The organism is Pantoea sp. Ft-CA_14 (genome assembly GCF_024520875.1).
GTDB lineage: Bacteria > Pseudomonadota > Gammaproteobacteria > Enterobacterales > Enterobacteriaceae > Pantoea > Pantoea agglomerans.
Genome location: NZ_JALNPM010000005.1, coordinates 1 through 56,514, shown reverse-complemented (window position 1 = coordinate 56,514; position 56,514 = coordinate 1). Strand labels below are relative to the sequence as shown.

The 56,514-nt window shown below is 56.1% G+C and carries 54 protein-coding genes (1 of these 54 only partly in view); 14 read left to right on the top strand and 40 right to left on the bottom strand.

Annotation, left to right across the window (positions count from 1 at the left end; all coding sequences use genetic code 11):
• Positions 1 to 311: the final stretch of a LysR family transcriptional regulator gene (locus tag NR195_RS09710; RefSeq protein ID WP_010256496.1), read on the top strand. The gene continues 589 nt to the left of window position 1, outside the view; the window shows 311 of its 900 coding nt (coding positions 590-900); its start codon lies off the left edge, out of view; its stop codon occupies positions 309 to 311.
• A gap of 9 nt (positions 312 to 320) precedes the next feature.
• On the opposite strand, the gene NR195_RS09705 is transcribed toward NR195_RS09710, so the two are convergent.
• The 11 genes from NR195_RS09705 to pmbA form a co-directional block, all read right to left on the bottom strand.
• Positions 321 to 2,243 carry a PRD domain-containing protein gene (locus tag NR195_RS09705; protein WP_256844463.1) on the bottom strand — a complete coding sequence of 641 codons (1,923 nt, stop codon included), beginning with the start codon at positions 2,241 to 2,243 and terminating at the stop codon, positions 321 to 323.
• A gap of 107 nt (positions 2,244 to 2,350) precedes the next feature.
• Complete coding sequence (locus NR195_RS09700) at positions 2,351 to 3,091, bottom strand: KDGP aldolase family protein (RefSeq protein ID WP_256844462.1); 741 nt, start codon at positions 3,089 to 3,091, stop codon at positions 2,351 to 2,353.
• Positions 3,088 to 4,209, bottom strand: coding sequence for a DgaE family pyridoxal phosphate-dependent ammonia lyase (locus NR195_RS09695; RefSeq protein WP_256844461.1), 1,122 nt, complete (start codon positions 4,207 to 4,209; stop codon positions 3,088 to 3,090). Before NR195_RS09695 ends, NR195_RS09700 begins: the two co-directional genes overlap by 4 nt.
• Entirely contained in the window at positions 4,193 to 5,323 is a 1,131-nt protein-coding gene (locus NR195_RS09690; protein ID WP_256844460.1) for an amidohydrolase/deacetylase family metallohydrolase, read from the bottom strand. The genes NR195_RS09695 and NR195_RS09690 overlap by 17 nt, the downstream gene beginning before the upstream one ends.
• Before the next feature lie 43 nt (positions 5,324 to 5,366).
• Entirely contained in the window at positions 5,367 to 6,008 is a 642-nt protein-coding gene (locus tag NR195_RS09685) for a DUF4310 family protein (protein WP_010256482.1), read from the bottom strand.
• Between the two features lie 11 nt (positions 6,009 to 6,019).
• Positions 6,020 to 6,796 carry a DUF4311 domain-containing protein gene (locus NR195_RS09680; RefSeq protein ID WP_010256480.1) on the bottom strand — a complete coding sequence of 259 codons (777 nt, stop codon included), beginning with the start codon at positions 6,794 to 6,796 and terminating at the stop codon, positions 6,020 to 6,022.
• Positions 6,797 to 6,924: 128 nt separating this feature from the next.
• Positions 6,925 to 7,224, bottom strand: a complete 300-nt coding sequence (locus NR195_RS09675; protein ID WP_010256479.1) for a DUF4312 family protein — start codon at positions 7,222 to 7,224, stop codon at positions 6,925 to 6,927.
• Positions 7,225 to 7,226: 2 nt separating this feature from the next.
• On the bottom strand, positions 7,227 to 7,583 hold the full coding sequence (locus tag NR195_RS09670; protein ID WP_010256477.1) for an SFCGS family glycine-rich protein: 357 nt from the start codon (positions 7,581 to 7,583) through the stop codon (positions 7,227 to 7,229).
• 1 nt (position 7,584) lies between these two features.
• Positions 7,585 to 7,932: a glycine dehydrogenase gene (locus NR195_RS09665; RefSeq protein WP_022623928.1), complete on the bottom strand. Its 348-nt coding sequence runs from the start codon at positions 7,930 to 7,932 to the stop codon at positions 7,585 to 7,587.
• Between the two features lie 295 nt (positions 7,933 to 8,227).
• Positions 8,228 to 8,614 carry a cytochrome b562 gene (gene cybC, locus NR195_RS09660; RefSeq protein ID WP_010256473.1) on the bottom strand — a complete coding sequence of 129 codons (387 nt, stop codon included), beginning with the start codon at positions 8,612 to 8,614 and terminating at the stop codon, positions 8,228 to 8,230.
• A 63-nt stretch (positions 8,615 to 8,677) separates the two neighbouring features.
• Positions 8,678 to 10,018, bottom strand: a complete 1,341-nt coding sequence (pmbA, locus tag NR195_RS09655; RefSeq protein WP_010256470.1) for a metalloprotease PmbA — start codon at positions 10,016 to 10,018, stop codon at positions 8,678 to 8,680.
• Positions 10,019 to 10,133: 115 nt separating this feature from the next.
• On the opposite strand from pmbA, the gene yjgA reads away from it, so the two are divergent.
• The gene (yjgA, locus tag NR195_RS09650; RefSeq protein WP_010256467.1) at positions 10,134 to 10,679 is read left to right on the top strand and encodes a ribosome biogenesis factor YjgA; all 546 of its coding nucleotides are present in this window, start codon (positions 10,134 to 10,136) and stop codon (positions 10,677 to 10,679) included.
• Between the two features lie 40 nt (positions 10,680 to 10,719).
• Here yjgA and NR195_RS09645 read toward each other — a convergent pair whose 3' ends face one another.
• Together NR195_RS09645 and mpl are read right to left on the bottom strand one after the other, a co-directional pair.
• Positions 10,720 to 11,460, bottom strand: coding sequence for an oligogalacturonate-specific porin KdgM family protein (locus tag NR195_RS09645; protein WP_256844459.1), 741 nt, complete (start codon positions 11,458 to 11,460; stop codon positions 10,720 to 10,722).
• A 355-nt stretch (positions 11,461 to 11,815) separates the two neighbouring features.
• Complete coding sequence (gene mpl / locus NR195_RS09640) at positions 11,816 to 13,168, bottom strand: UDP-N-acetylmuramate:L-alanyl-gamma-D-glutamyl-meso-diaminopimelate ligase (RefSeq protein ID WP_256844458.1); 1,353 nt, start codon at positions 13,166 to 13,168, stop codon at positions 11,816 to 11,818.
• Between the two features lie 168 nt (positions 13,169 to 13,336).
• Here mpl and fbp point away from each other — a divergent pair, with 168 nt between their 5' ends.
• The gene (fbp, locus tag NR195_RS09635) at positions 13,337 to 14,344 is read left to right on the top strand and encodes a class 1 fructose-bisphosphatase (RefSeq protein ID WP_010256459.1); all 1,008 of its coding nucleotides are present in this window, start codon (positions 13,337 to 13,339) and stop codon (positions 14,342 to 14,344) included.
• Positions 14,345 to 14,407: 63 nt separating this feature from the next.
• On the opposite strand, the gene NR195_RS09630 is transcribed toward fbp, so the two are convergent.
• Positions 14,408 to 15,967: a methyl-accepting chemotaxis protein gene (locus NR195_RS09630; RefSeq protein ID WP_010256457.1), complete on the bottom strand. Its 1,560-nt coding sequence runs from the start codon at positions 15,965 to 15,967 to the stop codon at positions 14,408 to 14,410.
• Positions 15,968 to 16,136: 169 nt separating this feature from the next.
• On the opposite strand from NR195_RS09630, the gene NR195_RS09625 reads away from it, so the two are divergent.
• The 3 genes from NR195_RS09625 (at position 16,137) to ppa (ending at position 17,689) form a co-directional block, all read left to right on the top strand.
• The gene (locus NR195_RS09625; protein WP_256844457.1) at positions 16,137 to 16,574 is read left to right on the top strand and encodes a lysozyme inhibitor LprI family protein; all 438 of its coding nucleotides are present in this window, start codon (positions 16,137 to 16,139) and stop codon (positions 16,572 to 16,574) included.
• Between the two features lie 34 nt (positions 16,575 to 16,608).
• Positions 16,609 to 17,058: a DUF441 domain-containing protein gene (locus tag NR195_RS09620; protein WP_003855520.1), complete on the top strand. Its 450-nt coding sequence runs from the start codon at positions 16,609 to 16,611 to the stop codon at positions 17,056 to 17,058.
• Positions 17,059 to 17,158: 100 nt separating this feature from the next.
• Positions 17,159 to 17,689, top strand: a complete 531-nt coding sequence (gene ppa, locus NR195_RS09615) for an inorganic diphosphatase (RefSeq protein ID WP_003855519.1) — start codon at positions 17,159 to 17,161, stop codon at positions 17,687 to 17,689.
• Positions 17,690 to 17,748: 59 nt separating this feature from the next.
• Here ppa and NR195_RS09610 read toward each other — a convergent pair whose 3' ends face one another.
• Genes NR195_RS09610 through NR195_RS09600 form a run of 3 tightly spaced genes read right to left on the bottom strand, consistent with a single transcriptional unit; the run spans position 17,749 to position 23,584 of the window.
• Positions 17,749 to 18,102 (bottom strand): gamma-glutamylcyclotransferase, encoded by a 354-nt coding sequence (locus NR195_RS09610; protein ID WP_010256451.1) that lies wholly within the window; start codon positions 18,100 to 18,102, stop codon positions 17,749 to 17,751.
• 2 nt (positions 18,103 to 18,104) lie between these two features.
• On the bottom strand, positions 18,105 to 21,872 hold the full coding sequence (locus tag NR195_RS09605; RefSeq protein WP_256844456.1) for a translocation/assembly module TamB domain-containing protein: 3,768 nt from the start codon (positions 21,870 to 21,872) through the stop codon (positions 18,105 to 18,107).
• Positions 21,869 to 23,584, bottom strand: coding sequence for an autotransporter assembly complex family protein (locus NR195_RS09600; RefSeq protein ID WP_256844510.1), 1,716 nt, complete (start codon positions 23,582 to 23,584; stop codon positions 21,869 to 21,871). The genes NR195_RS09605 and NR195_RS09600 overlap by 4 nt, the downstream gene beginning before the upstream one ends.
• A 518-nt stretch (positions 23,585 to 24,102) precedes the next feature.
• Between NR195_RS09600 and NR195_RS09595 the strand changes: the two genes are divergently transcribed.
• Positions 24,103 to 25,425 carry a hemolysin family protein gene (locus NR195_RS09595; protein WP_010256442.1) on the top strand — a complete coding sequence of 441 codons (1,323 nt, stop codon included), beginning with the start codon at positions 24,103 to 24,105 and terminating at the stop codon, positions 25,423 to 25,425.
• A 146-nt stretch (positions 25,426 to 25,571) separates the two neighbouring features.
• Here the strand turns inward: NR195_RS09595 and NR195_RS09590 are convergent, their stop codons facing one another.
• Complete coding sequence (locus NR195_RS09590; protein ID WP_003855513.1) at positions 25,572 to 25,778, bottom strand: DUF1107 domain-containing protein; 207 nt, start codon at positions 25,776 to 25,778, stop codon at positions 25,572 to 25,574.
• A 314-nt stretch (positions 25,779 to 26,092) separates the two neighbouring features.
• On the opposite strand from NR195_RS09590, the gene NR195_RS09585 reads away from it, so the two are divergent.
• Positions 26,093 to 26,650 (top strand): YtfJ family protein, encoded by a 558-nt coding sequence (locus NR195_RS09585; RefSeq protein ID WP_022623931.1) that lies wholly within the window; start codon positions 26,093 to 26,095, stop codon positions 26,648 to 26,650.
• A 74-nt stretch (positions 26,651 to 26,724) separates the two neighbouring features.
• Here NR195_RS09585 and cysQ read toward each other — a convergent pair whose 3' ends face one another.
• Positions 26,725 to 27,468: a 3'(2'),5'-bisphosphate nucleotidase CysQ gene (cysQ, locus tag NR195_RS09580; protein WP_256844455.1), complete on the bottom strand. Its 744-nt coding sequence runs from the start codon at positions 27,466 to 27,468 to the stop codon at positions 26,725 to 26,727.
• 293 nt (positions 27,469 to 27,761) lie between these two features.
• Here cysQ and NR195_RS09575 point away from each other — a divergent pair, with 293 nt between their 5' ends.
• Positions 27,762 to 29,705, top strand: a complete 1,944-nt coding sequence (locus NR195_RS09575; RefSeq protein ID WP_256844454.1) for a bifunctional 2',3'-cyclic-nucleotide 2'-phosphodiesterase/3'-nucleotidase — start codon at positions 27,762 to 27,764, stop codon at positions 29,703 to 29,705.
• Positions 29,706 to 29,749: 44 nt separating this feature from the next.
• On the opposite strand, the gene fklB is transcribed toward NR195_RS09575, so the two are convergent.
• The gene (fklB, locus tag NR195_RS09570; protein ID WP_010256433.1) at positions 29,750 to 30,370 is read right to left on the bottom strand and encodes an FKBP-type peptidyl-prolyl cis-trans isomerase; all 621 of its coding nucleotides are present in this window, start codon (positions 30,368 to 30,370) and stop codon (positions 29,750 to 29,752) included.
• Positions 30,371 to 30,590: 220 nt separating this feature from the next.
• Here fklB and NR195_RS09565 point away from each other — a divergent pair, with 220 nt between their 5' ends.
• Positions 30,591 to 31,268, top strand: a complete 678-nt coding sequence (locus tag NR195_RS09565; protein ID WP_153020899.1) for a LysM-like peptidoglycan-binding domain-containing protein — start codon at positions 30,591 to 30,593, stop codon at positions 31,266 to 31,268.
• Positions 31,269 to 31,350: 82 nt separating this feature from the next.
• Here the strand turns inward: NR195_RS09565 and rplI are convergent, their stop codons facing one another.
• From rplI to rpsF, 4 genes are read right to left on the bottom strand one after another with little or no spacing between them, the layout of a single operon-like run.
• Entirely contained in the window at positions 31,351 to 31,800 is a 450-nt protein-coding gene (rplI, locus tag NR195_RS09560) for a 50S ribosomal protein L9 (protein WP_010256429.1), read from the bottom strand.
• A gap of 39 nt (positions 31,801 to 31,839) precedes the next feature.
• Positions 31,840 to 32,067 (bottom strand): 30S ribosomal protein S18, encoded by a 228-nt coding sequence (gene rpsR, locus NR195_RS09555; protein ID WP_002210155.1) that lies wholly within the window; start codon positions 32,065 to 32,067, stop codon positions 31,840 to 31,842.
• 4 nt (positions 32,068 to 32,071) lie between these two features.
• Complete coding sequence (gene priB / locus NR195_RS09550) at positions 32,072 to 32,389, bottom strand: primosomal replication protein N (RefSeq protein WP_010256154.1); 318 nt, start codon at positions 32,387 to 32,389, stop codon at positions 32,072 to 32,074.
• Positions 32,390 to 32,395: 6 nt separating this feature from the next.
• Positions 32,396 to 32,791: a 30S ribosomal protein S6 gene (rpsF, locus tag NR195_RS09545; RefSeq protein ID WP_003855334.1), complete on the bottom strand. Its 396-nt coding sequence runs from the start codon at positions 32,789 to 32,791 to the stop codon at positions 32,396 to 32,398.
• A 405-nt stretch (positions 32,792 to 33,196) separates the two neighbouring features.
• Between rpsF and NR195_RS09540 the strand changes: the two genes are divergently transcribed.
• The gene (locus NR195_RS09540; protein ID WP_010256150.1) at positions 33,197 to 33,403 is read left to right on the top strand and encodes a hypothetical protein; all 207 of its coding nucleotides are present in this window, start codon (positions 33,197 to 33,199) and stop codon (positions 33,401 to 33,403) included.
• Between the two features lie 48 nt (positions 33,404 to 33,451).
• Here the strand turns inward: NR195_RS09540 and yjfP are convergent, their stop codons facing one another.
• On the bottom strand, positions 33,452 to 34,201 hold the full coding sequence (yjfP, locus tag NR195_RS09535; RefSeq protein ID WP_033758907.1) for an esterase: 750 nt from the start codon (positions 34,199 to 34,201) through the stop codon (positions 33,452 to 33,454).
• Between the two features lie 158 nt (positions 34,202 to 34,359).
• Between yjfP and NR195_RS09530 the strand changes: the two genes are divergently transcribed.
• Together NR195_RS09530 and bsmA are read left to right on the top strand one after the other, a co-directional pair.
• Complete coding sequence (locus NR195_RS09530; RefSeq protein WP_256844453.1) at positions 34,360 to 36,291, top strand: methyl-accepting chemotaxis protein; 1,932 nt, start codon at positions 34,360 to 34,362, stop codon at positions 36,289 to 36,291.
• Positions 36,292 to 36,347: 56 nt separating this feature from the next.
• Positions 36,348 to 36,674, top strand: coding sequence for a biofilm peroxide resistance protein BsmA (gene bsmA, locus NR195_RS09525; RefSeq protein WP_031592741.1), 327 nt, complete (start codon positions 36,348 to 36,350; stop codon positions 36,672 to 36,674).
• Here the strand turns inward: bsmA and NR195_RS09520 are convergent.
• From NR195_RS09520 to nnr, 15 genes are all read right to left on the bottom strand, one after another.
• The gene (locus NR195_RS09520) at positions 36,648 to 38,276 is read right to left on the bottom strand and encodes an isovaleryl-CoA dehydrogenase (protein WP_256844452.1); all 1,629 of its coding nucleotides are present in this window, start codon (positions 38,274 to 38,276) and stop codon (positions 36,648 to 36,650) included. The two genes, bsmA and NR195_RS09520, sit on opposite strands and share 27 nt — an antisense overlap.
• A gap of 220 nt (positions 38,277 to 38,496) precedes the next feature.
• Positions 38,497 to 39,231: a 23S rRNA (guanosine(2251)-2'-O)-methyltransferase RlmB gene (gene rlmB / locus NR195_RS09515; RefSeq protein WP_010256134.1), complete on the bottom strand. Its 735-nt coding sequence runs from the start codon at positions 39,229 to 39,231 to the stop codon at positions 38,497 to 38,499.
• Positions 39,232 to 39,300: 69 nt separating this feature from the next.
• On the bottom strand, positions 39,301 to 41,793 hold the full coding sequence (gene rnr, locus NR195_RS09510) for a ribonuclease R (RefSeq protein ID WP_061902002.1): 2,493 nt from the start codon (positions 41,791 to 41,793) through the stop codon (positions 39,301 to 39,303).
• A 16-nt stretch (positions 41,794 to 41,809) separates the two neighbouring features.
• A complete protein-coding gene (nsrR, locus tag NR195_RS09505) occupies positions 41,810 to 42,253 on the bottom strand; it encodes a nitric oxide-sensing transcriptional repressor NsrR (RefSeq protein WP_010256130.1) in 444 nt (147 codons plus the stop codon).
• Between the two features lie 218 nt (positions 42,254 to 42,471).
• Complete coding sequence (locus NR195_RS09500) at positions 42,472 to 43,770, bottom strand: adenylosuccinate synthase (RefSeq protein WP_010256129.1); 1,299 nt, start codon at positions 43,768 to 43,770, stop codon at positions 42,472 to 42,474.
• Between the two features lie 166 nt (positions 43,771 to 43,936).
• The gene (locus tag NR195_RS09495; RefSeq protein ID WP_010256126.1) at positions 43,937 to 44,137 is read right to left on the bottom strand and encodes a DUF2065 domain-containing protein; all 201 of its coding nucleotides are present in this window, start codon (positions 44,135 to 44,137) and stop codon (positions 43,937 to 43,939) included.
• Positions 44,138 to 44,195: 58 nt separating this feature from the next.
• Positions 44,196 to 45,200 (bottom strand): protease modulator HflC, encoded by a 1,005-nt coding sequence (gene hflC, locus NR195_RS09490; RefSeq protein WP_010256123.1) that lies wholly within the window; start codon positions 45,198 to 45,200, stop codon positions 44,196 to 44,198.
• 3 nt (positions 45,201 to 45,203) lie between these two features.
• Entirely contained in the window at positions 45,204 to 46,442 is a 1,239-nt protein-coding gene (gene hflK, locus NR195_RS09485) for an FtsH protease activity modulator HflK (RefSeq protein WP_033758916.1), read from the bottom strand.
• 227 nt (positions 46,443 to 46,669) lie between these two features.
• A complete protein-coding gene (hflX, locus tag NR195_RS09480) occupies positions 46,670 to 47,950 on the bottom strand; it encodes a ribosome rescue GTPase HflX (RefSeq protein ID WP_010256119.1) in 1,281 nt (426 codons plus the stop codon).
• A gap of 72 nt (positions 47,951 to 48,022) precedes the next feature.
• Positions 48,023 to 48,334, bottom strand: a complete 312-nt coding sequence (hfq, locus tag NR195_RS09475) for an RNA chaperone Hfq (protein WP_010256116.1) — start codon at positions 48,332 to 48,334, stop codon at positions 48,023 to 48,025.
• Between the two features lie 103 nt (positions 48,335 to 48,437).
• Positions 48,438 to 49,388, bottom strand: coding sequence for a tRNA (adenosine(37)-N6)-dimethylallyltransferase MiaA (gene miaA / locus NR195_RS09470; RefSeq protein ID WP_010256112.1), 951 nt, complete (start codon positions 49,386 to 49,388; stop codon positions 48,438 to 48,440).
• Positions 49,381 to 51,246, bottom strand: coding sequence for a DNA mismatch repair endonuclease MutL (mutL, locus tag NR195_RS09465; protein WP_256844451.1), 1,866 nt, complete (start codon positions 51,244 to 51,246; stop codon positions 49,381 to 49,383). Before mutL ends, miaA begins: the two co-directional genes overlap by 8 nt.
• Positions 51,247 to 51,292: 46 nt before the next feature.
• Positions 51,293 to 52,963 carry an N-acetylmuramoyl-L-alanine amidase AmiB gene (gene amiB / locus NR195_RS09460; protein ID WP_033769796.1) on the bottom strand — a complete coding sequence of 557 codons (1,671 nt, stop codon included), beginning with the start codon at positions 52,961 to 52,963 and terminating at the stop codon, positions 51,293 to 51,295.
• Positions 52,960 to 53,436: a tRNA (adenosine(37)-N6)-threonylcarbamoyltransferase complex ATPase subunit type 1 TsaE gene (gene tsaE / locus NR195_RS09455; protein WP_010256103.1), complete on the bottom strand. Its 477-nt coding sequence runs from the start codon at positions 53,434 to 53,436 to the stop codon at positions 52,960 to 52,962. The genes amiB and tsaE overlap by 4 nt, the downstream gene beginning before the upstream one ends.
• Positions 53,433 to 54,953, bottom strand: coding sequence for a bifunctional ADP-dependent NAD(P)H-hydrate dehydratase/NAD(P)H-hydrate epimerase (nnr, locus tag NR195_RS09450; protein ID WP_256844450.1), 1,521 nt, complete (start codon positions 54,951 to 54,953; stop codon positions 53,433 to 53,435). The genes tsaE and nnr overlap by 4 nt, the downstream gene beginning before the upstream one ends.
• Between nnr and queG the strand changes: the two genes are divergently transcribed.
• Entirely contained in the window at positions 54,952 to 56,091 is a 1,140-nt protein-coding gene (gene queG / locus NR195_RS09445; protein ID WP_256844449.1) for a tRNA epoxyqueuosine(34) reductase QueG, read from the top strand. The two genes, nnr and queG, sit on opposite strands and share 2 nt — an antisense overlap.
• The last annotated feature ends 423 nt before the right edge of the window (positions 56,092 to 56,514 follow it).

Here is a 56,514-nt window from a genome sequence, read left to right as displayed (position 1 = left end):
ACCGTGGCATTGCGGTCGCAGATACCGCGCGTGAGCGTCCGGTGCTGACCGTGCAGTTACTGGATAAGCAGCAGCGCCTGACCGTGAGCAGCATGGATGACAAGCGCCGTGCGCTGCTGGCTGGCCTGGGCGTGGCGACCATGCCCTATTCGCTGGTGGAGCAGGATATTGCGGAAGGCCGTCTGCGGGTGGTGAGTCCGGAATATACCCGCGAGGTCGATATTATTATGGCGTGGCGGCGTGACAGCATGGGCGAAGCCAAATCCTGGTGCCTGCGTGAGATCCCGCGCCTGCTGGCGAAGAAAAACTAAAGCGCCGATTCAGGGCGAGGGCCAGGAGCGGCTCAGGCAATCCATCGCCACTGCCCTGAAGCGGGTGAAATCGGTGCTGTCCCGCAGGCGGGTCATCGCCCTTTCACGCAGGAACGTCACAAACAGATCGTATATCGCCATCGCCTCTTCATATTCACTTTTGCTGATCGCCAGCAGGAAAATGACATAGGCGGTATCGTCTCCCCAGGCGATGCCGTGCGGCGCCAGCACGGTGTAAACCACGGTTTTCTTTGCCAGCAGCCCCAGCGAGTGCGGCAGCGCAATGCCTTCGCCGAGCATGGTGCTGACAATCGCTTCGCGCTCTTCAACCGACGGATAGAACGCCGCATCCACAAATCCCTCCGCCTCCAGTTGATCGCACAGCTGGCGAAACAGTTCAGACTGGGTCATCGGCCTGTCGACGATATGAAAGTGCTGGGCATCAAAAAACTTCGCCAGCATATAGGGCCGGGTACGGTCCACCAGCACCAGCTTGCCAATCTGTTCCAGCTGAAAACCGGTGGGAAACGGCGACATCACCACCACCGGCTTCTCTTTTTCGCTGAGCCGGATGGTGGAGATAACAAAATCTTCGTCGATGCGGTTGCGCGCCTCATACTCGCGCTGGGACAGGCGGGCCGTGACCTGCAACTGCGGATATTTGCGCAGCAGCATCGCCTCAATCATTCGCAGCGTGGAGTTACCGCTGTCGCAGACCAGCAGCACCTGCGGATGACGCTGATAACCGACGTCATAGTGGCGCTCCAGCCCGACACCGATATGCAGCACCAGAAAGCCAATCTCATTCTCGGTGATCACGTAAGGGGTATATTTTCCCCAGCTGGTCACCGCCGCTAAGGTGACATCATAGGCCATGGGATAGTGCTGTTTGATGTTGCTGAGCAGCGGGTTGGGAATATGAATCTGATAGCGCACCCGCGTAATCATGGTTTTGATATGGGTGAGCAGGTCAGCACGCAGCTGCTGATCGTTTTGCAGATTGAAGTTGTAATGCGTGTTGATAAAGCTAAGCAGATAATCCACCAGCGCGTCGGCGTCATCAGCATTGATGGCGCTGGGAGCAATCGCCTGAATGCGTCGCGCGGCGATATTGACCCGCAGCCAGTTCTCTTCCGCCGGTGAAATCGGTTTGCTGACCAGCGGACGCATCAGATTAATCAGGTGATGGGCCGCTTCACGCACCTCATCACCAATCTCCTCTGCACCCGGATCGTTAAGCGGATAGCCTTCACTGATGCGCCGCACCGCCACGGCGCAGTAAAGCCGCAGATAGCGTTCGCCCTCATCGCTGAGCCGAATGTTGTGCTGAGCAAAACAGCTTTGCAGCAGCGGGCGCAGCGTCTCCAGCATGCCGCTGTTCAGCGCTTCGATAGTCAGCAGCGGGCTCTCGGGCTGCGCCTGATCAATTTGCCATAACAGGTCGGTCAGGCAGGTACGAATTGCCACTTCGCTGCCAAACAGCTTCATGCCGTAGTGGGGCTTGCTCTCAATGGTGAGGTGATAGCGCCCCAGCCATTCGCGCACCTCCGTCATATCATTCTGCAGGGTGGCGCGGCTGACAAACCACTCTTCTGCCAGCTCTTCAAGTTTCAGGGAATAAGCGGCGGTAAGAAAGCGGGTCAGCAGGTAGCGAACCCGATCCGGCGAGGTGCGCGGTACCCGCAGCGGCGACGCGGTATGCTGTTGCAGATGCTGAAAGCGCTGAGCATCCTCAATCTTCAGCTGATAGCCCGCGCCGCGATTGAGGACAAACTGCGCGCCATGTTCTGCCAGCAGCGCATTCAGCGCCGTGATATCGGTACGCACGGTGCGTGTCGAGACGGCGAAACGCCGCGCCAGCTCATCCTGAGGCAGCGTTTCGTTTTGCATGGCATCGAACAGTTGCGCAAGGCGCTGATTGGGAAATCTCACAAGCGTTACCTGTTTGCAGACAGAAATAGGGAACATCAGCCTACGGAGATCGTCTCGCAACGTCCATGTTGCGCGATCTGCCTGTTGCAGGCAGATCGTGTTGATCTCTAAGCCAGCAGCGTTTTACAGATGGCCAGCAACTGCTTCACATCTTCAATGCGGGTCTCTCCGCTGGCTTTGTCGATGATCGAACTGTAGACGTGCGGGATCACTTTGCTGACGCCCGACTCCAGCGCTATGCGCACGATCTCACCGAAATTTTCCAGATCGATGCCGCCGGTTGGCTCCAGCCAGAAATCCTGTTTCGCACAGGCTTCCGCCACAGCGCGATACTCATCCACCGCCTGCAGACCGCCCATCGGGAAATATTTTACCGAGCTGCCGCCCATATCCTGCAGCATCGCGATCGCCGTTTCGACGGGCACGATCCCGTCACGCTGTTTTGAGCTGCGCGGTCCGGTGGAGATTTTCACCAGACCTGGCGTGCCGGTGGGCGAGATCAGACCGTTCACTATCGTCTGCGACTGCCCCAGCAGCGCACGGCTGGTGGCGACGCCGGTAAAGACCTGATTCACATGCTGCGGTTGCAGCACTGCCGAGATCTCACTCACCATCTGTGACTGGTTGGGATCGCCCGCACCCAGACCAATCGAGAGCGCATTATCGATCAGCGCGGCATACTCGCGCATATCGGCGATAGCGGCTTCATTGCTGGCGTAGTTTTTCGACAGCACGCCGACCAGCACATGCCCTTCTGCCGCCTGCCAGATAGCGCGCGCATTCTCTTTCGATCCCGCCAGTACGTTAAGGCAGAGACGATCCTGATAGAAATTGGGGGTCAGCGTCATGCGTTTTTCTCTCCGTTTAACAGTGCCTGAATGCGGGTGAAAATAGTGTGCAGTTGATCGGCGCTGACGCTGCGCACGTCCGCCTCAATGATCCCTTCGTTGGCTTTGTAGCCGCGGAAGTAGATCGCCACATCGCCGTTTTTCAGCGCCTGCACCAGATCGCCGGTGCGCTGCTGGATCGCGGCTTCGTGGAACTTGATCTCAGCACGGGCGATGTCGCGTCCGGCGGCGTCCCACACTACCCGGGCCGTCACGCCATTCAGACTGTTGAGCTGTTCAATAAACGGCGTCATTTTTTCTGCCATCTGCGCGCCGCTGATTTTTGGCTGCGTCAGATAGTTTTCAATCGCCTGGGTCAGCCCCAGGATCCCCTCTTTGCCCACTTTCATCGCGCGGCCAATGCCGTTGGTCTGGCGTTTGACCCACTCAACGTAGTGGTGTCGGCCAATCACCAGTCCGCTGGTCGGCCCTTCAATCGCTTTTGCTCCGCTGTAGATCACCAGATCGGCACCCGCCTGGTAGTAGCATTGCAGATCCTCTTCCGCTGCCGCATCGACGATCAGCGGGACGCCATGCTGGCGCGCAACGGCTGCGGCCTGCGCCACATCGAGATGGCTCTTCTGCACACAGTGGTGCGATTTTACATAGAGGATCGCCGCGGTCTGTGGGGTGATCGCCGCCGCCAGTTGGGCGGGTGAGCACTCGTTGCTGTAACCCGCTTCCACCAGTTGTCCGCCACCCAGTGCCACCATGCTGCCGACCGGTGCGCCATAGTTCACGTTGTGCCCTTTCGGCACCACAATCTGGTGCGGGACAGTCAGCGGCGCGGCATGCAGGTTATCCACCAGCCAGTCGTTGTCTTTCACAATCACCGCCGCCACGCTCTGGGCGATACCGGCCGAGGCGCAGGAGACCACCAGCGCGTTCTCCACCTTCAGCAGACCGGCGATATAAGCACCGGTCTTATCCACCAGATCTTTCATTTCGAAGTAGTGATCGAGGCCATATTTCACCGTATCGATCACCTCACTCGATGGCGTAGAGACGCCGAGGATCGTCATACGGCCAGAGGCATTAATCACCGGCTTCAGGCCATACTTTTCATATACCGAGGTCATGCGCTATTCCTTCTTCAGTCGCGATCCACGTACCAGCAACGACGGCCGCCAGCGGGACCAGATGCTTCTCACCTGCGACCTGTTCACCTTCTGAATCGATGAATGGCCGGGTTTCCTCTTTGACGCTAAACACTGTCAGATCGGCGTCGTAGCCGACTTTCAGCTGGCCTTTGCGCTGCAGGCGCAGTCCTGCCGCCGCATTGACCGTTACGCAGTCAATCACCTGCGGCAGGGTCATACCGACACTGAAAAATTTCGACATCACATGCGCCAGGTTGTGAACCGGTCCGGCCAGACGATTGCGGCAGTAGATGTCAGAGCTGATGGTGTCGGGCAGAATGCCCTGCGCAATCGCCGCGCGGGCGACTTCAAAGCTGAAGCTGGCACTGCCGTGGCCGACATCAAGTTTGACGCCACGCGCGATAGCCTGTTTTACCGCCGCTTTGAGTTCGCCCTGCGGCGTCAGGATACGGTTGGGTTTGCCGTTAAAGCAGTGCGTGATGATATCGCCCGTGGTGAGCAGATCCGCAATCTGGTCGAGATTGGGCGGATTATTGCCAATGTGAACCATCAGCGGCAGCCCGCCGGTTTCCTGCTGGATCGCCTTCGCTTTAATCAGCGGCTGCACACCATTCACGCCCACCACGCTGCTGCTGATGCGCGCCTTGAGGCCGACAATAAAATCGGGCAGCCGCGCCACCGCCTGCTGCACCGCCTCGCCATCTATCTGCGTCATGTCAGCCAGCTCATTCTGGGTGACGATGCCGGTGCGGGCGATATTGATCAGCGCATAAACCTGGGTCTGTGCCGCGCGTGTCAGCCGGTAAAAGTCATCAATGCGCTCTGCGCCGGTGCTGCCCGCATCGACAACCGTGGTGACGCCATGCGCAACACCAATCGCATCCGCTTCATCATGATAAATCGGTGATTTGGGATAGCAGTGAACGTGGGAGTCGATCCAGCCTGCGCTGAGGTAGTAACGGCCAGCCAGATCGCGCTCGCGCTCTGCGTTGCCCTGCACCTTGCCTATGGCGGCGATGCGGCCATCCTGCAGGGCAATGTCGACCACCTGCTCATCGCTGAGACGCGCACCGCGAATAATCAAGTCGTACATGGTTTCTCCTTAACGGCAGCCCGCTGCCGGGCTGCCGGTGAGATCAGAGAGCAATCGGAAACAGTGCCCCAAGGATCATCGCGCCGAGGATGGCGCCGCCGGTAATGGGCTTGTTCCAGAGATAGAAGAGCAGCGCGCCCAGCAGCGAACCCAGGCCAATCGGAATGGATGCCGCCATGGCTGACAGGATGATCAGCGGCCCCAGAAAGCGCCCCGAGGCATTACCCGCACCCATCATCACGTCTGCGCCGTAGGTTGAGTCGCTCTGATTGATGGTGAATTTACGCGCCAGAATAATCAGGTAGCCAATCGCCACACCAATCACCAGGCCCGTCGCCAGCGAGGCAGCGAAGTTCGCCACCGGGAAGACAATGCCCGCACCCAGCAGCAGTGCCGGAACGCCCAGCCCGACGCCGGTCTGAATCGCCCCGCCGATATCCAGAATGCCCACCAGCGAGCCTTCGATGATACGGGCGAACAGGAAGCTGGCACCAAAGGCGGCGACCGCGCCGTAGACGCCGGTCTCCATGCCTGCGCGCAGCATCGACACAAACGCCACTTCGTTGAACGCGCCGATGCCATAGAGGTAATACATGTGTGTCCCGGCAAAGACGCCAGAAGAGAGCAGGCCAACAAAGATCGGGAAAGACCAGTCGGCGTACCAGAAGCCTTTATTTTCGTTCATCGCATCGCCTCTTATTTGCCGCTGACTGAGTTGTGGATCATGTCGAGCCAGCCGGGAATGCCGAGCTGGAAGGACTGCAGCAGCTTCATGTCGAAACCACGGAAGAAGCCGCTCAGCACAAACAGCAGCACGATGGCGGTCATCATGACTTTGGTGACCCGGTTCCAGCCGCTCTCTTCCACGCCTTTACCGATCAGGATACCCAGCACCAGCCCCGGCACGGCGTTGCCCATGATCAGCTGCGCCAGACCGCCAAAAATGGTGGCCCAGAAGCCTGACTTTCTGCCCGCGTCGATCGCCGCCAGCCAGAAGATCACCGGCATGACGGTGTTCACCAGCAGGTTAGCGGCGGGCACCAGCACTTTGACCGCCGTGACCTGCAGCGCAGCCGGAACAGCCGAGGCGGTGGAGTTGAGGAAGGCGACCACGATCATGCCGATGATGCCGCAGGCGATGGCCATTTTTTTCGGATCGTGCAGCGTCTCTGCCACATTACGATTCTTCACCATCAAGGCGGCCGCACCCCAGTTTGGAATGATGCGATGATCCACATCCTGAGTGAATGAACCGGCTGCAACCGACGATGCCCAGGCATTGAAAAAGAAGCCAAGACCAAAGGAGAAGTGGGATGCCGGATCGCCCTCGCACGAGTTCAGTTCGCCCAGCGTACGGAAAGCGCCCATGCCCTGAGTGGTTGGCGCGTGGAACATGCGCGCCGCACCCGCACCGACGCCGACCCCTACCAGCCCGCCAATGATCAACGACTTAAACAAAATGATTAAAAACATGTTGTTGTACCTTGTTGTCGTTTTTACCTGCCCAATCGCACGCCGCCGCATCGCCCACGCCTGATCATCGCGATGTCGCGACAGCAGAGCATCGGGCAAACGGCTGGCTGGCGTTAACAGGCTCTGTTTTACGATGCCGCCGTGAACGCCACCTGTTCGGTGTCGAAAACGGTGACGCTGACGGTGATCTCCAGCGTGACGCTGAAGCTCCGCCGTTGGCGCGCCAGAAAGAAGAAGAGAAACTTCTCGGTTTTGACGCTCTCCTGCGCGCGCAGCACCCGGACATCCTGAGGTTCAATGCGCAGCAGAATTTTTTGCGTCGCGCGCAGAACCTGGTTCTGCACACGACTCAGGGCATCGGCAAAGGCTTTCGCTTTGGTGTCGCCTTTGCCCTCGACCGTCACCTGGGTAACGTATTGTTCTTTCATAATCAGCTGCCGTGCTTCTTGTTCCAGGCCTGCACCAGCCGCTCACCTAACTCTTCTTTATCCATAAAGCCGAAGCCCAGCACCGTGGCACCTTCATTAATGGCGGTGACGCCTTCGTCGACAGAACGCATGCCATGCTTTGCTTTGTAGCCATATTTGTTCTGAGCGGTGATAGCACCGGCGCCGCCGCTGCCGCAGAACGAGATGCCGAAATCGGCGTTTTCCGCCTTCATCACGTCACCCAGTTTCATGTCAGCGGCGACACCTGGCACCACGACGGCACGGCCACCCGCTTTTTCGATGCCCGCCGCCACTTTCTGTCCTTTACCTAAACGATCACCAATCACTACTGTTACCATCTTATGTTCCTCTCTGGTTGTTTGATCGCGCGACTTCAATATGCACTGACAGCAGCCAGGCCTCTTCGCGGGGCAGATTGCCAAACAGATCGACGACCTGCTGCGCCAGCGCTAACGTTTCCGGCGGAATATCTTCAAACAGCTCCGCTTCCACTTCCGGCAGCGGCTCACCGCTCAGCGAGCGTGACGCCATGGCACCGACATGCGATTGCAGCATCTGCTGCTGAACCGCATTGGGCTGAATACCCTGCTGCTGATAGATCGCAGCAATCTGCGTCATCACGCTGTCAGCCAGCTGTTGCACTTTCTCAGGTGCCGCTTCATACACCGGGACGCCGTTATTACTCACCTTGCTACTCCTGTTAAACCGGATAATTCGCGTTAAAAACAAATTAGCGGTCATCGCCCCGGCTGTGGAGAGGCAACATTTCCAGCAGCAAGTGGAAATTGAAGTGAAGGTTGTGCGTCAGATCGCAGGCTGCATGCTTAGTGCGACACGTGTCGCAGAATGCGTTATTTGATGGATTTAACCGAGAAAAGCGGTGATGTTGTGCGGCGACAAGCCGGACGCGCGGGGGTTCAGGGTGCGGTAATAAGCAGAAGTGATGGTAAAAAACCGCCGGCCTGGCTGGCCGGCGATCTGATTAACGGAATTTCTTATGGTTGGTATTGCGGATGTCGTCGAACTTCGCTGCTTCGCGTTTCGCCCCGTCCACATTGTTGGCTTTCGCCAGCGCGCTGACCACATCGATCTGCGCGATCAGTGAGTCGATACCGGCATGGAAATCTTTCACCTGTGGGCTGTCAGCCGGCTGGCCTTCCAGCTTATCCGGCGTGCCCTGTCGCGCATCCTGCGCTGCGGCACGCATTTTGGTTAACGCCTGCTGCATCTCCTGAGCATTGTCACTTTTTTTGACGATTTTCAGGTTCGCATTCAGTGTATCCATATCCTGCTCCAGATCCGCCGCATAGAGACTGACGCTGGAGAACAACAGAGAAGCCGACAACATTGCAATCACATGCTTACGCATCATTACTTCCTTTTTATTGTGATGAAAAAAAAGCAGCCAACCGGCTGCTTCAGGAATCCATCTTTATTGTCCCGCTATCTTCATCTCAGGCAGTAACACTGAACCGCACTGGATATTGCTGCGGGTTTCAATATCGTCACCGATGGTCACCATATTGCGCCACATCTCTTTGAGATTTCCGGCGATAGTCACTTCGCTGACCGGGTACTGAATAACGCCATTCTCGACCCAGAACCCGGCCGCACCGCGTGAGTAATCACCGGTAATGGCGCTGACGCCCTGACCCATCAGTTCGGTCACCACTAACCCGGTGCCCATCTGCTTCAGCAGGTCGTCAAAGCTGTGGCCCTGGCCCGCAATGCGCCAGTTATGAATGCCGCCAGCGTGACCGGTGCTGGTCAGGCCCAGTTTGCGGGCTGAGTAGCTGGTTAACAGCCAGGTCTGCAGCACGCCATCTTTAATGATATCGCGCGCCTGGGTACGCACCCCTTCGCTGTCGAATGGCGTGGAGGCGAGCCCTTTCAGCAGATGCGGCTGTTCATTGATGGTGAGCCACTCCGGCAGGATCTGCTGACCCATAGAATCCAGCAGGAAGGTCGATTTACGATAAACGTTGCCGCCGCTGATCGCGCCAACCAGATGACCAAATAAGCCGGTTGCCACTTCTGAGGCGAAAATCACCGGGGCTTTCATGGTCGGAAGTTTACGCGGTGCCAGACGAGAGAGCGTGCGGCGCGCGCACTCTGCGCCTACCCACTCCGGGCTCTTCAAATCTTCAAACGCGCGCCCAATGGTGTAGGCGTAGTCGCGCTCCATGTTGCCATCCTGCTCGGCAATCACGCTGCTGGAGAGCGAGTGACGGCTTGAGCAGTAGCTCTGTAACATACCGTGGCTGTTGCCAAAGACTTTGATGCCGACGTGGCTGTTGAAGCTGCCACCTTCGGTATTGGTAATACGCTTGTCGGCGCGTAGTGATGCCTGTTCCGCCTGCGCAGCCAGTTCAATGGCGCGGTCAGCATCAATCTCCCACGGATGGTAGAGATCCAGATCTGGCGCATCATAGGCCAGCAGCTCTGCGTCGGCCGGACCGGCAAAGGGATCGGGCGAGGTATAGCGTGCAATATCAATCGCCGCCTGCACGGTGCGTTTGATCGCGTCCGGGCTGAGGTCGGTCGATGAGGCGCTGCCTTTACGATTCTGATGATAGACGGTGATGCCCAGCGCACCGTCGCTGTTGAATTCGACGTTTTCCACTTCGCCATAGCGGGTGCTGACCCCGATGCCGGTGGTTTTACTGACTGCCACTTCCGCGCTGTCAGTGCTTGCTTTAGCCAGTTCAAGTGCCTGCGCAATGGCCTGCTCCAGTACTTTTCGCTGTTCTGCAACCTGAGTAGATACGTTCATCGACCTGCCGTCTAATCTTATGTGTGAATGATTTGAGTCTATCAGAGTCAGAGAACAATTTCGCAGTCACCCGATAAACTGGTAGGATTAGCCTCTTTTTTTTGGGAGCCCGGAAATGACCAAACAGCCCGATGAGTGGCTCGACGATGTGCCAGATAATGACGAAGAAGAAGATGAAGAGATTATCTGGGTCAGTAAGAGTGAAATTAAACGCGATGCAGAAGAGTTAAAGCGCCTGGGTGCCGAACTGGTTGATCTGGGTAAAAACTCGCTGGATAAAATCCCGCTGGATGAGCGCCTGCGTACCGAAGTTGAACTGGCACAGCGCATCAAGAAAGAGGGTCGCCGTCGTCAGCTGCAGCTGATCGGTAAACTGCTGCGCAGTATTGATGTGGAGCCGATCCGCGTTGCGCTGGATAAGCTCAATAATCGCCATAACCAGCAGGTTGCGCTGTTCCATAAACTGGAAATGCTGCGCGATCGTCTGATTGAACAGGGTGATGAAGCGATGGGCGACGTGATTGCGCTTTATCCCGATGCCGATCGTCAGCAGTTACGCAGCATGATCCGTAACGCGCAGAAAGAGAAAGCGGGCAGCAAGCCGCCGAAGTCTGCCCGTCAGATTTTCCAGTATCTGCGCGAACTGGCCGAAGCGAAGTAACGCCATGGCGGGCAGCCTCGCCCGCCTCCCGGCAGCGCATTTATCGATAGATATAGAGAATACCGGTGCGCAGCCGCAGCTGGCGTTCGCTCGATGTCGCAGAACGTCCGATATCACCAAAGGTGACGTAAGGCACCCAGACGCGATCGTTGCCAAGCGCATAATCGAACTGTAACTCCTGTTCGTAATCATCATGTTTATTGGCAAAGAGTTTCGCATCCGCGTGTTTATACACCAGCTTATAGGTGGTGGTCAGCCGATCGCTTTTATTTCGCAGATAGAGATCAAAACGGTTGGCAGTGCGATGCCGGTCAGTATCGCAATAATCAATACCGCCGGTACGGCATTGATCGTCATGCGCATAATCGGTCAGCTCAAGACGATAAAGGCCACCGAGAGACCAGCGATCATTAAATTTATACCAGGGTGCCACACCAAATTTCCATTCAGTGCGCGAGGAGTTAAATTCTGGCTGAATAAAAGGCGACACTGTCCAGTTTCCCCAGTAATACGACTTCAGAAAGGTCACCTCCACCACATTTAACACGGTGTCGTTATAATATTTGTCTTTTGGATCGGCGCCGCCGGTTTTGAATTTGGTTTCGACGCCGAGAAACATATTTTCCGGCAGCGTGGTGCTCAGACCCAGCTTGTCGTAGTGCGTGCGGTCGCGAAGGCGGTACTCATGCCGGTAATCAACGGTGGCCGTGGCCAGCGCCGCAGCAGAACTGCATAACAACGCGGCGCCCAGCAAAAACGACAATGAATTATTGTTTCCCATATGAACATCCTTATTAGTGGTAATCAGAGCAATGAATTATTCGAACTCATTCGTTTAACCCAGAGTTAACTTATATTTAAAATCCTCATTAATATAAGATCGCGCATAAAGAGAACCTGTTATTTATCCCTTTAACTTTAACGCGTTAATTATTATTCCTCAGTTACTACAGGGATGATGCTAGAAATAACCGGCGAGAGCGGCCTTTCTGTTTCAGACACTAATAAGAAAAATATGGCAACGGCAGGAAGAGTGAGCAGATCGAATTCAAAAATATGCGGGATTTATTGAGGGAATAATATTTCCGGAGATAATGCTTTTAAAAAAAAAGCGCCCGAAACGGGCGCCTGTGACATTATGCCAGCCTGTCCAGCAGCTTCTGGTGGATGCCACCAAACCCGCCGTTGCTCATGACCAGAATCGTGTCGCCTGGCTGAGCGGCTTTGGCCACCATTTCCACCAGGGTATCGATATCCGCGCTCCAGTGCGCAGGCGGAATGCACGCTTCTGCGACATCTGATACCTGCCACGGAATATGGTGCGGCTGGAACAGAAAGACCTCATCAGCACGCGCCAGCGACGGTGCCAGATCGTTCTTGCTGACGCCCATCTTCATGGTATTAGAGCGTGGCTCCAGCACAGCCAGGATACGCGCTCTGCCGCCAACTTTGCTACGCAGGGCAGCCAGCGTCGCCAGAATCGCGGTCGGATGGTGGGCGAAGTCATCATAGACTTTGATGCTGTTCACTTCGCCGCGCAGCTCCAGCCGTCGACGCGCATTGATAAAGCTGTTCAGCGCCTGGCCTGCATCTTCCGGCTTCACACCCACATGGCGCGCGGCAGCGATCGCCATCAGCCCGTTGTGCATATTGTGTTCACCCACCAGCGCCCAGTTCACTTCCCCGACTTTTTCGCCGTCGAGCCAGATTTCCCAGTGAGACGCATCATTGATGAGCTTCTTCGCCTGCCAGCGCCCGTGCTCGCCGACGTTCTCCTGTTCGCTCCAGCAGCCCATCGCCATCACCTGTTTGAGGTTAGGATCATGTTCCGGCAGCAGGATCTTGCCCTGGCCCGGTACGATCCGCACCAGGTGGTGGAACTGCTTCTGGATCGCGCGCAGATCGTCAAAGATATCGGCGTGATCAAACTCAAGATTATTGAGGATCAGCGTACGTGGGCAGTAATGGACAAACTTGGAACGCTTATCGAAAAACGCGCAGTCGTACTCATCCGCCTCAATTACGAAGAATGGACTTTTTCCTAATTTTGCCGAGACATCGAAGTTTCCGGGCACACCACCAATAATAAAGCCTGGCTCAAGGCCGCAGGCCTCGAGAATCCACGCTGCCATGCCGGCTGTGGTGGTTTTACCGTGGGTTCCCGCGACCGCCAGCACCCAGCGATCGCGCAGCACGAAATCGTGCAGCCACTGCGGGCCAGAGAGGTAAGGAATGTTGCGTTCCAGCACCGCTTCCACGCAAGGATTACCCCGCGTCATCGCGTTGCCGATAATCACCAGATCAGGCACCGGGTCAAGCTGAATGGCGTCGTAACCTTCTGTTAATTCAATACCTTGCTGTTCAAGCAGAGTACTCATAGGTGGGTAAACGTTGGCGTCTGACCCGGTCACCTGATGACCAAGTGAACGGGCCAGCATCGCCAGACCGCCCATAAAAGTGCCACAAATCCCGAGGATGTGAATGCGCATTACGTGATCCATTACTCAAAAGTTCGGCGCACAGTGTAACGCCGCTCGCAGATGGAAGAAACGGATTAGGACTATGGTTTTTGAAGTTCAATCGGCTAAACTGCGTACGCATCCGTTGGCAGACTGTTACGCGTGCTGCCACTCCATCGAAGATTCAGGGAATGTGTTATGAAAACGTTGGGCGAATTTATCGTCGAGAAGCAGCATGACTTTCCGCACGCTACAGGTGAACTGACAGCGCTGATTTCCGCTATTAAGCTGGGTGCCAAAATCATCCACCGCGATATCAACAAAGCCGGTTTAGTGGATATTCTGGGTGCCAGCGGCGTCGAGAATATTCAGGGTGAGCAGCAGATGAAACTTGATCTGTTTGCCAACGAGAAACTGAAGGCAGCACTGAAAGCACGCGGCATCGTCGCCGGTATCGCTTCTGAGGAAGAAGACGAGTTTGTGATCTTTGAAGGTGAAGAAAACGGTAAGTACGTGGTGTTAATGGATCCACTGGATGGTTCTTCTAACATTGACGTTAACGTTTCCGTCGGCACCATTTTCTCTATCTACCGCCGCGTCAGCGAGCCGGGTACGCCGGTTGTTGAAGCTGACTTCATGCAGCCAGGCAACAAGCAGGTCGCTGCCGGTTACGTGGTTTACGGCTCCTCCACCATGATGGTTTATACCACCGGTGCAGGCGTGCATGCGTTTACTTACGATCCGTCTCTGGGTGTGTTCTGCCTCAGCCACGAACGTATGACCTATCCACCAACGGGTTACACCTACTCCATTAACGAAGGTAACTACATTCGTTTCCCGCAGGGTGTGAAGAAATATCTGAAGTTCTGTCAGGAAGAGGATCTGCCCACGCACCGTCCTTATACCTCACGTTACATCGGATCGCTGGTCGCGGATTTCCATCGTAATCTGCTGAAAGGCGGCATCTACCTCTATCCAAGCACCGCCAGCCATCCTCAGGGTAAGCTGCGTCTGCTGTATGAGTGCAACCCGATGGCGTTCCTGGCAGAGCAGGCGGGCGGTAAAGCCAGCGACGGTCAGAAGCGTATTCTGGATATTCCACCGGTCACGCTGCACCAGCGCTGTCCGTTCTACTGCGGTAACGAGGCGATGGTGAACGACGTTGAGCGTTTCCTGGCCGAGTTCCCGGATTGCCGTCAGGGTTAATCCGGCAGTGGTATAAAAAGTCATATAAAAAGTAAGGGCGCGATTTTCGCGCCCTTGCTGTTTTTACGCCGTCTGCAACCTGAACTGCGCCATGGTTGCCTGAAGCTGATCGGACTGCGCTTCCAGCGACTGGGTCGCGGCGGTGGCCTGCTCTACCAGCGCCGCGTTCTGCTGCGCCGCCGCATCCATCTGTGTGACCGCCAGATTAACCTGCTCAATGCCACGGCTCTGTTCGTCGGAGGCCATCGAAATCTCTTTCATCAGTGCCGTTACGCGCATGACCTCACCAGAAATCTCATCCATGGTTTCCCCGGCCCGCGTCGCCATCTCGCTGCCCTCTTTCACCCTCGACTGTGAATCACTAATCAGCGTACGGATCTCTTTGGCCGCGTTAGCGCTGCGCTGTGCCAGCGTGCGCACTTCATTTGCCACTACCGCAAAGCCACGGCCCTGTTCGCCTGCGCGCGCCGCTTCAACGGCGGCGTTGAGCGCCAGAATGTTGGTCTGGAAGGCGATACCATCAATCACGCCAAGAATGTCGCCGATACGATTGGCACTGTCGGTAATCTCATGCATTTTTTCCATCACGTAGCAGACTACCTCCGCGCCGCGATCGGCAGTATCAGAGACCGCGTTAGCCAGCTGGTGCGCCTGCTGGGCATTGCTGGCGTTAAGCCGCACGGTTGCCGTGAGCTGCTCCATGCTGGCGGCAGTCTGCTCCAGCGAGGCGGCGGACTCTTCGGTACGCTGCGACAGATTGACGTTGCCCGCGGCCAGTTCACGGCTGCCGATGTCGATCTGCATACTCGCTTCGCGCACCTGACTCACCGAGGTGCGCAACGACTGCTGCATTCCGGCGAGCGCATGATTAAGCCGCCCCAGCTCATTGTTGCCCGACGGTGGCAGCGCCTGCGAGAGGTCGCCCGCCGCGACCTGCTCAAGATGGAGAATGGCCAGGTTCAGCGGCTGCAGCAGCATCCTACGCAGCAGTTGCCAGGCGAGCACCAGCAGCAGCAGTGTTAATACCACCGCCACGGCGATCAGGATTTTCATTTTGGTTTCGTTGTAGGCCGCCTGCGCCAGCTGGGCCTGCGTGATCTGATCGGCCAGCTGACTGAAGTCCGTGACGGCCTTGTTATAGCTGGCCGCCAGCGTCGCCAGGTTGCCTTCCAGCAATTGGTAATACTCGTCGGTATATTGCTTATCCAGGGCGTTCATCATTGGTTTGATACCCTGATCGAGATAGGCTTTGTAACTGGCCGAAACCGCATCGGCCAGCTTTTTGCCGTGCGCCGTCACCGTTCCGGCGTCCACAAAACGCTTCAGGCTTTGCTGTGATGAGACCACATCCGCCTGCGACAGTTTTGTTACTGCCGCCCCCTCTTCCAGCAAACCAATTTCAATTTTACGCACCGCCAGCGCGGCGTTAGCGCGGGCCCGCATCAGATCGGCATTGCTCTGGTAAAGACTGTTCAGCTCGATCCCCTGAATGCGGTTGATCACATCCAGCGAGCGATTCCCTTTGTTAATTGCCACGATACCCATAAAACTCACCGCCAACAGCAGCAGTGTCATAAATGCCAGCAATGCCAGCAACCCCGTGCGAAGTGATAACTGTTTCATCCAGATAGTTTCCGTGTATGTGAAAAGGCAAATTTTCCAGCGGCCCTAAAACGGATGAAGTATCGGCAGTAACGGCGCGAAACTTTAACCCTGATTAGTGTTAACAACTTGATCATCACGGGAACATCCATCAAGCTAATCGCCGCTTATCCGTTATCCGGAGAAAAGAATGAAACCAGGATTACTTCTGATGCTGCTGTGCCTCAGCACGGCGGTGCTGGCAGAGGATCTGCCGACAGACGCCTCGCCCGATCGCTGCCTCAATGACGCCTCTACTACCCTTGCCATGAACCAGTGCTACGCTGCGGCTAATCGGACCTGGGATCAGGAGATGAATAAGCAGTACAACAAACTGATGAAAACCCTCTCCGGCGAACCTAAAAACAAACTGCGTGCCGCGCAGCGCGCCTGGCTGAGCTACCGCGACAGCTGGCTTGAGGCGAGCCGCAGCCAGCTCAGTACACAAGGCTCGCTGGGCAGCGTGGCGCTGAGCGCTCAGAGCCTGAGCCTGGTGCGCAATCAGGCACTGATGCTGCAGTCACTTGGTAAAGGCAGCTGTGCTAACCCCGATGACTGCTGGTCGATAACCGGCTTTTGCGCTGATTGAAGTCAGCGCACTCATTAACCTTCAGGGAGAAACCATGGCTGCTTACGCCTCGACCATCATTCTGATTTGCCTCGCCGTGCTGAGTTATTTCGTTCACAACAACGCGGTCACGATTTCAATTCTGGTGCTGCTGGCGATTAAAATTACCCCGCTGGCTCAGTTCTTCCCCTACGTAGAAAAACAGGGCATTACCTTAGGCATCATTATTCTTACCGTGGCGGTGATGGCCCCGCTGGCAAGCGGCTCACTGCCCGCTTCTGCGCTGATCAAGTCGTTTGCTAACTGGAAGTCGATTGTGGCGATTCTGGTGGGGATCTTTGTCGCCTGGCTGGGCGGCCGTGGCGTGAACTTTATGAGCGTCCAGCCTTCGGTGATTGGTGGTCTGCTGATTGGTACGGTGATTGGCGTGGCGTTCTTCCGAGGGGTGCCGGTAGGACCACTGATTGCCGCAGGCATTGTTTCGCTGTTTGTGGCGGCTAAGTAGCGTTTGGGCGCATTCCGAAACGCCAAAAAGGGGGCATACTTTCAGAGTCAGTTGGCTATAATAGCCGACACTCAACATACGACTACTGAAGGAATGCCAGATGAGTTTGAACCAGGTGCCAGCAGGTAAAGACCTGCCAGAAGATATCTACGTTGTCATTGAGATCCCAGCGAATGCTGATCCGATCAAATATGAAGTTGATAAAGAGTCTGGTGCCCTGTTTGTAGACCGTTTCATGTCTACCGCCATGTTCTATCCGTGCAACTACGGCTACATCAACCATACCCTTTCTCTGGATGGTGATCCGGTTGACGTACTGGTTCCGACCCCGTATCCACTGGTTCCAGGCTCAGTGATCCGCTGCCGTCCGGTTGGCGTGCTGAAAATGACCGACGAGTCTGGCGAAGATGCCAAACTGGTTGCCGTTCCGCACACCAAACTCTCTAAAGAGTACGATCACATCAAAGATGTGAACGACCTGCCAGAACTGCTGCGTGCACAGATCACCCACTTCTTTGAGCACTACAAAGATCTGGAAAAAGGCAAATGGGTGAAAGTGGATGGCTGGGATAATGCCGAAGCCGCTAAAGCTGAAATCATCTCCTCTTACGAGCGCGCACAGAAGAAGTAATTCTGCTGCCGGTTTGTGAGTCGAAAAAAAAACACCGTCCGGATGGACGGTGTTTTTGTTCAGGCCTCTGGCTCCTCATCGCGCTTCAGCCAGTCACCACTCATGATGCGCTGGCGTCCTGCCACTGAGCGTTGATAGACATAAAGCCATGCACTGCCAAACGGCGTCTGAGTCAGATAACGTTTGTACTCTCCCCCTTTGGTGCGAAGCGCATCCAGCTCCGCAAGGGTTGAGGCATCAATGCGGTACACCTCACAATGTACCGCTCCATTGCCCTCAATCACGCCGGGATAATGGCCCAGACTGTAAAGCTCAAAGCCTTCAATCTGGTGATCACCCAGCCACTGCGCATTCGTCATCCAGTGACTGTTTCCCTGTTTGCGCCGTAAACTGCCGTAGACAATTATTCGCATTGCTAAAACTCAAACTGATAGAGCAAATCGAGAGCCTGATCCACACCGGACACGGCTTCCAGATAGAGTTTAGGCATCAGGCGGTAACGCAAGGTTAACGTCGCCAGTGAATCAAATATGCCAACACCGTATTTTACCTGCAGACCCGGTAGCACATAGCCGCTGACCTGCACCTGCTGGCTGTCGCCAACACCGGCAGTATCAACAGCGAGATTGCTGACACCGAATGTCTCCCCGATTTTACCCACAACCTGCCCACTTTGTGCAACCCCTAAGCCAACAAGTGCTGAAGTGAGGGCGTTACTGTCGCCGTCGCTGCCCAATCCCTGACCGCGCAGCAGATAGGAAAGCGCTTCCTGTTGCGACATCGCCGGATCGGAGAAGACTTCCGCTTTTGGCTCATCCGCCAGGCCAGTGACGCGCAGACCCGCGGTGACGCCATCCTCGGTGGCATCCGGATTACGGATGGCTTCCAGGTTGACATAAGGCTGATCCGGCGGACCGGCAAACTGCAGCTCGCCTTTACGCACGATCAGATCCTGACCATAAGCGTGGAAGCGACCGGACGGAATGTTGATCTGACCGTTCAGGCCGAGTCCTGACTTATCCTGCACCATTTTCAGATCGCCATTCAGCTTCGCTTTCAGGCCAAATGCAGAGAGCCGCACATCGTTGCCGACGTGGATCACCAGATTGCTGTTAATCGGAATCGCGGCGGTTTGCGGTGCAATCGGCTTCAGCTGTTTATCCAGCAACACCTCATCCGACGAGACGCCAGTGGCGCTTTCCGGCACTTCCTGCACCGTGATGCGCGCCCATGGAATATCGACCCGGCCATCAAGGTTAAAGGCCGCTGGCGTCGCTTCAAACACCAGATCCGGCGAGACATCCATGCGCACCATCGGCGGCACGGTCACGCGAACCCGGCTGCCCTGCGCCGCAATGCGCGCACGCCAGTTGTCGAGCTGGCTCCAGTCTGCGTTACCGCTGAGGTTGATATTGCCCTGCCCGGTCTGCACCAGCCCGTTCAGGGTGGAGCTCATGCCGTTAAACACCAGATTCAGGTTGGCACTGGTCAGGTCAACCGGCATAAAGTTGCCATCCACATCCACACCCGTCAGGCCAAGCTGACCAAATACCTGCGGCTGCTGCACGCTGCCGCCCAGGCGCAGGCTGCTGTTCAGGCTGCCTTTTATCTTCTCGCCCTGCATCAGTGCCGGATTGAGCATCGCCAGCGAGACATTGCGGATGTTGACGTTACCGCCCAGCGTGCGGCGATTTTGCGGATCGTCGATCTGCACGTTGCCATCCAGCTGACCGTTATTGGCGATGCGGATCAGCCAGTCGAGCTGGGCGCGTCCGTTTCGCAGCGCGGCATTGAGGTTCAGCGTGTCAAAGGCGATCGGCAGATTGTTGCCCTGCACATCCTGCACCACTTTCACGCCGTTGCCCTTCAGCGCCACGGTACCGGTCGGCAGGCTGCCATCGGCAGTCCAGTTGACGCGCACGTCACCGCTGAACAGGCCGCTAAGCTGAGTCGCATCCGGCATAAACGGCTTCACCATCGCCAGGTCAAAGCGATTCAGCACCACATGCGCCTTGCCTGCCGGTCCCGCTTCAACTGGCTCCGGCACACAAATTTGCGCATTGGGGTTCTGCCAGCAGTGCGGCCCGATGGTTGCCGTCTGGCGGCTGTTCAGATAGTCGATGGCCATGGCGCGGGTCAGACGCCACTCACCGACTGGCGTATCAAAGTGGGTGTCGTTCAGCGACCCTTTCCAGCGCTCGGTCTGGCGATCAAAGCTGCCGTTCAGCGCCAGCTGGCCAGAGACCGGTTTGCCCTGCACATTGAGCTTCAGCTGATGCTGATGCTCATTGCCGTCCGCGTTCAGCGTCAGCAGGCTGATGTTCAGCGCATCCTGCTTCAGCTGCTCGACGCGCAGTTGCAGTTTACCCGCCACCTGCTCGCCGGAACGGACGTCGCCATTCAGGGTGACGCGATTGATCTGCATCTGCTGCCAGCGCAGACCACGGGCATTAAGATCGGCCAGCAGCTGCGGTGCCTTCAGGGTACCCCGCGCTTTTATTGTGCCGTTGATGACGCCGCCCAGACCCGGCAGCGCATTGTCGAGCTGGGGTGCGTCGATACTGGCATCGAGATCCAGACTGTCGCCCAGCGCGCCTTTAACATCCAGATGGTTGCGTCCCAGCGCCAGCTTAATGCCCGGCACCGTCCACTGGTTGTAGCTGTTACCGGTCAGGGAGCCATCAGCGGTCACGGCGTTCTGTTTCACATTGCCTTTCAGCTGTAGCTGCGGCACGCTCAGTTGCCAGCTGCCACCATACAGACTGCCGCGGGTGGTGATTTTGCCATCCAGCCTTGCTGGCCAGTCGGGATACTGTTTAGCGGTATTAATTCCCGCCAGCGTCAGCTCACTGCGCCAGCTTATCGCCTTGCTCCAGTCCACCAGCGCGGTGAGATCGATATTGCCCTGCAGCGCAGCCACGCGCAGGCGGTCGAGGCTGAACTGCTCAACGTTGCCTTTACCCGTCAGCGAGATCGTCGCCGGTGGTACAGATTCACCCTTCACGGCAGTCTGCAGCGACATCACATAGTCGGTGGCTTTGCCTTTGAACTGATAGTCCAGGTTATCCGCCTGATACGCTACCGGACCGGTCAGCGGCCAGCGTAACTGCGGACTGGTCAGCTTCAGTGACAGCGGCAGTCCCGCCACCGCCAGCTGGGTCGTGGCGTCCAGCTGCGCATTCACCGGACCGGAGAGGTTCAGCCCCATCTTCAGCTCGTCGCGCATCGCGCCATTAAGTTTCAGCGCGAGCTTTTCGCCTTTAATCGGATCGGTATTCACTGTGCCGTTAAGGGAGAAATCGACAGGCCAGTTATCCGCCAGCGTCGCCTGACCGCTACCCTTCAGGTTGCCGAGGTTCGAGTCCACCTCCAGCGTGCTGAGCTGCATCTGACGATCGGCGGTTCTGGCTTTCAGCAGCAACCGGCTGACGGAAATATCGGTGTCGCCGGTAATGCGCAGCTGTTCACCCAGAATCTGCTGCACCTCAATATCCAGTGGCAGACGGAAATCAGGCATCGCAGGCAGCAGGGGTTGCGCAAACATCGCCTGCAGCGTTTCACCCAGCGGTTTTTCAGCAGGATGTGGCTGCTGGACTTTCGGCTCCACCACCTCGTCATTGACCACTTTCGCCGCTTTCGGCAGCGCAATCAGCAGGCTTTGAATATGGGTCGGGTTCAGCGTCAGCGCACGATCCTGCCACTGCAGGCCGGTGGTGAAGTCGAGCAGCGATATTGCGGTGTCATCAACTTTGACATTGATATTGTGCAGGCCAAAGTGACGCAGCGTGATGGGGTATGGCGTGCTGAGGTTAGTGTTGCCACTCTCCTCTTCCGGCGCTGGTGCCGCTGGCGTCATTTTCTTGCTGTCGACCACCACGCTGATATCGCGCAGGGAGACATCGTTAACGCACACGGAGGAGTGCAGCAGGCAGTTGAGATCCACCGCCAGATGAATTTGCCCGGCATCAACGCTGACGCCGGGCATTTCGTAACGCAGACCGTTAAGGGTCAGGTTACGCCAGCCCCCATCGACCTGTTTGATTGACAGGCCCGGCACCCAGCGCGACGCACCTTTCAGTACTAAATGCAGCCCAGGCGTGGTACCGATTAAAAATGCCACCCCACCCAACAGCACGACCAGAAAGATCAGAATGCCGATCAGGACCTTTTTCCACAGCTTCATAGTTCTGGCCCCAGCCCTACGTAAAATTGTAATCCATGCTCTTCGTCATCCCCGATGGGTCTGGCGATATCAAATTTGATTGGGCCAACCGGTGAAGACCAGCGCACGCCGACGCCCGCACCGGTTTTGACGTTACTTTGCTTGATGTCGTTAACCGCTTCGCCCGAGTCGACAAACACCGCGCCCCACCATTTCCCGGTGACGTTGTACTGATATTCCAGCGATCCGGTGGCGAGTTTTGATGCACCGGTGAGTTTGCCGTCATCATCGCGCGGTGAAATATTTTTGTATTTGTAGCCACGAATACTGCGGTCACCACCGGCAAAGAAGCGCAGATCCGGCGGCACTTTGTCGAAGTCGTTGGTTTCGATCCAGCCCAGATTGCCACGTGCCACAAAGCGATGACTGTCGCCAAGGGTACGGATCCAGACGTTTTGCGCCTGCAGGATCAGGAAGTCGACGTCTGAACCCCAGGTGGTATCAGAGACGTCTGCCGAATAGCGCTGTGAATCGCCCCATGTCGGCATCAGGCCGCCACGGGAACGGGTACGGTTTACGCTGACGCCGGGATAGATCAGCATAGTGGTGTTGGTCACGCTGCCCTGAGTAAAGTGATCCAGGCTCCAGCGCAGGTTGACCGCCTTCTGCCAGCCGCTGCTGCTGTCCCAGTTGCGCGACATCGCAAGCGTCGTGGTATCCGCTTTGGTGTCGTTGAGGTCGGTGCGCTTCAGGCCGCCGGAGAAGGTGTAGTACTGCTCAAGCGGGCTTTTCAGCAGCGGTACTTTGTAGCTGAGATCGACCTGCTGTTCCGGCGCGGAAACGTAGGCGCTGGCCGCCAGGCTGTGGCCGCTGTCGTTGATCCACGGTTTTTTCCAGGTCCCTTTCAGGCGCGGACCGACGTCTGTGGAATAGCCGACGCCGGTTTCAATGGTGTTTTCGGTGCGGGGTGACATTACTGCGCTCAGCGGTAGCACTTTGGTCTGTCGTCCCTTGCTGAATTCCGGCGCGACCACCACCGAATTAAACCAGCCGGTAGCGGAGAGGCGGCGATTCAGCTCGGCTAAATCGCGGGAGCTGTAGTAGTCCCCTTCTTTAAACGGCACCAGGTTTTGCAGGTACTCTTCGCGAATTTGCGATCCCTGGAAAGTAACGTCGCCGAAGCGATAGCGTTCGCCACTGTCGTAGTCGATATCCCAGAACGCTTCACGCCGCTCCACCGAGACACCAAGCTGGCTTTTTTTAAACGTGCCGTCGAAATAGCCGTTACGCAGTGCGAGATTAGAGAAGCCGCTTTTGAATTTGTCATATTGCCCGTGGTTAAGCTGGCTGCCCACTTCAGGGCGTCCCTGCTTCACCCAGGCTTTGTAATCCGCGTCATTACGCGCATCGCCTTCGACCACAATCGTGCTGCCGCCGATTTTTACCGGTTCACCAGGCGTTACGTGTGCCACTAATACCGGTCGTCCCCCCTGCGCAGGCGCGGGGCGGGATTCAAAATCGATGGTGGGCTCGTAATAACCGAGCGCGCGCAGCCCCTCTTTTATCGCAACAGAAACGCGCGCGCGAAAGCGGCCATCATTAGAGACCTCATCGCTGCCGATGGTGGACAGACGCGCTCTGACATTCTTTTGCAGATCCCCGGATAAGCCGTCTACCTGTAATCGCACTGTCGCCGCCTCAAGGGCGGGCGCGGCAAGCAGCAGGCCAGCCATGCAATAAACATAAAATCGTGGCACCTGTACTCCTGTTAATCATGCCGGCCCCTTTTCCGCGGGGCGCTTATTAATCTTCTTTGCCCGCACTACCGCAACGGCAACATCCTCATCATAGCCGCACTTTATGGCAAACGGCGGAGCAACTCTGACATCTAAGTCAAATAACGGGGCTATTGTCGGTAAATGGGGTGAGCGATACAACTCCTGCGGGTCGGAATGATCAGTCCGATATGACTCACTCAGATAAATCCGAGTCTGTAACCGGCCGCTCTGGCTGCTAATGCGCCCTTAAGCAGCGGTTTGCCCTCTGGCGGCGCAATGAGCGCTCCTGCTATAATCGGCCACCACAGGCATGCCGCCTGTTTTCATTTCTGCCCCGACATGTCGTTTGTTGTCGAACTGGCGCAGACATTTTTGGCACGGATAGCTTTGTTTCACGGATAAACCAACTCTGTTTGCGCTTACCCACGCTGCCCAGGCCAAAAATGACAAGTGGATAACCCTTTGGATCTCATATGTTAGATAGCTTACTTGTCATTCTGTTACTGATCGTAATCAGTGCCTTTTTCTCTCTGTCGGAGATCTCGCTGGCGGCCGCCCGTAAGATCAAACTGAAACTGCTGGCCGATGAAGGCAACGTAAATGCGCAGCGCGTGCTGAAAATGCAGGAAACGCCGGGCATGTTCTTCACCGTGGTGCAGATTGGCCTCAACGCCGTCGCCATCCTGGGGGGTATTGTTGGCGATGCGGCGTTTTCGCCGGTTTTCAGCGGCCTGTTTAACCGGTTTGTCTCGCCGGAACTGGCGGAGCAGCTCAGCTTTATCTGCTCCTTCACCATCGTCACCAGCCTGTTTATCCTGTTTGCTGACTTAACCCCAAAGCGGGTCGGCATGGTCGCACCGGAAACCATCGCGCTGCGCATCATCAACCCGATGCGTTTCTGCCTGCTGATAATGCGTCCGTTGGTGTTTCTGTTTAATGGCCTGGCTAACGTCTTCTTCCGTATTTTCAAGCTGCCGATGGTGCGTAAAGATGACATCACCTCCGACGATATCTACGCGGTGGTTGAAGCGGGTGCGCTGGCTGGCGTGCTGCGTAAGCAGGAGCATGAGCTGATTGAAAACGTATTTGAGCTGGAGTCACGTACCGTTCCCTCCTCAATGACCTCACGTGAGAATATTGTCTGGTTTGATCTGCACGAAGATGAGACCAGCCTCAAAACCAAAATCGCCCAGCATCCTCACTCGAAGTTTCTGGTCTGCAGCGGCGATATCGACCATATCGTTGGCTATGTCGACTCCAAAGAGCTGCTGCTGCGCGTGCTGGGTAATCAGAGCATGGCGCTGAACAGCGGCCTGCAGATTCGCTCGGCGCTGATCGTGCCGGACACGCTGACCCTCTCTGAAGCGCTGGAAAGTTTTAAAACCGCCGGAGAAGATTTCGCGGTGATCATGAACGAATATGCGCTGGTTGTGGGCATTATTACCCTGAATGATGTAATGACCACGCTGATGGGCGATCTGGTTGGTCAGGGTATGGAAGAGCAGATTGTGGCGCGCGATGAGAATTCATGGCTGGTTGAAGGCGGTACGCCGATTGATGACGTGATGCGCGTGCTGGACATTGATGATTTCCCGCAGTCAGGCAACTACGAAACCATCGGCGGCTTTATGATGTATATGTTGCGTAAGATTCCGAAACGTACCGATTTTGTGAAGTTTGCTGGCTACAAGTTCGAGGTGGTGGATATTGATAGCTATCGCATCGATCAGCTGCTGGTCACCCGCATCGATGAACGACCGCCGGTGCTGAGCATGACGAAAAGCGAAGAAGAGTAGAATGACCAGCAGTCTGGACACGGACAGCGCGGAACAACCGGAATGTGACGTAGTCTGTGAGAATTGTTGGCACTGCTCAGGTTCAGAGTGACAAATAAAATGGCCTGACTGGCCAGACACTAAGGGCGCCATCGGCGCCCTTATGATTAGTTGAACTCAAGTTTGAGACGAACGACCTGGCGGTTAATTTCTGACATCACGCTCAGGTGCTGTTTGTCTTTAACGCGCGGGATTAATACTTTCCCTTTGTCGAACTCGAACGCGCCGACGTCCTTGATATACAACCTTCCTTTGAACAGCGTTTTTACATATTTCGCTATTTGTAGCGGATTATAGCGCTGGAAGATCTTCATACTGACTAACTCCTGTACATTTTTAAGCACGCTTCGCCGTTTCCAAATTTGGTTCCAGCCCATGAAGCGCGAATTCGCGATAACTATAGAACACTCAAACCTACTAATGTTCCTAAAAGTGATTTTTTTTACTGAATTGACACATCATTACAGAACACTCTGTTATCAGGCTCACACAACACAGTATAAACCTTCGTTGGTTAAGGAATTGTGGCGGCCATAACAAACCTGACACCTTTCCAGGACAGGCGCATCATCCCTGCTTACTATTGCAGTAAAATGACTAACTGGTCTGATCACTCAAGGAAATAGCAATGCGAATAATTCTGGCAGCTGTAGCGTTGTCTTTACTGATACCGGCAAGCGTGATGGCTCATGACCTCAGGCAGGATATGCGGGTACCGGCCGTTGGCGTGAACGACAAAGGCGAGCTGTTATTGCAGCAGGATAAGTTTAGCTACAAAAACTGGAATAGCGCGCAGCTCGGCGGAAAAGTTCGCGTGGTTCAGCACATCGCGGGTCGCTCATCCGCTAAAGAGATGAATGCCGCATTGATCGAGGCGATTAAGGCCGCGAAGCTGCCGCATGATCGCTATCAGACCACCACCATCGTGAATACAGATGATGCCATTCCCGGTACGGGCATGTTTGTGCGCAGCAGCGTCGAGACTAACAAGCAGCAATATCCGTGGTCGCAGTTTGTTGTCGACAGCAAGGGCAATGTGCAGCATGCCTGGCAGTTACAGCCGGGCGGTTCCGCCATTGTGGTGCTGGATAAGCAGGGTAAGGTGAAATTTGTGAAGGATGGATCGCTGACGCAGGATGAAGTGACAAAAGTGATTACGCTGGTCACCTCCCTGCTGAAGGATTAATCGCTGAAGCCCCGGTGGGGAGAGCATCGCCCGACGGGGTTTCAGCCTTCAGCAGGCTGAGCGCTCAGACAGCGTTAAAACAGTGAAACGCGGAAGCCAGGATTAAGGAAGGATTCGCGCGGCGCGTAGTCCAGAGTTTTACCCTGCCAGTCGTGCACATGCGCGCCCGCCGCCATCGCCACGGCATGACCCGCGCCGGTATCCCAGATGTTGGTGGGTCCGAAACGGGGATAGAGCTGCGCTTTTCCTTCTGCCACCAGGCAGAATTTCAGTGAGGATCCGGTCGCGACGGTCTGATGTTCACCTAACTGCTTCAGGTACTCTTTCATCTCATCGTCGTCGCCATGTGAACGACTTACCACCACCAGCGGAGGTCGCGCATCACGGACATGAATCTGTTCACGCTGACCGCCCTCCTCTTTCCACGCTTTGCCGTCTGCAGCGGAGTACATCACGCCCAGCACCGGCGCATAGACTACGCCCATTACCGGCTTGCCCGCTTCGATCAGCGCAACATTAACGGTAAATTCGCCGTTACGCTTGATGAACTCTTTGGTGCCATCCAGCGGATCGACCAGCCAGTAGCGCTGCCAGTGCTGACGCACTTCCCAGGCTGGCGGATCTTCTTCTGACAGCACGGGGAGATCAGGCGTTAACTTTTTGAGGCCCGCGAGGATCACCTCGTGTGCAGCGATATCCGCGGCGGTCACCGGCGAATCATCCGATTTGTGAGAAACGTCAAGCGGCGCGGCACCGTTATAGACCTGCATAATCGCGTCGCCTGCTTCGCGTGCCAGTTGGCAGATTTGCTCTAACATTTTTCACCTCATTGTGTCTGTCTGCTGCCGGATCAGCTCATCGTCAGATAGTGACATTTTAGCAGTTCCGCCTGAAGTACCCATTTACAGGCACTTTGGCGATTCAATTTATAGATATATCAATATCATAGTTACCCATTTATCGCCACGCCTGTGCCGCTACGCCTCCATCGTTTAAGAATCCGTCGCTGACCGATGCGCCAAAACGTTATACCCATCACGATTTAAAATGACTATCTGTCATGCTTTTACATTATTTTGAGATCCTTATTTATTTTGCAGCAGGAGCAAGCATGTTTAAGCCCGGAATGATGTTACTGGCACTGAGCGTTTCCGTCGCCACCCAGGCGGCGACGGTGGATTTGCGGATACTGGAAACCACCGATCTGCACAGCAATATGATGGATTTCGACTATTACAAAGACACGCCAACCGAGAAGTTTGGTTTGGTGCGAACCGCCACGCTGATCCACGCCGCACGCCAGGAGGTGAAAAACAGCCTGCTGGTCGATAACGGCGACATCATTCAGGGCAGCCCGCTGGGTGACTACATGGCGGCCAAAGGATTACGTGAGGGCGAGATCCATCCGGTCTACAAGGCGCTCAACACGCTGGATTACAGCGTCGGTAACCTCGGCAATCATGAATTCAATTATGGCCTGCCCTACCTGAAAAAAGCGCTGGCGGGCGCACGCTTCCCCTATGTGAACGCCAACGTGATTGATGTGAAGAGCGGCAAACCGCTGTTTACCCCATACCTCATCAAATCCACTACGGTGGTTGATCGCGAGGGCAAGACGCAGACCCTGAAGATAGGTTATATCGGCTTTGTGCCGCCGCAGATCATGGTGTGGGATAAAGCCAACCTGCAGGGCAAGGTACGCGTCGATGACATCACCGAAACGGCTCGCCGCTACGTGCCTGAGATGCGCGCGCAGGGCGCCGATCTGATTATCGCTATTCCCCACTCCGGCCTGAGCAGCGAGCCGTATCACACGATGGCGGAGAACTCGGTTTACTATCTCAGCCAGGTGGAAGGCATTAACGCCATCCTGTTTGGTCATGCGCATGCGGTCTTCCCCGGCAAGGAGTTTGCTGACATCAAGGGTGCAGATATCGCCAACGGCACCCTGAACGGTATTCCGGCGGTGATGCCAGGCATGTGGGGCGATCACCTTGGCGTGGTTGACCTGGTGCTGAACAATGAGGGAGGACGCTGGCAGGTCAGCAGCGGCAAAGCACAGGCGCGGCCCATCTACGATACCGCAGCGAAGAAATCGCTGGCGGCAGAGGATCCGGCGCTGGTGAAGGTACTGGCTGACGATCACCACGCCACGCGAGAGTTTGTGGCGAAGCCCATCGGCAAGTCCGCCGATGTGATGTACAGCTACCTGTCGCTGGTACAGGACGATCCGACGGTACAGATCGTCAATAATGCCCAGCGCGCCTACGTGGAGCATTTCATTCAGGGCGATCCGGATCTGGGCCGCCTGCCGGTGCTCTCTGCTGCTGCGCCGTTTAAAGCGGGCGGACGTAAAAACGATCCGGCCAGCTATGTCGAAGTGGAGAAAGGCGCGCTGACCTTCCGTAACGCGGCCGATCTCTATCTCTATCCCAATACCTTGGTGGTCATGAAAGTCACCGGTGCGCAGGTAAAAGAGTGGCTGGAGTGCTCAGCGGGCCAGTTTAATCAGATCGATCCCCACAGCACGAAAACGCAGTCGCTGATCAACTGGGATTTTCGCACCTATAACTTTGATGTGATTGACGGGGTTAATTATCAGATTGATGTGACCCAGCCCGCGCGCTACGACGCAGAGTGTCAGTTGATCCATCCTGAGGCCTCACGTATCCGTCAGCTTAGCTGGCAGGGTAAACCCGTCGATCCACAGGCGACCTTCCTGGTGGCGACCAATAACTATCGCGCTTACGGCGGTAAGTTTGCCGGCACCGGAGATAAATACATCGCCTTTGCCTCGCCGGATGAGAACCGTTCCGTGGTTGCCGCCTACATCAGCGCAGAAACCAAAGCGCACGGTGAAGTTCAGCCGAAGGCGGACAATAACTGGCGGCTGGCACCGATTACCTCATCCACCCCACTCGACATTCAGTTTGAAACGGCACCGGGTGATAAAGCGACCGGATTTATTAAGCAGCATGCGCAATATCCGCTTCAGCCCAAAGGGGCAGATGCGATCGGCTTTGCTCTGTGGCAGGTGAATTTACAGCAGAAATAAGGCGGAAGAAAACGCTGCAACCGGGGTGGTTGCAGCGTGCGGAATTACAGAATTTCCAGCAGTTCGACTTCGAAGATCAGGGTGCTGAATGGTGGGATAGAGGCACCCGCACCGCGCTCGCCATACGCGAGGTTCTGTGGGATCACCAGTTCCCATTTTGAGCCAACCGGCATCAGGGTCAGCGCTTCAATCCAGCCTGGAATTACGCCGCTTACCGGGAATTCCGCCGGTTCGCCACGGGCAACAGAGCTGTCGAATACGCTGCCGTCGATCAGTTTACCGGTGTAGTGAACGCGTACGCGATCCTGACGTGATGGGATTGGACCCTCGCCCTGCGTAATCACGCTGAATTGCAGGCCTGATTCGGTGCTGCTCACGCCTTCACGCTGCGCATGTTCCTGCAGGAACGCCTGACCTTCTGCGGCCATGGCTTCGGTGCGCTCACGACGCACGCCTTCAGCGCGTTCATGCACTTCACGCAGTGCGCGATGAACCACATCAACCGGTACGGCCGGCGAGTTCCCTTCCAGCGCGTCGCGCAGACCCGCGAGCAGTGCTTCTGGTTGCAGACCCTGCAGACCAGATTCCAGCAACTGCTGGCCAACCTGTAAACCAATACCGTAACTTGCTTGTGCTTCGACGCTGTCGAAAGAAGGGGTAGTCATCTTCGTTCCTTTCACTCTCGGATAAATTCGAACGGGCAGCATAGCAGCGCAGGCCGCTGGCGTAAAATGCCCTGCATCGCAGATGACTTTTGCCGGGGAAAGAGAAACAATAGAGCCGTCAATTTTATCAATGCTGGCAGGCACTTCGCGCCGGTATTGCCCATACTATAACTATCGGGGGGGATCACCCCCTCTGTAGCACACGAATAAGAGAGCAAACATGGGCCAGATAGCCCCACGACGCCGCAGGATGCGTGCAAAATATCTTGTATCCCGGCTGCAGACCTGGCTGGCCGCACGCAGGCTAAAGCAGCCTGCCGGAGAGGAGGAACCCCGAATGGCTTCAGACACGTCATCCCGCCTGCCGACATGGCTTCAGCGTATCTGGCATTTTACCGACCACATTCGCTGGATGGACCCGCTGCCTGCGCTGCACCGCCGTGGCATTGTGGCCGCACTGCTGGTGATGCTGGTGGCGTTTCTCTGGCCCGCCAGCACGCTGCGCTATCCGGTCGAGCAGCCGGTCGCACCCCAGACGGAGAAAGAGGTGCCGATGCAGGCGGATATTTATGAGAACAACAGTAGCCGCCAGCCGTCATCCTCACCGTCTCAGCAGACGCCAAAAGCCGATTCTCAGGGCGAGTGGCGCAATCTGACCATCGCTTCCGGTCAGACGCTGGCGCAGCTGTTTCGTGATAATAGTCTGCCGGTCAATGATGTGTTTGCGATGGCGCGGGTGGAAGGCAGCGATCAGCCACTCAGCTCACTGAAAAGTGGTCAGCAGGTGAAAATCCGTCAGGATGCGCAGGGGGCGGTAACAGGTCTGACGGTGGAGGGCGCAAACGGTCCGGTGCTGTTTACACGTCAGCCAGACGGCAGCTTTATTCGCGCGCAGTAACGCGAACAGCGGCGATTGAAAGGCACAAAAACAAAAACGCCGGCACTGGGCCGGCGTTTGTGTCGTGCTCAGTTAATAAAGATTAACCAGCAACTACTTTCACGTTCAGTTTCGCGAATACTTCGCTGTGAACCTGGAAGCTTACTTCATGCTCACCGGTAGTGCGCAGAACGCCGTTCGGCAGACGAACTTCGCTCTTAGCCACTTCAACGCCAGCTGCAGTCACTGCATCAGCGATGTCGCGGGCACCGATTGAACCGAACAGTTTACCTTCATCGCCCGCTTTAGACGTGATGGTTACAGTGCCCAGTTCATTGATTTTCTCAGCGCGTGCAGTTGCTGCAGACTGAACGTCAGCCAGTTTGGCTTCCAGTTCAGCACGGCGTGCTTCGAAGAACTCAACGTTTTTCTTGGTAGCAGGAACAGCTTTGCCCTGTGGTACCAGGAAGTTACGAGCGTAGCCCGCTTTAACGTTAACCTGATCACCCAGGGTGCCAAGGTTTGCTACTTTATCAAGCAGAATAACTTGCATTACCTTATCCTCTTAAAGTCGTTAATGGACAGTTGCCGATTACTGATGACGATCAGTGTACGGCAGCAGAGACAGGTAACGCGCACGCTTGATGCAGCGAGCCAACTGACGCTGGTATTTTGCACGAGTACCGGTGATACGGCTCGGGACAATTTTACCGCTTTCGGTAATGTAGTTTTTCAACGTTGCGATGTCTTTGTAATCGATCTCAACAACGCCTTCCGCGGTGAAACGGCAGAACTTGCGACGACGGAAATAACGTGCCATTAGGCTAGTCTCCAGAATCTATCAATTCAATCTGCTCGGCATGGAACACCACTTTGCTCTGGCCATTTCGTGCCTGATGGCAACTAATGAAACCGTCGAGTGTGAGTTGCGTGCCGACCGTTATATGTTGAGTAATCACCTGATGGGCGCTGCCGCTGATAATAACCGGCATACGACACCAGGCTTGCCGGTGAAACCCGGCCTCCTCCTGCACTGAGCGGTGCTCAAGCACGAACTGACAGTGAGGAATTCCTGACGGGCTAACTCTTCGAACCGGCGTCTTGCACACAGTGCCAGACAGGCGAAGTCGATTAACCGTCACGATGGATTACTCTTCAGAATCCCCAGCATCTGACTCATCAGCGGATTCGTTAGCAAAATCTTCGCGACGATCACGACGCTCATCTTTCGCTTTAACCATCGGCGATGCTTCAGTTACCGCGTTTTTAACGCGCATAACCATGCTACGGATAACGGCGTCGTTGAAGCGGAAGTTCGTTTCCAGCTCATCGATCGCTTCCTGCGGCGCTTCAACGTTCATCAGAACGTAATGCGCTTTGTGCAGTTTATTGATCGGGTAAGCCAGCTGACGGCGGCCCCAGTCTTCCAGACGGTGAATCGTGCCTTCTGCACCAGTGATAGCACCAGTGTAACGCTCGATCATGCCAGGAACCTGTTCGCTCTGGTCAGGATGAACCATAAATACGATTTCGTAATGACGCATCGAAATTGCTCCTTACGGATTATTCAGCCTCCTGTCGGGGTCAACCGCGGCCCATGGAAGCAAGGAACGTTATAGGCTGTGTCCCACAAAGGTTCGTTGTGACGAGCGTTTGTGGGACACAGCCTGAGAATGCGGCTGAAAAATTGACGCGTAATCATACTGGCGGCGACGGCTAAACTCAAGCGCACATTTCAACAAATGCCATCCGGCGTGCCATATACGGTAGCTTTTCGTGCTAATCATGTGAATACAGCGCGTTAAGCGGGAAAGGTTCAAAAAAGCTGATTAAGAGGTTCAGGCGGACGATCTGGCGATAATGTGCACAGTCGCTAAACTTAATGCAGACGCTACGGTTTGGCTTATCGGCGTCTAACAGAGTGTGTTCCCTGAAGTGAGGAGTCGGGCATGAAAACGTTCGTCATCGCCACTTTACTGGGTCTCTTCCTGTCTCCACCCGCTCTTGCCAGCAATGCTGACTGTGCGCAGCAGATAAGAAGTCACAGCAGCGAAGCGGCATCGGGTTATATCTACGTTAATCGGCTGGATGCGCCACAAAAGAACCCGGTCAACGCGCCTGCCAGAGCAGCAGAAAAATCGTCTGCGCACTGGTAAGTGCCGGTAAGTTTACGGGCGGCAGATCCACTCTCCGCCCGCTCATTTTTATAGCTGCTGTTTAAAAAAGCTGACCAGCGCCGTCAATGCTGATGGCGTGATCTTATGTCCAATCTGTTTTTCAGACAGCGAAGTCAGATGCTGCGCCAGCCCGTTGTCACGCAGCGCCCTCTCCAGCCGGACGCTCTCCGCCCAGGGCACCACCTCATCCGCCTCACCATGCCACAACAGCAGCGGACGGTTTGCCAGTGCCTCCAGCCGGTTGCAGGGATCGTAGTCCGCCAGCGGTGCCATGCGGGCAGCAAACTGCGCTTGCTGCTCAGGCGTATCGGCCACCAGCGGCGGAAAGAGCGACTGACTGAGCTGCATAAAATAGCCCGATCCCATCAGGCAGGCGACGCTCTGAATCTGCGGATAACGCGCCATCGCGCCCAGCGCCGTCATGCCGCCCATCGACGCGCCCGCCACCGCAAAGCGCTCGCCGGCGATCAGATCGTCAGCGCGCAGCGCCGATTCCAGCTGCGGCAGCTCATCAATGTTCTGTTTCAGAATCTCCCAGAAGCGACCAAGGCGTGCATCGGCATCGCCGTGATAGCGCGCGCCGTGCAGATCTGCATCCGGCATCACCGCCCGGAACCCCGCCTGTGCCAGCGCGACAGCGAAGTAGGCGTAGACCTCTTTTGAAGAGGTAAAGCCGTGATAAAACAGCACGGTGGGCAGTGGCTGATGCCGTTGTCCGGCAGGCGTGGCGTGCAGGCATTCGATACCGGCCAGCGTTTCTGTGGTGAGTTCAATCATGGTCTCTCCTGAGAAGGGGCAAGGCGTGCCGATTGAGTGTACGTCTGCGGGTTAATTTACGAAATCCCCTGCTGCGTTTAGTCGCCAGATTTCGGCCTAAACTTTTCCCGCGCTTTGCCGTTGATGTTGTGTCCCCCTAACTTGATCAAAGGTAATTTATGAAGCGTCTCTCTCTCAGCGGCCTGAGTCTTGGAGTTAAGCTGTCTGTACTGACGTCTCTCAGCGTAGCGTTATTGTTGCTGGTTCTGACGCTAACCCAGAGCCACACCGCTTCGCGGCAGCTGGAAAATCTCGCCATCGATGACATGCAAAACCAGGTGCAGGGCATCAGTGAAATGGCCACCATGTTCAACGCCACTCTCACCGAAGAGGTGGCTCACTACACCAGTCTGTTTACCAGTTTCCTGCCTAAGCGTTTTAGCCTGGATGAAGGCTCACGGGTGCAGGTCGGTGCCTTTTCGACGCCGGTGCTGCGCGCCGGGTTAAAAACGCTGAACCTCGACCAGACCGCGGTAGACGATTTCACCGAACGCACCGCCGCCGTGGCGACCATTTTTGTGCGCGACGGCGATGATTTTATCCGTATTTCCACCTCGCTGAAAAAGCAGGATGGCAGTCGCGCGATCGGTACGCAGCTTGACCGCAACGGCGCCGCCTGGAAAAGCGTCCGTCAGGGCGACGTCTATCAGGGGCTGGCGACGCTGTTCGGCCATCGCTACATCACACAATATCAGCCGGTAAAAGATGAGAGTGGCAAGGTTGTCGCCATCCTGTTTGTCGGCGTTGGCATTGATAAGCAGTATGCGCTGATGCGTGAAAAAATCCTGGCACGCAAGCTGGGTGATAGTGGTCATTTCTTTGTGCTCAACGGCACCCCCGGTAAGACGCAGGGAGAGTATCTGTTCGATCAGCACGACGAAGGAAAACGACCCGCATGGGATGACGCGACACTCCAGCCGCTGCTGACTCAGCCGCAGGGCATACTGCAGGCAGAGATCAACGGCGAGCACCAGATTCTGGCCTGGCAGCAGCTGCCGGGCTGGAACTGGGTGATCGCCGGCGAAGTTAACCGTGAAAGCCTGCTCGCCCCGATTACGCATAGCCGTAACCTGTTCCTGATAACAGGACTGATTCTGGTGGTGGTCTTTGCGCTGGGGTTTGTCTGGTACAGCCGTCGGGCGATTACCCGTCCGCTGCAGCAGGTGATCCATCTGGCGGAGCAGTATGCCGCCGGGAATCTGCAGGTCCATATGGATACCCAGCGTCGCGATGAAGTGGGCCAGTTGATCGTTGCGATCAACGGCATTGGCGATGGTCTGGAGAAAATCGTCAGCCAGGTGCGCGGCGCGGCGCAGGAGATCAGCGACGGCACGGACACCATCGCGGCCAGTAGTCATAACATCAGCGAGCAGATCGGGCGTCAGGCCAGCAGCGTGGAGCAGACCTCCGCCAGCATGGAGCAGTTTGGCGCGACGGTTGAACACACCGCAGACAGCCTGCGTCAGGCGATGTCACTGGTGGCCGAAGCCAGCGATATCGTCAGTCACGGCAGCCAGACGGTGGTGCGTTCGGTCAACACCATGTCGGCGATTAAGGTTTCATCACAAAGCATTGCGGATATCACCCACGTGATTGAGTCGATCGCCTTTCAGACCAATATCCTGGCGCTGAATGCCGCCGTTGAAGCGGCACGTGCCGGGGAACAGGGCCGTGGCTTTGCCGTGGTGGCCGCAGAAGTGCGTGCGCTGGCACAGCGTTCTGCGCAGGCTGCTAAAGAGATTGATGGACTGATTGCGACCTCCATCAGCAACGTGGCGGAGGGCCATCAGTTATCTGAGCAGACGCGCGATGCGATGAGCAACATTGTGACCCACATCGAGCAGGTGCAGGCGCTGATGGGCGAGATCAACGTCGCGGCGCAGCAGCAGGCGGCAGGCATCGGCCAGGTTAATCTGGCGATGAACCAGATCAGCCAGGCGACTCACCAGAACAGCGAACTGGTGACACAGGCGGAAAACAGCGCGCAGAACCTGAGTGATAAAGGGCATCACCTGACCCAGCTGGTCAGCGTATTCAGCCTTAAATCCTGACGCCATTCAGGGCGATGACATACACTTAATGCTTCGTCCTGAAAGAGGGTTTTGCTATGCGTTTCGCTTATTTACTGATGATAAGCCTGCTGCTGGCAGGCTGTTCCGCGCTTGATACCACGCCAAAAGCACCGCCCGCGCCGACGCAACAGGCGCAGGAGATTTCACGGGCGCAGAGTGGCGGTTTGCCGAAGCTGGGCAATATTACCGTTAACGTGCGCGGCTCACCGGATGATGCCGGGCGGGCCGTGGCCACCCGGGCTAACCAGGCCGGTGCGGCTTACTATCAGATCGTGGCGCTGAGTGAAACGGTAATGCCAGGTCTCTGGTACGCCAGCGCGATTCTTTACGGCGCATCACCTGCCACAGGCGCGGGCCAGTAAACGGTCTGTGATTGCTGTCTCAAGCGGGCGGGAGCCACGCCGATCGAGCCACTGCTGGCACCATGCATCCGCCAGCGGCGGTTCGCCATATTTCAGTAGCTGAGCGCCGGTCGCAAGCTGCAGCAGCGTGCGGGTCACCTCGCGCGCCTGCTCTTCGGGGACGTTGCTCATTCGCAGCCGTAACTGACGCCAGCGCGCATCGAAATGACGATTACTCCCTTTCACCGCTTCAAATTCCTGACTCAGCATCTCCGAAACCTCTGCCTGACGGGTGAGCACGCGCAGTACGTCAAGACACATCACGTTGCCCGACCCTTCCCAGATGCTGTTGACCGGTATGTCACGATAGAGGCGCGGCAGCTCGCTCGCTTCGCAGTAGCCGATGCCCCCCAGCACTTCCATCGACTCCGCGACGAACGGGGCACCCGCTTTGCAGATCTGATATTTTGCAGCCGGAGTGAATAAGCGGGCAAACGTGACCTCATGCGGTTTTGCCGGTTGTGACCAGGCGCGCGCCAGCCGCATCAGCAGCGCGGTTTGTCCCTCCAGCTGCAGCGCCTGCTGTGCCAGAACCTGACGCATCAGCGGCTGATCCACCAGGTTTTTCCCCATCACCTGGCGCTGATGTGCATGCCAGAGTGCCACCGAGAATGCACGCCGCATCTGACCATGACTGCCGAGTGCGCAGTCGAAGCGCGTCATACCGCCCATTTTAAGGATCAGCCGCACGCCTTCGCCCTCTTCTCCCAGCAGCCAGCCGGTCGCATCGCGAAACTCCACCTCACAACTGGCATTTGAGCGATTACCCAGCTTATCTTTAAGCTGCTCAAGCTGGATGGCGTTGCGTGACCCGTCAGGCAACAGGCGCGGCAGGAAGAAACAGCTTAATCCGGCGGGCGTCTGCGCCAGCACCAGATGCGCATCGCTCTGCGGCACCGAGAAGAACCATTTGTGGCCGGTCAGCCGGTAGGCTTCACCTGGGCCGCGCGCGCCCAGCGGCTCGGCCCGGGTGGTGCTGGTGAGCAGATCGCTGCCGCCCTGTTTTTCCGTCATGCCCATACCAATCAGCAGACCCCGTTTCTGGTCGCCGGGCTGCGCATGGGTGTCGTAACGATCGCTGAGCAGCGGATCGAGCCAGCCTTCGAACGCGGCGGGCAGAAAAGTCTGCAGCAGTGGAATGGCCGCGTGCGTCATGGTCACCGGGCAAAGCGTGCCCGCTTCAACCTGCGCATGCAGAATAAAGCGCGCAGCGCGCGCCACGCTGGCCTGTTCACGTACTGTGGGATGCCAGCTGAGATTATGCAGGCGGCTGGCGCAGACACCCTGCATCAGCAGGTGCCAGGCGGGGTGAAAACGGACTTCATCCATCCGTACGCCGCGGGCGTCGTAGCGCAGCAGTTCAGGTGGCTCCGCGTTGGCGAGCCGGCCCAGTTCCAGCGACTCGGCGCTGCCCAGCTGTCGGCCTACCGAAGCCAGCCACTCCCGATCCCATCCGGCGCCTTCGCGTGACAGTGCCTCGCCGAGCGGCGTATCAGACAGGAACAGGTTGCTGTTGCTCAGAGGATGGGGCTGATTAAAAACGGTGTGTGTTGTCCAGGTCATAACCACTCCTCGCGGATGTCACTCAGTAAGTATACCCGTCGTCTTTCAAGCTGCATTTTTGTTGGCTGCGTTCACTCACCCGAATCACTTACTCATGTAAGCTCATCGGGATTCGTTCTCTTGCCGCCTCAATGCAACCCGAAATCCTTTGGGTATATACGAATGACGCGCAGTTATGCCTGGTACAGAAACTAATTTGTGGCGAGGATCACATCGGGGATCAGGCGTTGCGCTGACGCACCGCTTCAAACAGGCAGACACCCGTAGCAACCGAGACATTCAGCGAAGAGACGCTGCCGGCCATCGGAATGCTGATCAGCTCATCGCAATGCTCACGGGTCAGACGACGCATGCCTTCCCCTTCCGCGCCCATCACCAGCGCCATCGGACCGGTCATTTTGCTCTGGAAGACGGTATGGTCAGCTTCACCTGCGGTACCGACAACCCAGATGTTGTACTCCTGCAGCAGACGCAGGGTACGTGCCAGGTTGGTGACGCGGATCAACGGCACATTTTCTGCCGCGCCGCTGGCCACTTTTTTGGCCGTTGCATTCAGGGGCGCAGAGCGATCTTTCGGCACGATAATCGCGTGCACACCGGCCGCATCGGCACTGCGCAGGCAGGCACCCAGATTGTGCGGATCGGTGACCCCGTCCAGCACCAGCAGGAAGGGTTTCTCCAGGCTCTGCAGCAGATCCGGCAGGTCGCCTTCCTGATACTGACGACCCGGTTTTACCCGCGCCACAATACCCTGATGCACACCGCCTTCAACCTGGCTGTCGAGCCACTTGCGCTCGGCCAGCTGAATCACGACCCCCTGAGCTTCCAGCGCGGCGACCACGGGTTGCAGGCGACGATCGTCGCGGCCTTTGAGGATAAAGACTTCCTGGAAACGTTGTGGATCACGTTCCAGCAGCGCCTGCACGGCATGGATACCAAAAATAATTTCGCTCATCGATCTGCTCAGTGTTTGGAAATGAATGAATGACCGCCCTTTCTCAGTGAGAAAGGGCGGGTGCGCGCATCAGTCAGGCTGCGCCTTTTTTCTGGCGCGCTTCGCCCGGGTGGCGGCGGCGATTTTACGGGTTTTTTCCGAGACGTTTTTACTTTTATTCTCGGTATTTGCAGCGGCGGGCTTACTCTTGTCGCCCCGGAAAGCGGCGTCCGGCTCGAAGTTGGACTTCTTGCTCGCATCACGACGGCGTTTCGCTGGCGCTTTGTCGTCACGCTTCGCCCGGTCGCGTGCGGTTTTGCCTTCACCACGTACCTGACGCTGGCTGGAGATCAGGGCAAAGTCGATTTTACGCTCATCCATATGGACGGCTTCAACACGCACTTCAACCGTGTCACCCAGACGATAGGTGCGACCGCCCGATTCACCGATCAGACGCTGACCTACCGGGTCAAAACGGTAGTAATCGTTGTCGAGCGTCGAAACGTGGACCAGACCATCAATGAACAGATCGCTTAAGCGTACAAAGAAGCCAAATCCGGTCACGCTGGAAATGACGCCGTTGAAGACGTTGCCAACCTGATCCTGCATGAAGTCACACTTGAGCCAGTCCGCGACGTCACGGGTCGCTTCATCGGCGCGGCGTTCGGTCAGGGAACAGTGCAGGCCCAGTTGCAGCATCTGCGGCATGTCGTAGTGATAGCCGCCGGTTGCTGTCGTCATATCTTTGGCGACGCTGCGATCTCTCGGCATCAGGTATTTAATGGCGCGCTGTACCAGGCCTTTACCTTCATCCTGCTCTTTTGCCAGCAGATATTTGATGGCGCGATGCAGCGTCAGATCCGGGTAACGACGGATTGGCGAGGTAAAGTGCGCATACGACGAGAGTGCCAGACCAAAGTGACCGCGGTTTTCCGGGTCGTAAACGGCCTGCTTCATCGAACGCAGCAGCATGGTTTGCAGCATTTCCGCATCAGGACGATCGGCAACCTGCTTCAGCAGCGCCGCATAGTCGATTGGCTGCGGTTTATTGCCACCAGGCAGGCTCAGTCCCAGCTCGTTGAGCACGGTACGGAAGCTCTTGATGCTTTCGTCGGTCGGACGATCGTGATCGCGGAACAGCGCCGGTTCCTGATTTTTCTCAACGAAGCGTGCCGAGGCGATGTTCGCCAGGATCATGCACTCTTCGATCAGCTTATGAGCGTCATTACGTGACACGCGCTCAACACGCTCAATACGGCGCTCGGCGTTGAAGATAAACTTCGCCTCTTCCGTTTCAAACGAGATACCGCCGCGCTCTTCACGAGCGGCTTCCAGCGCATGATAGAGGTTGTTCAGCTCTTCAAGGTCTTTAACCAGCGGCGCATACTGCTGACGCAGCTCTTTGTCGCCCTGCAGGATGTTCCAGACTTTGTTGTAGGTCAGACGCGCATGGGAGTTCATCACCGCTTCGTAGTGCTTGAAGCCGGTCAGTTTACCTTTGGTCGAGATGGTCATCTCGCACACCATACAGAGGCGATCAACCTGCGGGTTAAGCGAACATAAGCCATTCGACAGCACTTCCGGCAGCATCGGCACAACCTGCGACGGGAAGTAGACCGAGGTTCCGCGCTGATGCGCTTCGTCATCCAGAGGGGTGCCAGGACGGACGTAATAGCTGACATCCGCGATAGCTACCCACAGACGCCATCCGCCACCGCGCTTCTTCTCACAGTAAACAGCATCATCAAAGTCACGGGCATCTTCACCATCGATGGTGACCAGCGGCAGCTTACGCAGATCGACGCGGCCTTTTTTGGCCTCTTCCGGGACTTCTTCTTTCAGTTTGCTGACCTGAGCTTCCACTTCCGGCGGCCAGGTGTGCGGGATTTCATGCGTACGCAGCGCCATATCCACGGCCAGGCTGGTACCCATATCATCGCCCAGAATCTCGGCGATTTTACCGATCGCTTTGCTGCGACGGTTCGGACGCTGGACCAGCTCAACCACCACCACGGAACCCATGCGGGCATTCATCGTCTCTTCAGGCGGGATGAGGATGTCAAAACTCAGGCGACTGTCGTCCGGTACCACGAAGCCGGCACCGGCATCGGTAAAGTAACGGCCAACGATCTGATTGTTGCGGGGTTCCTGCACCCGGACCACGCGCGCTTCGCGGCGGCCTTTGCGATCGGCACCCAGCGGCTGCGCCAGGATCACGTCACCGTGCATACAGAATTTCATCTGTTCTGCGGAAAGGTAGAGGTCATCTTTCTGACCTTCTGCCCGCAGGAAGCCGTAGCCATCGCGGTGGCCAATGACTTTACCGCGCAGGAGATCAAGACGTTCTGGCAGGGCATAACACTGACGGCGGGTGAACACCAGCTGACCATCACGCTCCATGGCGCGAAGGCGGCGACGCAGCGCCTCAAGGTGTTCTTCTTCCTGCAGATTCATCTCTTCAGCCAGCTCTTCGCGGCTGGCCGGTTTTTCACGTTTTTCTAACAGAGCCAGAATAAATTCACGGCTCGGAATAGGGTTTTCGTATTTTTCAGCTTCTCTATCCTGAAAAGGATCTTTTGACATAGCGGTTCCTCCGATGTCATTTAATATTTATTTCCACCGGCGATCTGGACAAGATGATCTCATAAAGTGGTGTATTTCCTTCGACCAGATCTGCCAACGTATAGCTATCCAGCTCCTGCAAAAATCGCTGCACCGCATCATGTAACGCCTGCTTCAGACGACAGGCTGGCGTGATGGAACAGGACGCGCAATCCACTAATTGTAGTGGTTCCATCTTACGTACCACATCGCCAATGACAATCTGACGAGCTGGCATACCCAGACGAATGCCCCCGTTTTTACCACGCGTTGCGGCGACATAGCCCGCCCGGCTCAGCTGATTGATAATTTTGACCATATGATTACGGGACAAACCATAAGTGTTCGTCACTTCCGTAATATTGGTCTGCTGACCTTCCGGCAACGATGCCAGATAAATCAGTGCCCGTAAGCCATAATCAGTAAAACTCGTGAGCTGCACAGTAACCTCAGTGAACCTTCAGGCGCGGCATGACCTTATTCGCCCTGTGATTGATGCCAGGATTAAATCGGATCGCCATTCGATTAGCTACGATGATAAACCAGAGTCTGTCTGGCCGTGCGCTTTTTTAAGCCAGCAGAAGGTTTGACAAGCGAAGGGAGGTTAAGTGGCATCAAAGAATGGAAAAACAAGGGCCGGACAGCGTCCGGCCTGAATGATTACGCGTCGAACGGGTCGCGCAGAATCATTGTTTCACTACGATCAGGGCCGGTTGAGATGATATCAATCGGCACACCCGTTACCTCTTCCACACGCTTGATGTAGTCACGCGCAGCCTGAGGCAAACCTTCCAGCGTCTTGACGCCAAACGTTGTCTCGCTCCAGCCTGGCAGGGTTTCGTAGATCGGCTCAATGCCTTCCCAGTTCTCTGCCGCCAGTGGCGTGGTGGTCACTTCGCGGCCATCAGGCATACGATAAGCCACACAGATCTTCACCTCTTTCAGGCCATCCAGCACGTCCAGCTTGGTCATGCAGAAACCTGACAGGGAGTTGATCTGAACTGCGCGGCGAACCGCTACCGCATCCAGCCAGCCGGTACGACGACGACGACCGGTGGTCGCACCAAACTCATTACCCTGCGCACAGAGGAATTCGCCGGTTTCATCGAACAGCTCGGTCGGGAACGGGCCTGCGCCAACGCGGGTTGAGTAAGCTTTCACAATACCCAGCACGTAGTCGACATAACGCGGGCCAATGCCTGAACCGGTCGCTACGCCACCTGCGGTGGTGTTGGATGAGGTCACGTACGGATAGGTACCGTGATCGATATCCAGCAGCGTACCCTGCGCACCTTCAAACATAATCAGATCGCCACGCTTACGCGCGACGTCCAGCAGTTCAGAGACGTCAACGACCATGCCAGTGATGATGTCAGCGACTTCCATCACATCACTCAGCACTTTATCGAAGTCGACTGCCGGCTCTTTGTAGTACTCCACCAGCTGGAAGTTGTAGAAATCGACCACTTCTTTCAGCTTGGCAGCAAAGGTTTCTTTGTTAAACAGGTCGCTGACGCGCAGGGCACGGCGAGCGACTTTATCTTCGTAAGCCGGTCCGATGCCACGACCAGTAGTACCAATCGCTTTGGCGCCACGAGCACGTTCACGCGCCATATCCATCGCAACATGATATTGCAGGATCAGCGGACAGGCTTCAGAAATCAGCAGACGTTCGCGTACCGGAATCCCGCGCGCTTCCAGGCCTTTCATCTCTTTCATTAAGGCTTCAGGAGAGAGCACTACGCCGTTACCAATGATACTGGTGACGTTATCGCGCAGAATGCCAGAAGGGATCAGGTGGAGGACGGTTTTTTCACCGTTGATGACAAGCGTGTGGCCCGCATTGTGGCCGCCTTGATAACGCACAACGTAATTCGCGCGCTCAGTCAGAAGGTCTACAATCTTACCTTTACCTTCGTCACCCCATTGGGTGCCCAGTACGACGACGTTCTTACCCATTTCTCAAAATCACCGATTGCTTAAAAAAGGATTCTACCATCTGATCCCGTGGTTTTCAGCACTTTTAGCATACGATTGCGCGCTTTTTTGCCTGAGTTTTGATCACTACAACATGTTGGGGATAATAGCGTTGAAAGGCACAATTTAGCCGGTCTGAACGTCAGCCTCAGAGGTTGCCGTGCAGGCTGAGCATGCAGTAAATCACCATGCCAGCAACGACCAGTCCGCCACCAAAGCGGTGCAGCAGACGATCGGGCAACCGCGTCATCGTCAGGATCATGCGTCGCCAGGCGCGCGGCATAAACATTGGTCCCAACCCTTCCAGCACTAACACCAGCGCCAGCGCCATCCAGATGCTTGTTTTCATTCTGATACCCAAAAAAAAAGGGCCGACAACATTGTCGGCCCACAGGTTATATCAGTTCTTAGCGTGTCGCGTTAGAGGGCGCCTTCATATATCGGAAGAAGTCGCTATCCGGGCTTAATACCATCACATCCTGATCGCTATTGAAGCTGTTTTCATAGGCACGCAGGCTACGAATAAAGGCGTAGAAGTCAGGATCTTTGCTGAACGAATCGGCAAACAACCGCGCCGTTTCCGCATCACCGTCACCGCGTGTAATCAGCGCTTCACGCTGGGCTTCAGCCAGAGTACGGGTGACCTGGTAATCGGCCTGGGCGCGCAGTTTTTCCGCCTCTTCCTGACCCTGTGAACGCTGGCTACGCGCTACCGCTTCACGCTCAGCACGCATACGGTTAAAGATCGCATCAGACACTTCAGTCGGCAGGTTGATCTGCTTGATGCGAACATCCACCACCTGAATACCTAACGCCGCCATACTGTTCGGGTTTGGTGCTGGCTCGCTGCTGTTGGTTTCACGCTCGACACGGGCCGCTGCACTGGCAATCGCGTCATCAGCCGCAGGGGTTGCGATTTCATCATCGTTGCCTGCAGAGCCGGTATTCAGCGCGTCACGCACATCGGTAGTCAGACGACCACGGGAGTCCGTTACGATATCTTTCACATCCAGACGACCCATCTCAGAACGCAAGCGGTCACTGAACTTACGTTTCAGCAGCACTTCCGCCTGAGAGACATCACCGCCACCGGTGGCCAGGTAGTAGCGACTGAAGTCGCTGATACGCCACTTGATGTAGGAGTCCACGATCAGATCTTTCTTCTCTTTGGTGACGAAGCGATCGGCCTGGTTATCCATGGTCTGGATACGCGCATCCAGCGTTTTAACCGTTTCCAGGAATGGAATCTTGAAATGCAGACCCGGCTCAAACACCTGCGGTTTGTTTTCGCCGTCGCGCAGGACTTTACCGAAGCGCAGAACAATGCCTCGCTGCCCTTCCTGCACCACAAACAGGGACGCATAGAGCGCCACCAGCACGACAATGATTAAAAATACTATTGGCTTACGCATCGATTACTCTCTCCCTTCGCGCTGGCTGTCGCTGCGCTGAGCATTTGCCCGACGCTGATCCATGATATTGTCCGGACTGTATGACGACGTGTCATTGCGGCTGGCACTGCTATCGGAGCGCGCAGGCAGCGAAGAACCATTCGCGCCTTTCTGACCATTCTGGCCCGATGAAGTCTGACCGCCACGCATCAGTTGATCCAGCGGCAGCACCATCAGGTTATTACTCCGATCGTTAACCAGTACTTTGCGGGTATGGCTCAGCACACGTTCCATGGTCTCGATATAGAGGCGCTCTTTGGTGATTTCGGGTGCAGCTTTATACTCAGGCAGGATCTTGGCGAAACGCGCCACCTCACCCTGCGCTTCCAGAACGGTACGCTCTTTGTAAGCGCGTGCCTCTTCCAGAATACGTTGCGCCTGGCCGTTAGCACGAGGCTGAACTTCGTTGGCGTAAGCTTCGGCTTCGCGAACATACTGCTCGCGGTTTTCGCGTGCGGCAATCGCGTCATCAAATGCAGACTTCACCTCTTCCGGCGGACGTGCAGCCTGGAAGTTGACGTCCAGCACCGCGATCCCCATGTTATAAGGGCGAATCGTCTCGTCGATTTCACGCTGGGTATCGCTACGCACCACAGTACGACCTTCGGTCAGAATGCGGTCCATGGTAGAGCGACCAATCACGCCGCGCAGTGCGCTGTCGGTAGCCTGACGCAGGCTGTCGTCCGCGCTGGTCACAGCATAAAGATAACGTTCCGGATCGGTCACGCGGTACTGCACGTTCATCTCCACGCGTACCACGTTCTCATCTGAAGTCAGCATGACGCCAGAAGCAGCCAGTTCGCGCACCGATTCAACGTTAACCGCACGCACCTGATCAACGAATGTCGGCTTCCAGTTCAGGCCGGGTTCGACCAGATGACTGAATTTACCGAAGCGCGTCACCACGCCACGTTCCGCTTCTTTGATGGTGTAGAAACCGCTTGCAGCCCAGATGACTACAGCAGCAACAGCCACGATACCAACAATTTTGCCACCGCTGCCGGAGCCGCGCTGACCGTTGTCGTTCTGTTTGCCACCGCCCAGTCCACCAAGCTTCTTGCTCAGCTTACGGAAGATATCATCCAGATCAGGAGGCCCGGATTCCCGTCCTCCCTTATTCCCCCCAGAGTTGCCGCCTTGATTATTGCTGCTTCCCCACGGGTCGCGGTCCTGTCCGTTATTTCCGGGCTGATTCCACGCCATGTTTCTACTCCATTTATTGTAATTACGATTTTTACCCTTCAGCTTTCGGATTGCAGCGGTGTTGGCTGCCTTCGCTCACCCCGGTCACTTACCTGCGTAAGCTCCCGGGGATTCACTCAGTTGCCGCCTTGCTGAAATCCAAAATACTCGGGTAACGCCAGCGTATTCGGGTCTGCAAAGAAAGTGCGACAATCTTCAATTTTTAAGGTAAATGCGTTTGGGCAACATCAAACAATGTAACTGGTCAGCGACGGTTCCTGCTTACATAAACGCATCCACTCAATAATGGGCATACGTATCTGCAATCCTACACTGCCGTCTTCTTCATTCCACTCTTTCTCAATCGCCTGCAGCTGATAGAAACGGCTGCGAAGTCGCCCCGCTTCCGGTGGCAGACGTAATGCGTGCTGGGCTATTTCACCCGCCAGACGCTCAGACAGCGCCTGCCATAGCAACGGAATGCCTGCGCCTGTCTGGGCGGAAAGCCAGACGCGGATTGGCAGGTTCTCTTCGTTACGATCGATACGTGGTTCGAATCCGTCGAGCATATCGATTTTATTCATCACCAGTAACGTCGGGATTTCGTCCGCTTCAATCTCTTCCAGTACGGCATCGACGGCGGCGATATTTTCCGTGACGCGAAGGTCAGCCCCATCAATCACGTGCATTAACAGCGTCGCCTGACGAGTCTCCTGCAGCGTGGCTTTAAAAGCGGCAACCAAATCGTGAGGAAGATGGCGAATAAAGCCTACCGTGTCCGCCAGTACCACGTCCCCGACATCAGCAACATTCAGACGGCGCAGTGTGGGGTCGAGCGTCGCAAACAGCTGGTCTGCGGCAAAGACATTGGCGGAAGTCATGGCGTTAAAGAGGGTCGACTTGCCGGCGTTGGTGTAACCCACCAGCGAAACCGTTGGCACATCCGCTTTGGCGCGTGACTGACGTCCCTGTTCACGCTGTTTTTCAACTCGCTCAAGACGAGACAAAATCTGACTGATACGGCCGCGCAACAGCCGGCGGTCCGTTTCTAACTGCGTTTCACCCGGGCCACGTAAACCAATCCCGCCTTTCTGGCGTTCAAGGTGGGTCCAGCCGCGCACCAGACGTGTCGCAAGATGGCGCAGCTGTGCCAGCTCAACCTGCAATTTACCTTCGTGGGTACGTGCGCGTTGGGCAAAGATATCCAGAATTAAACCGGTGCGATCAATGACCCGGCATTCGCACAGGCGCTCGAGGTTTCTTTCCTGAGCGGGCGTAAGGGCATGATCGAATAATACGACCGATGCTCCTGTTGTTTTTACCGCATCGGCAATTTCAACGGCCTTTCCTTCACCGACAAAATACTTGGGGTGTGGCGCTTTGCGGCTGCCAGTAACCACTTGCAGCGCCTCAACGCCAGCAGAAGAGACCAGGGTTTCAAACTCCTGCAAATCTTCTACTTCTTTGTCTTGGGAGAACCAGATGTGTACCAGTACGGCCTGCTCACCGGCTTCATAACGGTCAAACAAGCTATAACCTCGCTAAATAAAAGACCAGGACGGAAAACCGCTGTTCTCCGTTCCTGGCTGTACGGTGACGCGTTATTCTGCGTTATCACCGTCTTGTTGTGGCTGTGGCTGCGCAGTTGTGTTGCTGCCGCCATGATGGTAATTGTTGCTGCCGCCACCGGTATTATTGCTATGGTGAGAAACCGGGCGTGAAGGAACAACGGTAGAAATGGCGTGCTTATACACCATCTGACTCACCGTGTTTTTCAACAAAATGACGAACTGATCAAATGACTCAATCTGACCCTGCAACTTAATACCGTTAACCAGATAAATCGAAACCGGAACACGTTCACGACGCAGTGCGTTCAAAAACGGGTCTTGTAATGATTGCCCCTTAGCCATTCTATCTTTTCCTTATATGCTTGTTGTTTGTTGCAAGTAGAACCTATGGTTCTGAAAAAACTGCGTAAAAATTTGCGCACGATAACCCATCAATTGTACACAATCACCCATGCTTCGCACTAAGAACCTGTAACACTGTATCACGCGCCAGCCGGGGCTCGTCACTGTCAAGCCAGTGAACATTTTCCCAACCGCGTAACCAGGTCATCTGTCGCTTAGCAAGCTGCCGGGTTGCGCAAATTCCCCGATAAACCATCTCGCTGTAATCGATTTCGCCCGATAAATAAGACCACATCTGACGATAGCCAACACAACGAATGGAAGGCATGTCCGTATGCAAATCACCTCGTGCAAAAAGGGCCCGAGACTCCGCTTCAAATCCTGACGCCAACATCTGCTCAAAACGCAACGCGATGCGCTGGTGCAGCAATTCACGGCTCGCGGGGGCGATGGCAAACTGTTGCACGTCGTAGGGTAACGCTTCACCGGATGTTTTTGTCAGTTCCGTTAAAGTTTTACCCGAAATAAAAAAAACTTCCAGTGCTCGCGAAAGTCTCTGCGGATCATTCGGATGAATACGACTGCCGGCAACCGGGTCGATTTCACACAGCTGGCGGTGTAAAGCTTCCCAGCCTTTTTCACGCGCCGTTTGCTCTATCCGCTGACGAACGTCGGGATCGGCCGAGGGCAACGGCGACAATCCTTCAAGTAACGCCTTGAAGTAGAGCATGGTTCCACCAACAAGCAACGGTATTCGTCCGGCTTCAACGATATCCGCCATTTCTGCTAAAGCATCCCGCCGGAACTCCGCTGCCGAATAGGCTTCAGCGGGATCGCGAATGTCGAGCAGACGATGGGGGGCCACTGCTAACTCCTCAGCCGACGGTTTCGCCGTACCAATATCCATCTGACGATAGATTAAGGCAGAGTCTACGCTGATTAGTTCCACTGGTAACCGCTTACGCAATTCAATTGCTAAAGCAGTCTTGCCAGAAGCCGTGGGTCCCATCAAAAAAATAGCCTTTGGCCGGCCAGCCTGGTTTAATTCACTCATGCTTCAACGCGTTGATCGCGCTCTCAATCTCTATGGGCTGTAATAAGCCTGAAGGCGGCGATTTCAGCAGCTGTGGGCAAAGCCGTTCAAGCTCTGCCAGCAGGTTGATCGCCTGTGAGTGATTCCAGTCGGAGGACTCTGTATCCTGACGCCGCGCCAGCCACTGGGCCAGTTGCGTCGCAGAGATCTCCTGCTGCCGGGCGAGATAGCCTAACAGCTCAGGAATCAAGATTTGTAAATTTTGTGTTCGTAACGGTAAAGGCACCGCGCGTAAGGTCACGTGGTCGCCTTCGGGCTGAAGATCAATACCCATCTGATTGAGCAGGCTGCTCTTTTCTTTTGCGGCCTGCCGTTCATCCAGGGCGATTTTGAGCCGCACCGGAATCAGCAGGGGTTGCGGTTTAAGCCCATCTTCACCCGGTTCAAGCTGCGCCTGTTTCAGCCAGCGCGCCGCGACCGGCAGCGCCATCAGCATTAACTTCTGATCCTGCTCCAGCAGCGCATAGTGGTTTTGTAACACGGTCAGTACCCGGCCAAAACTCTGGGCATGCGCGGCCAGCGGCGAGAGTTTTTCGGCCGTACGCGGTGCCGGTTCACGGTTTTTTGGCGGCGGCGTGGCGCTGACAGGCGTTTTCAGCAACTGCTGATAAACCGCGCCTTCACGCTGACGATACGCGTTCTCTTTGTTTTGCCAGGCCGGCGCCGCTGCGGGCGGTGTTTGCCGCGTGGAGGCTGAAGATTGATTCTCGCTGGCGGGGGCTGAAGGCTGCGCAAAATGATTCCCTCCCGCCGCCTGACGGTTTTCCGGCTGCCAGCGCGGTGCGGTTTCTTCTGCCTGCAGCGCAGGCAAAATGGGTGACGCTATCGCCTGTAATGCGCTGACCACGCCCTGATAAATAAAATCATGCACCAGGCGTGACTGATGAAAACGCACTTCATGCTTGGCCGGGTGAACGTTGACATCCACCTGATGCGGATCGATCTCCAGATAGAGCACATAAGCGGGCTGCTGGTCATCCTGGAGCTGGGTCTGGAAAGCCTGGCGGATAGCGTGATTAATCAGCTTGTCGCGCATCATCCGGCCATTGACGTAGCAATATTGTAACTCGGTGACCTGGCGCGAACCGGCGGGATCGGCGACCCAGCCGCGCAGCGAGAGATCATCATGCTGCCAGTCAATTCGCAGCGCATGCTGAATAAACGTGGTGCCGCAGATAGCTGCCAGTCGCCGTTCGCGCTGGCTCTCCTCGCTGACGGCCCGATACTGACGCATCATTTTGCCGTTGTGGCTCAGTGAAAGCGCGACATCAAAACGCGCCAGTGCAATACGACGGATCACTTCGTCGATATGACCGAACTCGGTTTTCTCTGTGCGCATAAATTTGCGGCGCGCCGGGGTGTTATAAAACAGATCCAGCACTTCGAGCGTGGTCCCACAGGGATGCGCAGCCGGTTTAACCGTTACCGTCATATCACGCCCTTCCGCATAGGCCTGCCAGGCTTCGGTTTGATCGGCGGTACGTGAGGTTAAGGTCAGGCGGGAGACAGAACTGATACTGGCGAGCGCTTCACCGCGAAAACCCAGGCTCATGATCGCTTCCAGGTCATCCAGTGAGGCGATTTTACTGGTGGCGTGTCGGGCCAGCGCCATCGACAGCTCGCTTTTCACGATGCCGCAGCCGTTGTCACGAATGCGGATAAGCTTTGCGCCCCCCTTTTCAATATCAACGTCAATGCGCGTTGCACCAGCATCCAGGCTGTTCTCCACCAGCTCTTTTACAACCGATGCAGGACGTTCAACCACTTCACCCGCCGCAATCTGGTTTGCCAGTTGGGGCGGTAAAATTTGTATCGGCATGGTTTTCCTTTTAGCTGGTCGCCCGGCGCAGCGGCCGGGCAAACAATCAGGATGCAGGGATTTTCAGGTTCTGCCCCAACATGACGTTGGTCGATTTCAGATTATTGGTCTGCATTATCGCTTTCGGGCTGACGCCATAATGTGCGGCAATGCCGGTCAGTGAATCCCCCACAACCACTTTATGACGCACAACGCCGCGTGGCGTGGCGCGCGTGGTGCGGCTGGCGGCCGCACTGGCCGGCACTTTCAACCGCTGTCCGACCCATACCACATCCCGCTTCAGGGTGTTCATTTCACGCAGGGTCGACATGCTGACGCCATACTTCGCGGCAATCCCGGAGAGTGTCTCACCGCGCGTTACCGTATGGCGCTGAGTTACGCCGGTATATTGCGTCACCCCGGTCGCCGGGTTACTGGCGACGTTAACCGCTGGCGACGAGCCCAGCGGCCGGTTTTCCTCCTTTGGGATGGATTGCAGCGGGTGCGCCAGGAAATAAGTGCGCAGACCTTTATAGATCGACTGCGCAATCTTATCCTGGTGTGCGCTACTGCCAAGCAGTCGCTCCTCCGAGGAATTACTGATAAAGCCGGTTTCCACCAGCAAAGAAGGAATATCGGGTGAACGCAGCACGCCAAGACTGGCATGCTCAGGCAGACGTTTATGCAGCGACGTCACGCTACGCATCTGCTGCAACACTTTCTGGGCGATGTCATAACCGACCCGCTGCGAGTGACCGAATTGCAGGTCAAGTACTGCCTGGCTGAGGTAGGGGTCGGCCTGACTGTTAGCCAGCAGGTCACCTGCGCCGCCCAGCAGCTCAGACTGTTTCTCTTTCTGCTCCAGCCAGTTAGCCATCTCGTTATTGGCCCGGCGGTTTGATAATACCCAGACCGATGCACCGGTCGCCGCATGGCTCGGCGCAGCGTCAGCATGAATTGAAACCAGCACGTTGGCGTTGGCTTTACGCGCCACGTCGGAGCGGCCCATAACCGAGATAAAATAGTCGCCATCACGTGTCAGGACGCCTTTAAACATCGGATCGTTATTCAGCAACACCCGCAGTTTACGTGCAATTGCGATTGTGACGTTCTTCTCTTTCAGTCCGCGCTGCCCGATAGCGCCGGGATCCTGACCGCCATGTCCGGCATCAATCGCCACAATCACGGTATCGTTCTGGCTGACGGCCCGGCCAGGACTCACGGTGCTGGCTGTGCTGGTCACGGACGTCACCGGATTCGAATTAAAGGGGTTCGCCGCTGCGGCACTCTGGGTGGGCACGCGCGTCGGGGCCGTTACCGGCGCAGGCACACTGCGCGTAACAGCAGGCGGCTTACCGGTAATGGTGAAGACCACGCTGTAGCTGTTGCCATTGCGCTGGGTGACCGCCCGGGTTTTACCCGCCTGCGTCAGCTCAAACACCAGCCGCACGCTCTGTTTATCTTTCGGGGTGCTGGTGCGAATTCGCTTTACGATGTTTTCGCCGCTGAAATTTAACGGCAGCCCCTGAACCACGCCGCTCTGGCGCACATCAAGCACCACACGGTCAGGATTGCGCAGCGGGAAGAAGCCATAGACAGGTTGTCCGGCAAAGTTCAGGGTGATGGTTGCCTGGCTGTCGCCATTGGCGACTTTGATATCCGACAGGGTGGCAGCAAACAGGGGTGTACAGACCAGCAGCAACAGTGTCACCAGCGCTATTTTCATCCGTGACATCATGCCTGATCCCTGCCCTGACCAAATTGTTCAAGCCATTGCTGGCCCGACGAGGATTGTGCCGTCAGTTCCGCTTCACGCGCCTCACCCACGTAACGCAGCGTTAGCGTGAGATCGGGCGGCGGCAGAAAACCGGCGCCCTGCTGCGGCCATTCAACCAGGCAGATAGCATCGCCGCTGAAATAGTCGCGGATGCCCATGAATTCAAGCTCTTCAGGATCGGCAAGACGATAGAGGTCGAAGTGATAAAGTGTGCGGTCGTCCAGCGTGTAAGGCTCAACCAGCGTGTAAGTAGGGCTTTTGACGTTGCCCTGATGGCCCAGCGCCTGCAGAAAGCCGCGGCTGAAGGTGGTTTTACCCGCCCCCAGATCGCCATAGAGATAAATCACTGCCGCGCTGCCACAGGCGCGCGCCAGCTGAGCGCCCAAACTGAGCGTAGCCGCCTCATCGGGCAAAGAGATAACACAGGTCTTCATGCTTCTTTATTCATCTCAGGATTAACAAACTGCCACAGCAGATCCAGTAAATCAGTTGCCAGCATACCGCGCGTACCACGTTCCGCAGCGACCGCATCGGCCGCGGCACCATGTGCAACGCAGCCGGCGCAGGCCGCATCAAACAGCGTCAGTTTCTGGCCCACCAGCGAGGCGATGATTCCACTCAGGAGATCGCCCATACCGCCGGAGGCCATTCCGGCATTGCCCACGTCAGCAAAGGCCATTTCACCCTGCTCGCTGGCAATCAGCGTACCGGCGCCTTTCAGTACCACTACGCCACCATAACGCTGCGCCAATGTCTGCGCTGCATGTAAGCGGTCACTCTCAATTTCACTGGTCTCGGTATTCAGCAAACGCGCCGCTTCTCCAGGATGCGGCGTAATAATGCGATTCTGACGTTTCTCCGCACTGATTGCCAGCAGGTTAAGTGCATCCGCGTCCCAAAGCATCGGCTTTTCACTGCTCGCTACCCGCTTCAGCGCCCGCTTTCCCCAGTCGCGCTGACCCAGACCGGGCCCTATCGCAATGACATCGGCCCACTCCAGCGCCTCCGTCAGGCGCTCATCGGTCAGTTCATCGACCATAATTTCGGGCCGGGCGGTCAGGATCGGAATAATATTATCTTTGTGAGTAAGTACTCGCACCAACCCACTACCGCTGCGCAACGCCGCTTCGGCCGTCATCCGTACCGCGCCAGCGGTACCGGCATCGCCCCCCACTACCAGCAGCCGGCCGTGACTGCCCTTGTGCGAGGTTGGTTTGCGCGGCTTGAGCCAGCGGGTTAATGCGCTGGCATCATAACGCGCGATGGGAGCCCCTTCGCCCGCCAGAAAAGCGGCCAGGCCGAGATCGGCATAGTAAAGCTCTCCAATGTAATCTCGCGCTTTGCCAGTGATCTGGCCCGGTTTAAGAGCAACCACACTCAGCGTATGGCTGGCATTAATTACCTCACCGGGCGCGGTGCCATTGCGGGCTGATAAGCCGGAAGGCATATCAATGGCAAGTTTCGGCGCCGCATGAGCGTTCGCCTGCTGGATCAGCGTGGCATAGGGTTCTTCGGGCGCACGATGACTGCCGGTTCCCAGCAGCGCATCCACAATCACATCGATCTGCTCTGGCCAGACCGCATCGGCCGCATGAATTTCACCGCCCGCATCCAGCCACGCGTCCCGTGCACGCTGCGCCTCTTCCGGCAACGCTTTTTCACTTTCGCACGCCAGCAGCGTAACGGTTTTGCCCGCCGCCTGTCCCAGTCGCGCCAGCACATAACCATCGCCACCGTTATTGCCGTGACCACACAGAATCAGCCAGTGGCTGGCCTCTGGCCAGTGCGCAGTCAGATGCTCGTAAGCGGCCTGTCCGGCACGCAGCATCAGCTCATACAGCGTAATGCCGAGCGCATCGGCCCCCTGTTGCTCAAGCCGGGCCACAGCCTGCGCAGGCCAGACAGAATATGGTAAACTGCGGCTGTTTTTCTTCGAATCCTGGTTACTCATGTCATACCCTCTCGATCTTCATCAATTCGCACAACAGATTAAACAGTGGGGATTGGATCTCGGCTTTCAGCAGGTCGGCATCACCGATACCGATCTCAGTGCGGAAGAGCCGCGCCTGCAGGCGTGGCTGGATAAGCAGTATCATGGCGAGATGGCGTGGATGGCGCGACACGGCATGATGCGGGCGCGTCCTCATGAACTGCTGCCCGGCACGCTGCGCGTTATCAGCGTTCGCATGAACTACCTTCCGGCCAAAGCCGCCTTTGCCAGCACGTTGAAAAATCCCCAACTGGGCTATGTCAGCCGTTATGCATTAGGTCGTGATTACCACAAAGTATTGCGCAATCGACTGAAAAAGCTCGGAGAAATGATCCAGCAGCATTGTGGCGAGCTTAATTTTCGCCCGTTTGTGGATTCGGCCCCGCTGCTTGAGCGGCCGCTGGCAGCCAAAGCGGGACTCGGCTGGACCGGCAAACATTCGCTGATACTGAATCGGGAAGCAGGCTCATGGTTTTTCCTCGGCGAACTGCTGATCGATATTCCGCTGCCGATAGATACACCGCAGCAGGAGCAGTGTGGCCGCTGTGTCGCCTGCTTGACCATCTGCCCTACCAGCGCGATCGTTGAGCCCTACGTCGTGGATGCCAGGCGCTGTATTTCCTATCTCACCATTGAGCTGGAAGGCGCGATCCCGGAAGAGTTTCGCCCGCTGATGGGCAACCGGATATATGGCTGTGATGACTGCCAGCTGATCTGTCCGTGGAATCGCTATGGACAACTCAGTGACGAAAGCGATTTTTCACCGCGAGCGGCGCTACACGCCCCTGAGCTGATCGATCTGTTTCAATGGGATGAAGCGAAGTTTTTACGCATCACTGAAGGCTCAGCGATTCGCCGCATTGGTCATTTACGCTGGCTGCGTAATATTGCAGTGGCGCTGGGTAACGCGCCCTGGTCGCCCGAAATCGTTCAGGTACTGGAACAACGACTCGGTGAAAGTGACCTGCTGGATGAACATATTCTGTGGGCAATCACGCAGCAGCAGCAGAAACGCGAGCAACTCGTGGTTGAAGTGCAACCTGCCCAGCAGAAGCGCCTGGTTCGTGCAGTAGAGAAGGGTTTACCGCGTGATGCGTGATTGAACAGCTTGATCGCGAATTATCGTTTTCCACATGCTGTGAATAAAAATAAAAAGCTGTTGTCATTCAACTGCAACAACGCTGATTTTGCTGTTAAATAACAAATTGAAATATTTTCATAATGATAAATATCAACAACTTATATAAAAGTTGTGTTTATTTAATAATGAGGCTATCGCTTCGGTTAACCTGCAAGGTTGTGGATAACTCTGTTCAAAAGCCATTTACAGATCGCCGTAACAGGCGCAGATGATGGGGTGCAGTGCTGTGGATAACCTTCATGAAACAATCAAAATCACGCGACGTAAAACAGTCGGCTAACGGACTGAAATGAGGGTGATGTTAAATCTGGAGCGGGAAACGAGACTCGAACTCGCGACCCCGACCTTGGCAAGGTCGTGCTCTACCAACTGAGCTATTCC

What these genes read in the sequence shown, in the direction of transcription:
- NR195_RS09700 (WP_256844462.1), bottom strand. Translation starts at nt 3,091, where the DNA reads ATGACGCTGACCCCCAATTTCTATCAGGATCGTCTCTGCCTTAACGTA.
- NR195_RS09695 (WP_256844461.1), bottom strand. Translation starts at nt 4,209, where the DNA reads ATGACCTCGGTATATGAAAAGTATGGCCTGAAGCCGGTGATTAATGCC.
- NR195_RS09690 (WP_256844460.1), bottom strand. Translation starts at nt 5,323, where the DNA reads ATGTACGACTTGATTATTCGCGGTGCGCGTCTCAGCGATGAGCAGGTG.
- NR195_RS09685 (WP_010256482.1), bottom strand. Translation starts at nt 6,008, where the DNA reads ATGAACGAAAATAAAGGCTTCTGGTACGCCGACTGGTCTTTCCCGATC.
- NR195_RS09680 (WP_010256480.1), bottom strand. Translation starts at nt 6,796, where the DNA reads ATGTTTTTAATCATTTTGTTTAAGTCGTTGATCATTGGCGGGCTGGTA.
- NR195_RS09675 (WP_010256479.1), bottom strand. Translation starts at nt 7,224, where the DNA reads ATGAAAGAACAATACGTTACCCAGGTGACGGTCGAGGGCAAAGGCGAC.
- NR195_RS09670 (WP_010256477.1), bottom strand. Translation starts at nt 7,583, where the DNA reads ATGGTAACAGTAGTGATTGGTGATCGTTTAGGTAAAGGACAGAAAGTG.
- cybC (WP_010256473.1), bottom strand. Translation starts at nt 8,614, where the DNA reads ATGCGTAAGCATGTGATTGCAATGTTGTCGGCTTCTCTGTTGTTCTCC.
- pmbA (WP_010256470.1), bottom strand. Translation starts at nt 10,018, where the DNA reads ATGAACGTATCTACTCAGGTTGCAGAACAGCGAAAAGTACTGGAGCAG.
- yjgA (WP_010256467.1), top strand. Translation starts at nt 10,134, where the DNA reads ATGACCAAACAGCCCGATGAGTGGCTCGACGATGTGCCAGATAATGAC.
- NR195_RS09645 (WP_256844459.1), bottom strand. Translation starts at nt 11,460, where the DNA reads ATGGGAAACAATAATTCATTGTCGTTTTTGCTGGGCGCCGCGTTGTTA.
- mpl (WP_256844458.1), bottom strand. Translation starts at nt 13,168, where the DNA reads ATGCGCATTCACATCCTCGGGATTTGTGGCACTTTTATGGGCGGTCTG.
- fbp (WP_010256459.1), top strand. Translation starts at nt 13,337, where the DNA reads ATGAAAACGTTGGGCGAATTTATCGTCGAGAAGCAGCATGACTTTCCG.
- NR195_RS09630 (WP_010256457.1), bottom strand. Translation starts at nt 15,967, where the DNA reads ATGAAACAGTTATCACTTCGCACGGGGTTGCTGGCATTGCTGGCATTT.
- NR195_RS09625 (WP_256844457.1), top strand. Translation starts at nt 16,137, where the DNA reads ATGAAACCAGGATTACTTCTGATGCTGCTGTGCCTCAGCACGGCGGTG.
- NR195_RS09620 (WP_003855520.1), top strand. Translation starts at nt 16,609, where the DNA reads ATGGCTGCTTACGCCTCGACCATCATTCTGATTTGCCTCGCCGTGCTG.
- ppa (WP_003855519.1), top strand. Translation starts at nt 17,159, where the DNA reads ATGAGTTTGAACCAGGTGCCAGCAGGTAAAGACCTGCCAGAAGATATC.
- NR195_RS09610 (WP_010256451.1), bottom strand. Translation starts at nt 18,102, where the DNA reads ATGCGAATAATTGTCTACGGCAGTTTACGGCGCAAACAGGGAAACAGT.
- NR195_RS09605 (WP_256844456.1), bottom strand. Translation starts at nt 21,872, where the DNA reads ATGAAGCTGTGGAAAAAGGTCCTGATCGGCATTCTGATCTTTCTGGTC.
- NR195_RS09600 (WP_256844510.1), bottom strand. Translation starts at nt 23,584, where the DNA reads ATGGCTGGCCTGCTGCTTGCCGCGCCCGCCCTTGAGGCGGCGACAGTG.
- NR195_RS09595 (WP_010256442.1), top strand. Translation starts at nt 24,103, where the DNA reads ATGTTAGATAGCTTACTTGTCATTCTGTTACTGATCGTAATCAGTGCC.
- NR195_RS09590 (WP_003855513.1), bottom strand. Translation starts at nt 25,778, where the DNA reads ATGAAGATCTTCCAGCGCTATAATCCGCTACAAATAGCGAAATATGTA.
- NR195_RS09585 (WP_022623931.1), top strand. Translation starts at nt 26,093, where the DNA reads ATGCGAATAATTCTGGCAGCTGTAGCGTTGTCTTTACTGATACCGGCA.
- cysQ (WP_256844455.1), bottom strand. Translation starts at nt 27,468, where the DNA reads ATGTTAGAGCAAATCTGCCAACTGGCACGCGAAGCAGGCGACGCGATT.
- NR195_RS09575 (WP_256844454.1), top strand. Translation starts at nt 27,762, where the DNA reads ATGTTTAAGCCCGGAATGATGTTACTGGCACTGAGCGTTTCCGTCGCC.
- fklB (WP_010256433.1), bottom strand. Translation starts at nt 30,370, where the DNA reads ATGACTACCCCTTCTTTCGACAGCGTCGAAGCACAAGCAAGTTACGGT.
- NR195_RS09565 (WP_153020899.1), top strand. Translation starts at nt 30,591, where the DNA reads ATGGGCCAGATAGCCCCACGACGCCGCAGGATGCGTGCAAAATATCTT.
- rplI (WP_010256429.1), bottom strand. Translation starts at nt 31,800, where the DNA reads ATGCAAGTTATTCTGCTTGATAAAGTAGCAAACCTTGGCACCCTGGGT.
- rpsR (WP_002210155.1), bottom strand. Translation starts at nt 32,067, where the DNA reads ATGGCACGTTATTTCCGTCGTCGCAAGTTCTGCCGTTTCACCGCGGAA.
- rpsF (WP_003855334.1), bottom strand. Translation starts at nt 32,791, where the DNA reads ATGCGTCATTACGAAATCGTATTTATGGTTCATCCTGACCAGAGCGAA.
- NR195_RS09540 (WP_010256150.1), top strand. Translation starts at nt 33,197, where the DNA reads ATGAAAACGTTCGTCATCGCCACTTTACTGGGTCTCTTCCTGTCTCCA.
- yjfP (WP_033758907.1), bottom strand. Translation starts at nt 34,201, where the DNA reads ATGATTGAACTCACCACAGAAACGCTGGCCGGTATCGAATGCCTGCAC.
- NR195_RS09530 (WP_256844453.1), top strand. Translation starts at nt 34,360, where the DNA reads ATGAAGCGTCTCTCTCTCAGCGGCCTGAGTCTTGGAGTTAAGCTGTCT.
- bsmA (WP_031592741.1), top strand. Translation starts at nt 36,348, where the DNA reads ATGCGTTTCGCTTATTTACTGATGATAAGCCTGCTGCTGGCAGGCTGT.
- NR195_RS09520 (WP_256844452.1), bottom strand. Translation starts at nt 38,276, where the DNA reads ATGACCTGGACAACACACACCGTTTTTAATCAGCCCCATCCTCTGAGC.
- rlmB (WP_010256134.1), bottom strand. Translation starts at nt 39,231, where the DNA reads ATGAGCGAAATTATTTTTGGTATCCATGCCGTGCAGGCGCTGCTGGAA.
- rnr (WP_061902002.1), bottom strand. Translation starts at nt 41,793, where the DNA reads ATGTCAAAAGATCCTTTTCAGGATAGAGAAGCTGAAAAATACGAAAAC.
- NR195_RS09500 (WP_010256129.1), bottom strand. Translation starts at nt 43,770, where the DNA reads ATGGGTAAGAACGTCGTCGTACTGGGCACCCAATGGGGTGACGAAGGT.
- NR195_RS09495 (WP_010256126.1), bottom strand. Translation starts at nt 44,137, where the DNA reads ATGAAAACAAGCATCTGGATGGCGCTGGCGCTGGTGTTAGTGCTGGAA.
- hflC (WP_010256123.1), bottom strand. Translation starts at nt 45,200, where the DNA reads ATGCGTAAGCCAATAGTATTTTTAATCATTGTCGTGCTGGTGGCGCTC.
- hflK (WP_033758916.1), bottom strand. Translation starts at nt 46,442, where the DNA reads ATGGCGTGGAATCAGCCCGGAAATAACGGACAGGACCGCGACCCGTGG.
- hfq (WP_010256116.1), bottom strand. Translation starts at nt 48,334, where the DNA reads ATGGCTAAGGGGCAATCATTACAAGACCCGTTTTTGAACGCACTGCGT.
- miaA (WP_010256112.1), bottom strand. Translation starts at nt 49,388, where the DNA reads ATGAGTGAATTAAACCAGGCTGGCCGGCCAAAGGCTATTTTTTTGATG.
- mutL (WP_256844451.1), bottom strand. Translation starts at nt 51,246, where the DNA reads ATGCCGATACAAATTTTACCGCCCCAACTGGCAAACCAGATTGCGGCG.
- amiB (WP_033769796.1), bottom strand. Translation starts at nt 52,963, where the DNA reads ATGATGTCACGGATGAAAATAGCGCTGGTGACACTGTTGCTGCTGGTC.
- tsaE (WP_010256103.1), bottom strand. Translation starts at nt 53,436, where the DNA reads ATGAAGACCTGTGTTATCTCTTTGCCCGATGAGGCGGCTACGCTCAGT.
- queG (WP_256844449.1), top strand. Translation starts at nt 54,952, where the DNA reads ATGTCATACCCTCTCGATCTTCATCAATTCGCACAACAGATTAAACAG.
- nnr (WP_256844450.1), bottom strand. Translation starts at nt 54,953, where the DNA reads ATGAGTAACCAGGATTCGAAGAAAAACAGCCGCAGTTTACCATATTCT.